Origin of the sequence: Streptomyces sp. Ncost-T10-10d (assembly GCF_900091955.1) — a bacterium.
In the GTDB taxonomy this organism is placed as follows: domain Bacteria; phylum Actinomycetota; class Actinomycetes; order Streptomycetales; family Streptomycetaceae; genus Streptomyces.
On record NZ_FMDF01000035.1, the window covers coordinates 1 to 57,061 of the forward strand.

General features: G+C 70.3%; 46 protein-coding genes and 3 pseudogenes (1 of these 49 cut by a window edge). 20 read left to right on the plus strand and 29 right to left on the minus strand.

Annotated features, from left to right (window positions below):
* The 10 genes from GA0115254_RS03710 to GA0115254_RS03755 all read right to left on the minus strand — a co-directional run.
* On the minus strand, window positions 1-951 hold a 951-nt coding region (locus GA0115254_RS03710), incomplete at its 3' end, for a serine/threonine-protein kinase (protein ID WP_176739967.1).
* Window positions 952-1,003: 52 nt separating this feature from the next.
* Entirely contained in the window at window positions 1,004-4,015 is a 3,012-nt protein-coding gene (locus GA0115254_RS03715) for an alpha-mannosidase (RefSeq protein ID WP_093893822.1), read from the minus strand.
* A gap of 46 nt (window positions 4,016-4,061) precedes the next feature.
* On the minus strand, window positions 4,062-4,787 hold the full coding sequence (locus GA0115254_RS03720) for a polysaccharide deacetylase family protein (RefSeq protein ID WP_093893823.1): 726 nt from the start codon (window positions 4,785-4,787) through the stop codon (window positions 4,062-4,064).
* Window positions 4,784-5,887 (minus strand): Gfo/Idh/MocA family protein, encoded by a 1,104-nt coding sequence (locus tag GA0115254_RS03725; RefSeq protein ID WP_256102380.1) that lies wholly within the window; start codon window positions 5,885-5,887, stop codon window positions 4,784-4,786. The genes GA0115254_RS03720 and GA0115254_RS03725 overlap by 4 nt, the downstream gene beginning before the upstream one ends.
* Window positions 5,888-5,991: 104 nt before the next feature.
* Window positions 5,992-7,626, minus strand: a complete 1,635-nt coding sequence (locus tag GA0115254_RS03730; protein ID WP_093893824.1) for an FAD-dependent oxidoreductase — start codon at window positions 7,624-7,626, stop codon at window positions 5,992-5,994.
* A gap of 14 nt (window positions 7,627-7,640) precedes the next feature.
* On the minus strand, window positions 7,641-8,813 hold the full coding sequence (locus GA0115254_RS03735) for a LacI family DNA-binding transcriptional regulator (RefSeq protein WP_093893825.1): 1,173 nt from the start codon (window positions 8,811-8,813) through the stop codon (window positions 7,641-7,643).
* Window positions 8,814-8,995: 182 nt separating this feature from the next.
* Window positions 8,996-10,066, minus strand: a complete 1,071-nt coding sequence (locus GA0115254_RS03740) for a LacI family DNA-binding transcriptional regulator (RefSeq protein WP_093893826.1) — start codon at window positions 10,064-10,066, stop codon at window positions 8,996-8,998.
* A gap of 587 nt (window positions 10,067-10,653) precedes the next feature.
* Window positions 10,654-11,610: a DUF6807 domain-containing protein gene (locus GA0115254_RS03745; protein WP_093893827.1), complete on the minus strand. Its 957-nt coding sequence runs from the start codon at window positions 11,608-11,610 to the stop codon at window positions 10,654-10,656.
* Window positions 11,611-11,924: 314 nt separating this feature from the next.
* Window positions 11,925-13,304 carry an FAD-binding oxidoreductase gene (locus GA0115254_RS03750; protein WP_093893828.1) on the minus strand — a complete coding sequence of 460 codons (1,380 nt, stop codon included), beginning with the start codon at window positions 13,302-13,304 and terminating at the stop codon, window positions 11,925-11,927.
* 68 nt (window positions 13,305-13,372) lie between these two features.
* On the minus strand, window positions 13,373-14,338 hold the full coding sequence (locus GA0115254_RS03755) for an antibiotic biosynthesis monooxygenase (protein ID WP_093893829.1): 966 nt from the start codon (window positions 14,336-14,338) through the stop codon (window positions 13,373-13,375).
* A 79-nt stretch (window positions 14,339-14,417) separates the two neighbouring features.
* Between GA0115254_RS03755 and GA0115254_RS03760 the strand changes: the two genes are divergently transcribed.
* Entirely contained in the window at window positions 14,418-14,984 is a 567-nt protein-coding gene (locus tag GA0115254_RS03760; RefSeq protein ID WP_093893830.1) for a nucleoside deaminase, read from the plus strand.
* Between the two features lie 210 nt (window positions 14,985-15,194).
* Here GA0115254_RS03760 and GA0115254_RS03765 read toward each other — a convergent pair whose 3' ends face one another.
* A complete protein-coding gene (locus tag GA0115254_RS03765; RefSeq protein ID WP_093893831.1) occupies window positions 15,195-15,386 on the minus strand; it encodes a DUF6381 family protein in 192 nt (63 codons plus the stop codon).
* A 132-nt stretch (window positions 15,387-15,518) separates the two neighbouring features.
* Between GA0115254_RS03765 and GA0115254_RS03770 the strand changes: the two genes are divergently transcribed.
* Both GA0115254_RS03770 and GA0115254_RS03775 read left to right on the plus strand, forming a co-directional pair.
* A complete protein-coding gene (locus tag GA0115254_RS03770; RefSeq protein WP_093893870.1) occupies window positions 15,519-16,211 on the plus strand; it encodes a ribonuclease H family protein in 693 nt (230 codons plus the stop codon).
* A gap of 173 nt (window positions 16,212-16,384) precedes the next feature.
* Complete coding sequence (locus GA0115254_RS03775; protein WP_093893832.1) at window positions 16,385-17,116, plus strand: CDP-alcohol phosphatidyltransferase family protein; 732 nt, start codon at window positions 16,385-16,387, stop codon at window positions 17,114-17,116.
* Here GA0115254_RS03775 and GA0115254_RS03780 read toward each other — a convergent pair.
* Entirely contained in the window at window positions 17,082-17,531 is a 450-nt protein-coding gene (locus GA0115254_RS03780) for an FAD synthase family protein (protein ID WP_093893833.1), read from the minus strand. The two genes, GA0115254_RS03775 and GA0115254_RS03780, sit on opposite strands and share 35 nt — an antisense overlap.
* A gap of 209 nt (window positions 17,532-17,740) precedes the next feature.
* On the opposite strand from GA0115254_RS03780, the gene GA0115254_RS03785 reads away from it, so the two are divergent.
* Genes GA0115254_RS03785 through GA0115254_RS03795 form a run of 3 tightly spaced genes read left to right on the plus strand, consistent with a single transcriptional unit; the run spans window position 17,741 to window position 21,932 of the window.
* Entirely contained in the window at window positions 17,741-19,006 is a 1,266-nt protein-coding gene (locus tag GA0115254_RS03785; RefSeq protein WP_093893834.1) for a glycosyltransferase, read from the plus strand.
* Window positions 19,003-20,691 (plus strand): lipopolysaccharide biosynthesis protein, encoded by a 1,689-nt coding sequence (locus tag GA0115254_RS03790; protein ID WP_093893835.1) that lies wholly within the window; start codon window positions 19,003-19,005, stop codon window positions 20,689-20,691. The genes GA0115254_RS03785 and GA0115254_RS03790 overlap by 4 nt, the downstream gene beginning before the upstream one ends.
* Window positions 20,688-21,932 carry an MATE family efflux transporter gene (locus GA0115254_RS03795; RefSeq protein WP_093893836.1) on the plus strand — a complete coding sequence of 415 codons (1,245 nt, stop codon included), beginning with the start codon at window positions 20,688-20,690 and terminating at the stop codon, window positions 21,930-21,932. Before GA0115254_RS03790 ends, GA0115254_RS03795 begins: the two co-directional genes overlap by 4 nt.
* Here the strand turns inward: GA0115254_RS03795 and GA0115254_RS03800 are convergent.
* Window positions 21,901-23,415: a hypothetical protein gene (locus GA0115254_RS03800; RefSeq protein WP_093893837.1), complete on the minus strand. Its 1,515-nt coding sequence runs from the start codon at window positions 23,413-23,415 to the stop codon at window positions 21,901-21,903. The two genes, GA0115254_RS03795 and GA0115254_RS03800, sit on opposite strands and share 32 nt — an antisense overlap.
* Window positions 23,416-23,520: 105 nt before the next feature.
* Here GA0115254_RS03800 and GA0115254_RS03805 point away from each other — a divergent pair, with 105 nt between their 5' ends.
* Window positions 23,521-24,681, plus strand: a complete 1,161-nt coding sequence (locus tag GA0115254_RS03805; RefSeq protein ID WP_093893838.1) for a glycosyltransferase — start codon at window positions 23,521-23,523, stop codon at window positions 24,679-24,681.
* A 1-nt stretch (window position 24,682) separates the two neighbouring features.
* Here the strand turns inward: GA0115254_RS03805 and GA0115254_RS03810 are convergent, their stop codons facing one another.
* The 5 genes from GA0115254_RS03810 to gmd are packed head-to-tail and all read right to left on the minus strand — an operon-like array spanning window position 24,683 to window position 29,775.
* Window positions 24,683-25,510 (minus strand): glycosyltransferase family 2 protein, encoded by an 828-nt coding sequence (locus GA0115254_RS03810; protein ID WP_093893839.1) that lies wholly within the window; start codon window positions 25,508-25,510, stop codon window positions 24,683-24,685.
* Window positions 25,507-26,202: a hypothetical protein gene (locus GA0115254_RS03815; protein ID WP_093893840.1), complete on the minus strand. Its 696-nt coding sequence runs from the start codon at window positions 26,200-26,202 to the stop codon at window positions 25,507-25,509. The genes GA0115254_RS03810 and GA0115254_RS03815 overlap by 4 nt, the downstream gene beginning before the upstream one ends.
* On the minus strand, window positions 26,199-28,460 hold the full coding sequence (locus GA0115254_RS03820) for a LamG domain-containing protein (protein ID WP_093893841.1): 2,262 nt from the start codon (window positions 28,458-28,460) through the stop codon (window positions 26,199-26,201). Before GA0115254_RS03820 ends, GA0115254_RS03815 begins: the two co-directional genes overlap by 4 nt.
* Complete coding sequence (locus tag GA0115254_RS03825; RefSeq protein ID WP_093893842.1) at window positions 28,457-28,765, minus strand: hypothetical protein; 309 nt, start codon at window positions 28,763-28,765, stop codon at window positions 28,457-28,459. Before GA0115254_RS03825 ends, GA0115254_RS03820 begins: the two co-directional genes overlap by 4 nt.
* Window positions 28,762-29,775 carry a GDP-mannose 4,6-dehydratase gene (gmd, locus tag GA0115254_RS03830; RefSeq protein ID WP_093893843.1) on the minus strand — a complete coding sequence of 338 codons (1,014 nt, stop codon included), beginning with the start codon at window positions 29,773-29,775 and terminating at the stop codon, window positions 28,762-28,764. The genes GA0115254_RS03825 and gmd overlap by 4 nt, the downstream gene beginning before the upstream one ends.
* Before the next feature lie 114 nt (window positions 29,776-29,889).
* On the opposite strand from gmd, the gene GA0115254_RS03835 reads away from it, so the two are divergent.
* Window positions 29,890-30,873 (plus strand): GDP-L-fucose synthase family protein, encoded by a 984-nt coding sequence (locus GA0115254_RS03835; protein WP_093893844.1) that lies wholly within the window; start codon window positions 29,890-29,892, stop codon window positions 30,871-30,873.
* Window positions 30,874-30,987: 114 nt separating this feature from the next.
* Here GA0115254_RS03835 and GA0115254_RS03840 read toward each other — a convergent pair whose 3' ends face one another.
* Window positions 30,988-32,535 (minus strand): sugar transferase, encoded by a 1,548-nt coding sequence (locus GA0115254_RS03840; protein ID WP_093893845.1) that lies wholly within the window; start codon window positions 32,533-32,535, stop codon window positions 30,988-30,990.
* 335 nt (window positions 32,536-32,870) lie between these two features.
* On the opposite strand from GA0115254_RS03840, the gene GA0115254_RS03845 reads away from it, so the two are divergent.
* From GA0115254_RS03845 to GA0115254_RS03870, 6 genes are all read left to right on the plus strand, one after another.
* Window positions 32,871-34,130, plus strand: a complete 1,260-nt coding sequence (locus GA0115254_RS03845) for a D-arabinono-1,4-lactone oxidase (protein WP_093893846.1) — start codon at window positions 32,871-32,873, stop codon at window positions 34,128-34,130.
* Between the two features lie 467 nt (window positions 34,131-34,597).
* Window positions 34,598-34,897, plus strand: a complete 300-nt coding sequence (locus GA0115254_RS03850; protein ID WP_093893847.1) for a DUF1876 domain-containing protein — start codon at window positions 34,598-34,600, stop codon at window positions 34,895-34,897.
* A gap of 16 nt (window positions 34,898-34,913) precedes the next feature.
* Window positions 34,914-35,549 carry a 2Fe-2S iron-sulfur cluster-binding protein gene (locus GA0115254_RS03855; RefSeq protein WP_093893848.1) on the plus strand — a complete coding sequence of 212 codons (636 nt, stop codon included), beginning with the start codon at window positions 34,914-34,916 and terminating at the stop codon, window positions 35,547-35,549.
* The gene (locus GA0115254_RS03860; RefSeq protein WP_370740819.1) at window positions 35,546-35,803 is read left to right on the plus strand and encodes a VWA domain-containing protein; all 258 of its coding nucleotides are present in this window, start codon (window positions 35,546-35,548) and stop codon (window positions 35,801-35,803) included. The genes GA0115254_RS03855 and GA0115254_RS03860 overlap by 4 nt, the downstream gene beginning before the upstream one ends.
* Complete coding sequence (locus GA0115254_RS03865; RefSeq protein ID WP_093893871.1) at window positions 35,796-36,908, plus strand: XdhC family protein; 1,113 nt, start codon at window positions 35,796-35,798, stop codon at window positions 36,906-36,908. Before GA0115254_RS03860 ends, GA0115254_RS03865 begins: the two co-directional genes overlap by 8 nt.
* 50 nt (window positions 36,909-36,958) lie before the next feature.
* Window positions 36,959-37,543, plus strand: a complete 585-nt coding sequence (locus GA0115254_RS03870; protein ID WP_093893849.1) for an SRPBCC family protein — start codon at window positions 36,959-36,961, stop codon at window positions 37,541-37,543.
* Window positions 37,544-37,691: 148 nt separating this feature from the next.
* Here GA0115254_RS03870 and GA0115254_RS47385 read toward each other — a convergent pair.
* Window positions 37,692-37,859 (minus strand): annotated as a pseudogene (locus GA0115254_RS47385) (hypothetical protein); the annotation flags it as partial.
* Window positions 37,860-37,952: 93 nt separating this feature from the next.
* Complete coding sequence (locus tag GA0115254_RS03875; RefSeq protein WP_093893850.1) at window positions 37,953-39,656, minus strand: acyl-CoA dehydrogenase family protein; 1,704 nt, start codon at window positions 39,654-39,656, stop codon at window positions 37,953-37,955.
* Between the two features lie 623 nt (window positions 39,657-40,279).
* Between GA0115254_RS03875 and GA0115254_RS44175 the strand changes: the two are divergent.
* Window positions 40,280-40,747, plus strand: a pseudogene (locus GA0115254_RS44175) (lamin tail domain-containing protein); the annotation flags it as partial.
* A gap of 619 nt (window positions 40,748-41,366) precedes the next feature.
* Here the strand turns inward: GA0115254_RS44175 and GA0115254_RS44180 are convergent.
* From GA0115254_RS44180 to GA0115254_RS03890, 3 genes are all read right to left on the minus strand, one after another.
* Window positions 41,367-41,531, minus strand: coding sequence for a hypothetical protein (locus GA0115254_RS44180; protein WP_176739970.1), 165 nt, complete (start codon window positions 41,529-41,531; stop codon window positions 41,367-41,369).
* Window positions 41,521-43,557, minus strand: coding sequence for a SpoIIE family protein phosphatase (locus GA0115254_RS03885; RefSeq protein ID WP_093893873.1), 2,037 nt, complete (start codon window positions 43,555-43,557; stop codon window positions 41,521-41,523). Before GA0115254_RS03885 ends, GA0115254_RS44180 begins: the two co-directional genes overlap by 11 nt.
* A gap of 210 nt (window positions 43,558-43,767) precedes the next feature.
* On the minus strand, window positions 43,768-45,099 hold the full coding sequence (locus GA0115254_RS03890; RefSeq protein WP_093893852.1) for a DUF6777 domain-containing protein: 1,332 nt from the start codon (window positions 45,097-45,099) through the stop codon (window positions 43,768-43,770).
* 145 nt (window positions 45,100-45,244) lie between these two features.
* Between GA0115254_RS03890 and GA0115254_RS03895 the strand changes: the two genes are divergently transcribed.
* On the plus strand, window positions 45,245-46,522 hold the full coding sequence (locus GA0115254_RS03895; protein WP_093893853.1) for a streptophobe family protein: 1,278 nt from the start codon (window positions 45,245-45,247) through the stop codon (window positions 46,520-46,522).
* 9 nt (window positions 46,523-46,531) lie between these two features.
* On the opposite strand, the gene GA0115254_RS03900 is transcribed toward GA0115254_RS03895, so the two are convergent.
* The 3 genes from GA0115254_RS03900 to GA0115254_RS03910 are packed head-to-tail and all read right to left on the minus strand — an operon-like array spanning window position 46,532 to window position 50,688.
* Window positions 46,532-47,569, minus strand: coding sequence for a serine/threonine-protein kinase (locus tag GA0115254_RS03900; protein WP_093893854.1), 1,038 nt, complete (start codon window positions 47,567-47,569; stop codon window positions 46,532-46,534).
* On the minus strand, window positions 47,569-48,318 hold the full coding sequence (locus tag GA0115254_RS03905) for an SH3 domain-containing protein (protein ID WP_093893855.1): 750 nt from the start codon (window positions 48,316-48,318) through the stop codon (window positions 47,569-47,571). The genes GA0115254_RS03900 and GA0115254_RS03905 overlap by 1 nt, the downstream gene beginning before the upstream one ends.
* Before the next feature lie 15 nt (window positions 48,319-48,333).
* A complete protein-coding gene (locus tag GA0115254_RS03910) occupies window positions 48,334-50,688 on the minus strand; it encodes an FHA domain-containing protein (RefSeq protein ID WP_093893856.1) in 2,355 nt (784 codons plus the stop codon).
* Window positions 50,689-50,912: 224 nt separating this feature from the next.
* Between GA0115254_RS03910 and GA0115254_RS03915 the strand changes: the two genes are divergently transcribed.
* Window positions 50,913-52,586, plus strand: a complete 1,674-nt coding sequence (locus GA0115254_RS03915; protein WP_093893857.1) for a PHP domain-containing protein — start codon at window positions 50,913-50,915, stop codon at window positions 52,584-52,586.
* Between the two features lie 44 nt (window positions 52,587-52,630).
* Here the strand turns inward: GA0115254_RS03915 and pgm are convergent, their stop codons facing one another.
* Entirely contained in the window at window positions 52,631-54,271 is a 1,641-nt protein-coding gene (pgm, locus tag GA0115254_RS03920; protein WP_093893858.1) for a phosphoglucomutase (alpha-D-glucose-1,6-bisphosphate-dependent), read from the minus strand.
* A gap of 244 nt (window positions 54,272-54,515) precedes the next feature.
* Here pgm and GA0115254_RS03925 point away from each other — a divergent pair, with 244 nt between their 5' ends.
* The 3 genes and pseudogenes from GA0115254_RS03925 to GA0115254_RS03935 all read left to right on the plus strand — a co-directional run bounded on the left by GA0115254_RS03925 (window position 54,516) and on the right by GA0115254_RS03935 (window position 55,975).
* A complete protein-coding gene (locus GA0115254_RS03925; protein WP_093893874.1) occupies window positions 54,516-54,998 on the plus strand; it encodes a GNAT family N-acetyltransferase in 483 nt (160 codons plus the stop codon).
* 318 nt (window positions 54,999-55,316) lie between these two features.
* Window positions 55,317-55,568 (plus strand): annotated as a pseudogene (locus GA0115254_RS03930) (alpha-glucosidase); the annotation flags it as partial.
* Between the two features lie 89 nt (window positions 55,569-55,657).
* Window positions 55,658-55,975 (plus strand): cupin domain-containing protein, encoded by a 318-nt coding sequence (locus tag GA0115254_RS03935; RefSeq protein WP_093893859.1) that lies wholly within the window; start codon window positions 55,658-55,660, stop codon window positions 55,973-55,975.
* Here the strand turns inward: GA0115254_RS03935 and GA0115254_RS03940 are convergent.
* Window positions 55,965-57,061, minus strand: partial view of an MFS transporter gene (locus GA0115254_RS03940; RefSeq protein WP_256102382.1) — the 3' portion only. 169 nt of this gene lie beyond the right edge of the window; the window shows 1,097 of its 1,266 coding nt (coding positions 170-1,266); the start codon falls outside the window, past its right edge; the stop codon is at window positions 55,965-55,967. The genes GA0115254_RS03935 and GA0115254_RS03940 overlap by 11 nt on opposite strands.

A 57,061-nucleotide genomic window follows, 5' to 3' on the forward strand; every position in this document is an offset into this window, starting at 1 on the left:
TCGTGGCCCGGCGGCACCGCGATCCTGCCGCGTGTCCGGCTCGGGGCGCCGAGGCACCGCATCCCGTGGAGCCGCGGGACTCTGCCGGGGCGCCCCGGCCGGCTCACCCGACGGCGTGCCGACCGACGCCAGCATCCGGTCCAGCTCCTCGGCCTTGGGCCTCGCGACCGTGTCCCGGGTCAGCAGCGCGTTCAGTACGGGAGTCAGCGGACCGGCCTGCCCGGGCGGCGGTATCTCCTCGTCCAGTACGGCCGCCAGTGTCGCCAGCGTGGTGGCCTTGCGCAGCGGATGCCGGCCCTCCACAGCGACGTACAGCATCATGCCGAGCGACCACAGGTCCGATGACGGATCGCCCTCCTTGCCGCGGATCCGTTCCGGCGCCATGTAGTCGGGGGAGCCGATGAGGGAGCCGGTCGCTGTCAGGCTCGTGGACTCGCGGATGGCGGCGATGCCGAAGTCCGTGAGCACCGGACTGCCGTCGGCCCGCAGCAGTACATTGGCCGGCTTCACGTCGCGGTGATGGATACCGGCGGCGTGGGCGGCGCGCAGCGCGGACAGCACTCCGCGGCCGAGCCCGGCGGCCTCGACGGGGGTGAGGGCGCCCTCGGCGAGGCGTTCCGCGAGCGAGGCGCCGGGCACCAGCTCCATCACTATCCACGGGTACGTGTGCTCGCCGCCGTCCACGATGTGGTGGACCGTGACCACGCCAGGGTGGTCGAGCCGGGCCAGCGCACGGGCCTCGCGCAGCACCCGCGCCCGCAGCAGCCGCGCCGCCTCCGGATCGTTCTCGGCGAGCGCGGGGTCCGCAGGCCGTACTTCCTTGAGCGCCACATCGCGATGCAGAGCCAGGTCATGGGCTCGCCACACCATGCCCATACCGCCACTGCCGAGCCGGTTCACCAGCTCGAAGCGGCCGTCGATCACTCGGCGCACAGGCCCCCCGGCATTCATGGAAATGAGGGTACGGGGCGGGCCCGCAGCGGTGCGCACCACCCCGTACGCCTCACGCCTCTTCGTTCGGTGTGAGCCGCAGCGTCACGATCTGGAACGGCCGCAGCCGCAACCGCACCGAATCGCCCGCCACCTCGGTGGACTCCCCGGCGAGCGGACGCTCCAGCAGGTCCGTGACACTCGCCCCGGCCAGTGCGAATCCCGCTGTCAGACGGGCAGAGACCCGGCCGCCGTGGGCCTCGTGGAGCCGGACCACCACATCCCCGCTGCCGTCGTCGGCGAGCTTCACCGCAGTCACGACCACCGCGTCGTCATCGACCGCGACCAGCGGGGCCACCGCGGCACTCCCCGGCACACGGCGCTCCGGGAGGCTGAACTGCCAGCCCTCACGCACCGCGTCACCGATCGTCGCCCCCGGCAGCAGCGCGTACCGCAACCGGTGCACGCCCTGGTCGGTCGCCGGATCGGGATAGCGGGGCGCCCGCAGCAGCGACAATCGCACCGTGGTCGTGGTGGAGCCGTCCTCACGGACCGTACGGGTCACATCGTGCCCGTACGTCGAATCGTTGATCAGCGCCGCGCCCCAGCCCGGCTCACCGACATGCAGGAAGCGGTGGGCGCAGATCTCGAACTTCGCCGCCTCCCAGCTCGTGTTGGTGTGCGTGGGCCGCTGGACGTGCCCGAACTGGGTCTCCGCCGTGGAGTGATCGGCGCGCACATCGATCGGGAACGCCGCCTTGAGGAACTTCTCCTGCTCATGCCAGTCGACCTCGGTGTCGATGTCCAGGCGCCGGGCCCCCGGCCGCAGCGTCAGCAGCTGGGTGACGCGGGACGAGCCGAAGGTACGCACCACCTCGATGCCGTCACCGCTGCGGCGCACCACGTCGGCCCCGGTCAGATCGGTCACCGCATTGCGGTAGAAGGCATCGACGTCCCAGGCGTCCCAACGGTTGGGCAGATCCGGGTGGACCTGGAGCAGATTCGCCGCACAGCCCGGGGCGACCGTCTCGCGCCCGGCCACCAGATCGACGACCGAGACCACCAGACCCCGCGCGTCCACGGTCACCCGGAGCAGTCCGTTGTCCAGCCGGAAGCCACCGCCGTACGCCTCGGCCTCCACCGGCCGCTCCCGCTGCTCCGGCGCCGGAGCAGCGCCACCGGCCGCGACGCCGGCCCGGTCGTGCGGAGCGGAGTTGAAGACGATTGTGCCCGCGTCTTCCGCAGTACCGGCCAGGGCCCGCTGCGCCGCGTCGATGACCGCTTCGAGCTCTCCGGCGCTCCGGGCGTACGTCGCCTCCGCCTCACGGTGCACCCAGGCAATGGACGAACCCGGCAGGATGTCGTGGAACTGATGCAGCAGCACACTCTTCCAGATCCGGTCCAACTTCTCGTACGGATAAGGGAATCCGGTCCGCACCGTAGCGGTGGCCGCCCACAGCTCCGCTTCCCGCAGCAGATGCTCGCTGCGCCGGTTGCCCTGCTTGGTCCGCGCCTGCGAGGTGTACGTACCGCGGTGCAGCTCCAGATACAGCTCACCCAGCCACACCGGCGGCCGGTCGTACTCGGCCTCGGCGGCGGCGAAGAAGTCCGCGGGCTTCTCGATCGTCACCCGGGGCGAGCCCTCCAGATCCGCGACACGACCGGCGCGCGCCAGCATCTCGCGGGTGGGACCACCCCCTCCGTCCCCCCAGCCGAACGGGACGAGCGAACGTGTGGCGTGCCCCTTGTCCCGGAAGTTCTTCTCGGCGTGCGCGAGTTCCTCGCCGGACAGCTCCGCCACATAGGTGTCCACAGGCGGGAAGTGCGTGAAGACGCGAGTGCCGTCCAGCCCCTCCCACAGGAAGGAATGGTGCGGGAACGGGTTGGTCGTGTTCCACGAGATCTTCTGAGTGAGGAACCAGCGCGAACCGGAGAGCGCCACCAGCTGCGGCAGCGCCGCCGAGTAGCCGAACGAGTCGGGCAGCCACACCTCCTCGGTCTCGACCCCGAACTCCTCCAGGAAGAACCGCTTGCCGTACACGAACTGCCGGGCCAGCGCTTCCGACCCGGGCATGTTGGTGTCGGACTCCACCCACATCCCGCCGACCGGCACGAACTGTCCGGCCGCGGCCTTCTCCTTGACCCGCGCGTACAGCGCCGGCTGATGCTCCCGCAGCCAGTCCAGTTGCTGGGCCTGCGACATCGCGAAGACGAACTCCGGATGGTCGTCCATCAGCGCCACCACATTGGAGGTGGTGCGGGCGACCTTGCGCACGGTCTCCCGCAGCGGCCACAGCCACGCCGAGTCGATATGCGCATGCCCCACCGCCGACAACCGGTGGGCGGAGGCATGCGCGGGGGACGAGAGCACGGCGCGCAGCTGCTCCCGGGCGGCGGTTGCGCTCGCGCCCACGGCGTCCAGGTCCAGCGAGTCCAGACAGCGTTCCACCGCGCGCAGGATCTCCCAGCGGCGCGCCGAACCGAGCGGCAGCTGTCGCATCAGCTGGTCGAGCACCTCCAGGTCCTGGACCAGCTCCCACACCTGCCGGTCGAAGACCGCGACGTCCATCCGCTCGACGCGGTACAGCGGCTCGCTGCCCGCGGTCTCCCGGTCGCCGAGCGCACTGACGCCGTCCAGGATCTCCGGATTGGCGGCTGCCTCCAGGTAGTACGTGAACTCCTCGCCGCCCGCCACCGGTTCGTCGATGCGTAGCCAGGTGTTGCGCGGGTTGAGTGCCTTGACCACGCTGCCGTCCGGCCGGTGGGCCAACGCCTCCGCGGAGAACCCCGGCCGGTCCCGGGCGAAACCGAGGTCGATCACCGCTTCGACGGTCTCATCCGCCCAGTCGGCCGGGACGCGGCCGGTCACCCGGAACCAGCTGGTGCCCCAGGCGGGCCCCCAGTCGTCGCCGATGGCGCCGGGCTTGTAAGGGGCGGTCACCGCCTCGGCGAAGGGCACCGGTTCGCCGGGGGCGTGCCAGACCTCGAATACAAGGGGTGCCGTACGGGGATGGACGGCGGGGCGGATGCGCTCGCGCAGGGCACGGTCGAGCCGTTCCTCGGTCAGTGTGCGGTCGTCATGCATGAGTGAAGGGCCCCTCTGAATGAAATGTGTGCGGCGCGGTGGTGGTTCACGGGAGCTCGTTGAAGCCCACGCAGGGCAGTGACATCCCGTCGGCCAGGGCCAGGAGCTTCTCCAGCCGGGCCGGTGCCACATGGTTGGACGCATGGGCGTCGGCGATGCAGTGGGCGTAGAGCGTGGTCACACCGCCGTCGTCGGCGGTCCGGCGCAGTGCCGCCTCCACGCCGGTCAGATCGTCTCCGTACGCGACGGCCCCGCGCCCGGAGTCCACCGAGCACCCCGGCAGGACCCGCCGGGTGGCGATGGCGCCTGCCGGGACATGCAGCTCGGCAGCGAGGGACGGATCGGCGCGGCGGTCGGCGGACACACCGCCGCGCAGCCGCTCGAAGAGCGCGAGAAGCAGCCGGTCGGTGCTCTCGTCACGGGCACTGCACGGATAGGCGAAGCTCCGGGCCGGGAAGCCGAGGCGGCGCAGCTCCTCCAGGGCGGGCATCACCTCCTGGTCGAGATAGGCGCCCGGTCCGTGCGCGGCGATGAACTCGGGCGCCCGCTCGTGCCGCAGACCGTGGCAGCCGATGGTGTGGCCGTCGTCCGCGAGCCGGCGCAGCAGCCGCACGTCGTCGCGGTCGAGCCGGTCGGGCTCACAGATGAAGAAGGTGACACGGGCGCCGTACGACGTGAACAGCGGTGCGGCGGCGGCCCACTCGCGCACATGCCGGTCGTCGAAGGTGAGCAGCAGGGCGCGGTCGACGTGGTTCTCCCCGCGGCCGGTCATCCTCCGGACTCCTCGGGTGCCCAGCCGGGCACGGAGCCGTGCAGTGCCGTGTAGAAGGGGTCGCCCGGAACGATCTCGCCGGCCAGGACGGGGTGGCCGGTGAGCGCCGCCTTGTACATCGCGGTGATCAGCTCCAGGGAGCGGCGGCCGTCCCCGGCGCTCGCCCTGGGCCGTCGGCCAGCCCGCATGTCGGCCAGGAGCGAACGGAGTTGGGCGCTGTGCGAGCTGGGGACGTCCTCGGCGGGGGAGGCCCAGCCGGCCGCCCGGCCGGGCTCGACACCTGGTGCCGGGGTGTAGGTCCAGTCACCGTTGCCGTACCCGTAAAGATGGTTCAGCTCGATCGTGGCGTCCCGCAGATCGATCCGCAGATGGCTCAACTGACGTGGTGAAAGGGCGCTGTTGACCACGGTGGCGAGTGCACCCGAGGCGAAGCGCACGGTGGCGGTGGTGACATCGTCGGTCTCGACGTCACGGGCCAGCCGGCCCGCCATGGCCCGGATCTCCGCCCAGTCCCCGAGGAGTTCCAGCAGCAGATCGATCTGGTGGATGCCGAGCCCCATGGCGGGGCCCGCGCCCTCGGTCGCCCACTTTCCGCGCCAGGGGACGGCGTAGTAGGCGTCGTCGCGATACCAGGTGGTCTGGCAGTGGGCGACCAGCGGCGCACCCAGCTCGCCGGAGGCGATGAGGGCCTTGGCGTGTTCGGCGCCCGATCCGAACCGGTGCTGGAAGACGATCGGGGCGTACGGGCCCCGCTCGCCCTCGGCGGCGGTCATGGCGTCGTACTCCGCCAGACTGAGTGCGGGCGGCTTCTCGCACCACACCCATGCCCCGGCCCCCAGGGCGGCGACGACCTGATCCCGGTGGGCGACGGGCGGCGAGGCGATGACGACGAGGTCGGGACGGACCTCGCTCAGCGACGTGGCGAGATCGGTGGAGTGGTGGGGGAGCGCGAAGTCTGCGGAGAAGGCGCGGGCCGCGGTGGGATCGGCATCGACGGCGCCGACCACTGCGAAGTCCGAGGGAAGTTCGAGGAACGCCGGCATATGGACGGCGCGGGCGATGTTGCCCGCGCCGACGAGCAGTACACGGTAGGGAGACACAGTCACAGAGGGCCGTCCAGGCTGAGGGCGTGAGGCGCCGGGATTGGTAAGCGTTTTCCAGCAGCTCGGTGAAGAGCCCTTCCCGAGGGAAGGGCGGTTGGGTTTCAGAGAGTGGCGTAGAGCGCCCCGGCACCGGTCACGGGGTCGGTGCGGAGCCGGTCCGGCCAGTCGAGGGCGAGGCCGAGCGAACTGCTCAACCGGCTCTGGAAGGAGGCGAGTCGGTGTTCGGTACTGCGGACGGCACGCGGCGGCAGCCGGTGTTCGAGGCAGTACGACACGAGCGCGCCGACGGCCTCGCCGATGCTCCACTGGCCCGCGTGCCCGCCGAGCGCGGGCGAGCTGAGATGCGTGGCGCCGATGTTCCGCCCGGCAGGGAGCAGATTCTCCATCCGTACGGGCAGCAGTGCGCCCAGCGGCAGTTGGAACGGCAGGCACTCCAGATCGAGGCCCGCGCCACCCCCGGTTCCGGGGTGCAGCGTGATCCGGGATCGCAGAGTGCCCACGCTGTCCGTGAAGGTCTCGGCGCCCGGTGCCCCGGCCCGTGCCGCAACGGTCAGATGATGTTCCAGCAGGGTGAACTCGGCCCGGATGCGCCGGGATTCGCGTACGTGGAGTGTCTTGGCGAACCCGTCCGCCGTGCCGGTGGCATCGGGCCGCAGGCGCAGCTCGGGGTAGCCGTGGCCGCCGTCGTGCCGGGGCGCCCGCGTCTGCATCCAGTGGAGGAACGACAGCGCCTGCTCGTGTGCCTCCCGTTCGGCGCGGGCCCGTACGTCGCCCCCGAGCCCGGCGAGCGGAAGGCGTGTGTAGGCCGTCTGCTGCCAGTCGACCAGGGTGATGTCGCTGTCGAAGGTGCCGGGCAGATAACGGCTCCGGGCGAGTGCCCGCAGCTGGTGCCAGCGGTCGTTGGGAGGTGCGGCCCATGGCGGGACCTCGTCCGGCTCGTGCAGGAAGAGCGGCACGGAGCGGGCCGGGGCGCCGTCGGGTTCCGCGGTGTCCCAGGAGAAGGCGTCGGACCACCGGGCGTAGCCGGCCGGCCGGTCGACGGTGTGGTCCTCGCCGGGGCGATGGTCCAGGGCGAAGACCCAGGAGACCGGCTGCTGGTCGAGCGGATCGGCGACGGCGGCCGCGTGCGGTTCGCCGGTCTCCTCGCGGGACTCGGCGCCGGTGACATGTTCGACGCCCGCGAGGTCGAGCAGCTCGCCCAGGTCCGTCGCATCGACGATGTACGGGGCGCCGACCGTCAGCAGCTCGCCGTCAGCGGCCTCCAGGGTGACCGCGGCCACCCGGTCCCCGTCCGCCTGGGCCGCGACCGGGCGGTGGCGCAGCAGCAGGGTGAGCCGGCCCGAGGCGAGATGCGGGGTGAGGAGCTCCTGGACGACGGCGAGTGCGGCGCGCGGCTCATGGCTGAGATGACCGGTGGTACTGAGGCCGGGGTCGAGCAGCGGATCGGCGTACGGCGCCGGACGCAGCGGGTAGTTGCGCCGGTAGAAGTCGCGTATCCGCTCGCGCAGATCGCGGTAGCCGGGGGAGACGGGATCCAGTTCGATGCGATGGCCGTCGGCGAGCGGCACCGCCTGCGCGGTGAACAGGCCACCGGGCCAGTCGGTCGCCTCGGTGAGCACGACGCGGTGTCCGAACCGGGCTGCGGTCAGCGCGGCGGCGAGACCACCGAGACCGGCACCGACCACCAGGACATCGGTCCCGAGTTCGCGGGTACGGGGTGCGGGGGCGGCGAACACAGGAGTCTCCTCCCTCAGGGCCGGCGGGCAGCGACGGTACGGAGCCGGACCGGCACGGACTCGCGCGTCCTGATCCGGACGGGGAGCACGATCTGCTCGGCGCTGCGGTACGGATCCTCGCCTGCCGCGCGCTCCGCGATCCGGGTGACCAACTGCTCGACCGCCCGGCTGCCGATCTCCCTGGCGGGCAGTCGGGCGGCGAAGCTGGTGAGCGGCAGCAGATCGTAGGGGCCCGCGTCGTCCATACCGGCCAGCACGATCTCGTCGGGTACGGCAATGCCGAGCGAAGCCAGATCGGAGGCTGCGGTGGCGACGGCGAAACCATGCGCACACAACAGGGCAGTCGGTGGCTCGGGCGCCGCGAGGAGACCGGACAGCAACTGCTTGCGGTCGTCGCCGGACAGCGCCGTGTACGAGCGCAGCGCGGTGAACCGGGGGAGCAGGGGCTGGTCATGGGCACGCAGCGCCTGCTTGTGCCCGGTCATCCGGTCGTGGACGCTGGTGCACTGCGTCTCGCCCCAGAGCGTCGCTATGCGTTCATGGCCGTCGGCCAGCAGATGCTCGGTGAGCCGGTAGCCGACGTCGTAGTTGTCGGCGGTGACCGCGTCGATGGCGAGGCCGGGAAAATACCGGTCGACCAGGACCATCGGGATGCGCAGGCGTCTGATCTCGTCCAGCACGTCGAGATCGGGCGCGCCCTGGACCGGGTAGAGGATGATGCCGTCGACCCGGTCCTCGACGGCCTGGTGCAGCGCCTGGTCCTGGCGGGCGAGGGACGCGGGGTGATCGGCGTGCCCCGTGTCGGTCATCTGGACCGCGGAGTCCGAGAAGAACAGCCGCAGCCCTCGCTCCGAACAGCCGGACTCGACCCCGCGCAGCACTTCGGACTGGTACGGCCCCTGGCCGCTGATGATGCAGGCGATCACGCCCGACCTGTGGGCCGGGGCAGGTTCCGCGGCCCGGTCCGAAGGATCGGCGACAAATGTACCCAGACCCCGGCGACGTACCAACAACCCCTCGGCGACAAGGTCGTTGAGTGCTCGGACGGCGGTGGTGGAACTGACTCCGAAGCGCTCGCGCAGCTGGTTCTGAGTGATGAACGGGGCGCCGGCCTCGTACTCGTCACGTGCCACCTCGGCCCGCAACTCGTCCTTGATGCGCTGGTACTTGGGTCCGGACGTACCCATCCAGCCACCATCCTCCCGGATTTGACGCGTCAATCGGTGTTGGTCACAGTGTGGTGGCGATTAACGCATTATTTCAAGGGGGTTGCTGCGAAATAATCGGCAACTTAGTGCGTGAAGTAGGGGCGTTGTTGATTCAATGCGTCAATTCATCAGCTCGGATGGGGTCCTCGGCCGGTCATGCCTCAGCCGGTCGTGCGGGGCGGCGGTGCCGTGCTGGCACGCACCACCAGTCGCGACGGCACGGCGAGCGTGCGCGGCGAAGCCGTCGCGTCGCCGAGGGCCAGCAGCAGCGCCCGGCGGCCGATCTCTTCGAGCGGCAGCCGCACCGTGGTCAACGCGGGCGTGACGTCGCAGGCCACCGGCACATCGTCGAAACCGACGACGGAGACATCGGCGGGCACGCTCCGCCCGAGGTCGTCACGGAGCGCCGCGAGCGCCCCGAGCGCCATGGCGTCATTGAGTGCGAAGAGTGCGGTGATCCCCGGCGACCTGCGGAACAGCTGCACCGCCGCGGCTCGCCCACCCTCCCGGGTGAAGTCGGCCTCGACGCGATGGCGCTCCTGAACGGAGATGCCCAGTTCGGCCGCCCGTTCCAGGAAGCCGTGCAGTCGGTCCTGCACGGAGACCAGCGCCAGCGGTCCGCAGATGATACCGATCTCCGTGTGCCCCAGCTGGGCGAGATGCTCGGCGACCGCCCGGCCACCCTCGCGGTTTCCCGGCGCGATCGTGTCCACCGGAAGATCCTGGTGCGCGACCGCGGTCACCCGGCCGCCCTGCGCCGCGAACGCCTCCAGTTCCTGGGCGAGCGCGGGACTCCCGCCGGTGAAGCCCGAACCGGCGAGGACGACGGCACGGGCCCGCTGCGCTCGCAGCCGTGCCACGTACTCCGCATCGAGCCCGGGCTCGTGGAAGGTGCCGGCGAGCATCACGAGGAGCTTGTGGTCGCGGGCGACCTCCATGACACCGGCCGCGACGGCGGAGTAGTAGGCGTCGTTCACATCGTGCACGATCAGACCGACGATGGACGTCGTGGACTGCACGAGCGCGCGGGCCGGCGCGTTGGACACATAGCGGAGCCGGGCGGCCGCCTCCAGGACGCGCTCCCGCAGCTCCTGGGTGACGTTGCGGTCGCTGTCGCTGAGGACGCGCGAAGCCGTGGCGAGAGAGACCCCCGCGTCCTGCGCGACCTGCTGGAGCGTCACGGCGGACGGTGGGCGGGAACGGGCGGAACGTCGATTGACCTGGCTCTGCATAGGGCTACGATAGCTGCACTGAAAGCGTTTTCCCATTGCGTACGCAAGAGGAGACCCGGCACCAGGACCGTCCTGCCGCCCCTCGATCGGCCCGCGCTCCATCGCTCCGGCTCGGTCAGCGGCATCGTGGCCGGACAGCGGTAGACGGCATCACCGCGGAAGGCGTACTGCCGCTCGGTCTCCGGGGTGAGCCGGACGCCGAGTCCCGGCGCCCGTGGGGCGAGCAAGCACCCCGACTCGATGGGGAACGGTTCGACCAGCACGACTCGGCCACCGGATCGGCGAAGACATCACCCGGGTTGGTGACGGCCGGCCGACGACCGAGGACGGGCCGGTCCAGCACGGGACAGCTGTCGATCCTGACCGAGGTGAGTTGCAGCCGACGGAGCCTGGGAGCTCCGGACACCCGGGCGGCCCTGGGGTTGCCGAGCGCGATGTCGGCACCGGCGAGGGCGCGTGCGTCCACCACGGAGGCCGTCCCCGGCTCGGCGAACCACACAGACCGGGCCCGAGATCGCGCAGGCGTGCGCGACCGGACTCGTCGAGTGACAGTTCCGCGTACAGGCTGACCCCGTCCATGCCCTTGTTCACCACGGGTGCTCCGCGAGGTACTCGGCGATCCGCTCCCGGTCCCATGCACCGTCCGCGACGGTGACCCGGTAGCGGCGGGACAGGGTGTCGCCCGGGGCCAGCTCCAGTTCGTCGTAGAACGCGAAGGAGGGTGCCACGGCCGCGAAGGGTTCGTTGCGGACGAACCAGTGTGCCGGGTGGGTCCCGCCCTCTCCCGTGTGATCGTTCTCCGGGGCGTGCTGGAAGATCAGTGTGGCGTGGCCGTCGGAGCCGTCGTGCTCACCGCTGTAGGCCAGCCACGGCGCCTGCGTCCCCATCAGCTCCGGCCCCGCGCCGTCCGGCCCGAGGATCCGCCCGCCCCGGAAGGCGCGCGGCCCGCGCCAGAAGAGACCGGTGTAGCCCGCCGCCTTTCGGCCGTGCGTCGTGGGACTGCCGAAGCGCAGCGGCTCGGTACGCCGATTGGTGATCGCGCTCGACCAGGTCAGCGTCCAACTGCCTCCGGCGCCCACCGCACCAGCGTCGGATTCGGCGTGCTCCACGTCATGCAGGTCGATGATCCGCTGCTCGTCCGCCCAGTGCGTGCCGTCGTGGTGGCGCCAGCTCAGCCGCTCCGCGATGACCGCGTGTCCGGCGTCCGCCACCACCTCGTCGAACCCGATGTGCGCCATCGATCCGACCCGTTCGGGCAGCGGCCGGTAGTCCTGGCCGTGAACGTAGGTGTTGCCTCCCCACAGGTTCTGCCCGGACAGATGGGAGGCCGTCATCTGAACGCCCTTGTGCCAGCGGTGATCATTGGGCCGATAGTCGGTGACAACGTTATCGGTCAGTGTGCGCATGGGGTGGACGTAAGGCTTCGGGGCCTCCCAGGCCGCCTCCGGGCGGTAGACATAGCTGATCAGATCGATACCGCCCCGCTCCTCCGTGACCGTGATCCGGTCCCCGTGGGCGTGCGTGATGCGCAGTGGACTGCTCATGTCCCAAGTCTCCTGGGTAGGGCTGGAAAGCGCTTACCGAAACCTAGGCCCTGCGCCGGAGGGCGTCAACAAGCCTCCATGAGTGGGCGGTGCATCCCGGGTCGGGCGTTGCTCAGCCGCGGGCGATCGATCCCGGATGCGCGTACGGAGGACCGCCCATGCGTTCCGGACATCGTCCGAGGCCCGTGAACTTCTCCGGCGGGAAGGAGTCGCCGTGATCGACTGTCGCGGTGTCCGACGGAATTGGCCGGAGGCGGCCATGTCGTGACGCAGGGTGACTGACGGGGTGCCTTTCCTCCGCCGGCCGAAGTGCCTCAGGGCGTGAGGTAGGAGTGGAAGACGCCCTCCGGGTCGTACCGTGCCCTCAGGTCCTGCAGCCGTCGCCAGTCACGCGCCGTGTACGACCGCTCAGCGCGGGCGGGACCGGCGCTGAGGTCGGCCTCGGCGATGTAATGCCCCGTCCCGAGGGGCTCCACGGCGCCCATCGCGTCACGCAGCCAGCGGACGTTGATGTCGTCCTCCGCGGGATCGTCCCAGATGGCGTACGGGACGACGTAGCTCGATCCGAGCACCGAGAACGCCATGTCGCGCAGCAGTTCCTCATTGTGAGACGCGGGCGATACGGGTGCCAGGACGAGGGAATTGTCGGAGGGGGCGCTCTCCACCGCGTGGCCGAGCCGGGACAGCAGCGTCCCGAGGCCGGATTCCGACCACAGGGTGTCGGCTGCGTAGCGGCGATGTGCGGGCCATGTGTCGCGGGAGGCCGCATAGAGGGCATCGGGGGATGTCGGCTCGCCCGCCTCGCGGAAGAGGGATCGATCGGCGAAGGGGCATTCCCGGAGCGGCCCGAGATCCTGGACGGCCTGCTCGCGCGAATCTGCGAAAGCGGTGGCCATGACGGTGATCACCTTCGGCCGCGGCCTCGCTTTCGTCATGTGCCGGGCGGCTGTTGCGAGTACGAGCGACAATTCCACGGTCGGCTTGAGCTCATGCGCGGTTTCGACCGCCCAGTTCGTCACCTCTTCGAGATCCGCGAGGGGAAAGGCATACGTGGTCGACATGACAGCCCCGGGAAGCCGGTGCAGACGGAGGTGAAAGCGGGTGACGACGGCGAAGAAGCCCGGACCCGCTCCGCGCGCCGCCCAGAACAGGTCGGGATTCTCGTCCTTGTTGCACCGGACCGTTTCACCGTCCGCAGTCACGGCTTCGACTTCCTGGACGCTCCGACAGGCCGGCCCCAGGGCGCCGGAATTCCAGCCGAGACCTCCGCTCAGGAGATATCCGCCTACGGCGACCGACCCGCAATGCCCCGTGGGAAAGGAAAAGCCGCGTTCAGCGAGTTGCGGAGCGAGTTCGCTGCCGGTGACAGCGGGCTGCACGGTCGCCGTCGCGGAAGCCGCGTCGATCTCGCACCGCCGGAGCCGGGAGAGGTCGATGAGCATCCCGTCGGAACGGACGGAAGACCCGCACCAGCTGTGCCCGCCCGCCCGTACCGCGATGCGGAGTCCGTGGGAACGAGCCAGTCCGATGGCTGCGGGAACATCTCGCTCCGAAGCAGCACGGACGATCAGTTCCGGGAACCGCTCGGGCTTGAGCCCGTTCCACACCATGCCCGCCAGGACCGCTTCGTAGCCGGCATCGCCGCGCCGGACGAGCTCCCCTTCGATTTCTCTGGCCAGTTCTCTGTCGCGCATCACGGAACTTCCGGACTTTCACGGGCAACGGCCGCGGACGAAGCTGAAGACGGTGGTGTGGAGTACCCCTAGCTCGTGGTCAGGCCGAAGATGGTGATGATCACCAGGCAGCACACTGCTACGACCGCGGCGCCCGCCACATGGACGCCGACGGATCGTGCCCGGCCGGGCAGCAGCCAGAAGGCGAGCGCTCGGGTGACCAGCGGCATGAGCAACCAGGTCAGCACACTGACACTCAGTACGTTGCTGATGAACAGAGCGAGGTACCCCGGCACTTCGAGGCGACCGAGCCAGTCACCGACCGTCAGGTTCAGGATCATCACCGTGGGATACAGGGCCAGTACCACGGACATGGCCTGCTTCCAGTTGGCGGGAGCCCCTTCTCCCGCGCCCTCACCGAAGCGGAACCATGCGCCGAACGCCGACCTGATCTTGCGCACGTCGTAGGAACCGAAGTAGTCACGCCCTTCCGTCAGAAGCTTCTCGCGCGCCTCGGAGCTGAGCCATTCCTCAAGGTGTGCGCGTGTGTCGAAGCGGAAGGCAACCACCCAACGGTCCTGAACCCCCTTGACCGGCTTGAAAAGCTCCGACCCCATGAAACCAGGATGCCTCTCCTGTTCCTTGAGGACCTTGTCCTGCCAGCGCATGAACTCCCGCTCGAACCCCGGCCGTACGTCATGCGAGACGACCGCCGTGACGACATCCTCGGTCGGCGTGCCACCGGAAAGCACCTCTTGCGTGGGGGTTCCGTCGAACAGCGGACGTCCCTCGTCGAGGAGCTGCCGACGCGCATTCGAGTCCAGCCACTCGGTCAACTGCTCGACACGGGAGAAGCGGAATACGACGACCCACTCATTCTCCTCACCGGAGGCCGGCGGGTACAACTCCGTTCCCTGGAACCCGTCGAAGCCGCGCACGACCTCGTTGGTCTTCTCCTGCCAGCGCTTGTAGTCCTCAACCCGGCCGGCCCGGACTCTCTGGGAAGTCACGACCGTTGCGCTGCCGCTGGGGTCGCGGCTTGCACGGGTACTCATGCGGAGTAGTCTAGTTGCAAAGGGAGTTATCGGGCAAATGGGGGAAAATTGGCGCCTCGATGAGCGGGAGGATCTTGAGATGGGACACAAGGAGTTCATGGCCGAAGCGGTCCGACTGGCCACCGAGTCCGTCGACAAGGGCTGGGGCGGGCCGTTCGGCGCGGTGATCACCAACGACGGCGAGATCATCGCGCGCGGGCAGAATCGTGTACTTCTCACAGCCGACCCGACGGCGCACGGCGAAATAGAAGCCATTCGCAAGGCCGTTCAGCTGTTCAATCCGGAGGCGCCCACCATCGCCGAGGACTATCAGGATGCATACACCCTGAAACTGGTGCCTCGCCCCGAGGGTTCCCCCGACCTCGTGCCCGAACGTGCCCGCATGCTGCAGGGGTGCACGATCTACACCAGTGGTGCTCCGTGCCCGATGTGCATGAGTGCCATTTACTGGTCCCGGATCGGTACGGTCTACTACAGCTGCGACTGGAAGGCGACTCAGGAGATCGGTTTCGACGATGTCTTCCAGTACGAGGACTTCGTGAAGCCCCCGGACCAGCGGAGCATCACGCTCCAGCAACTCCACCCCGAGCTGGGGGCCACGTCCTACGAGGCGTGGACGAACAAGGCGAACAGGCATCCGTACTGAGGCGGTTCGGAACGAGAGCAGACCAGCGATCGCCGCGTCGTAGATGAAGCCGGGGTGTCGAAGCCCGGCGGCCGACGTCCTGCCGCTCACTCATGGAAGGGCAGCAAGGCGCCGGCCGTTTTCTGAGGCAGGTACTGCGTGACACAGGTACTGCGTGACACAGGTGTTGCGCATGGTACTACGTGACACGTGTACTACGTGACGCAGGTACTACTTCGGCGGGCGGGCTTTCTTGCTGCCGACGTTGCCCTGCTGGTCACTCTGCTCCTGCAGCTTCTGGGCCTTCTCCTGGAGCCGCCGGCGCTGCTCAGGGTCGGTGGTGCGCTCAGCGGCCTCGGTCATGTGCCGGGCCTTCTCGCGCAGCTCCTGCGCACGGTCACCGGATTCACGTGCAACGCTCATCATCGCTCCTTGTGCGGTTGGGAAGAGCTTGCTCCATCAGAGAACCAGCGTCGCCGGTTCACCGCACCTCGAATCGTCACTCAGCGTTACGGAGTGCCGTGGGGGCGGTGCGGCGCTGGCATGATCGAGGGCATGAACGAGAGCATCATCGCCGCGTGTGACGGGGCATCGAAGGGCAATCCGGGGCCTGCGGCCTGGGCGTGGGTCGTGGCCGATGCGCAGGGGCGACCGGAGCGCTGGGAAGCGGGTCCGCTGGGGACCGCCACCAACAATGTCGCCGAACTCACGGCGTTGAAGGAGCTGTTGGAGTCCATGGATCCGTCCGTGGGGATCGAGGTACGGATGGATTCGCAGTACGCGATGAACGCGGTGACGAAGTGGCTGCCGGGATGGAAGCGCAACGGCTGGAAGACCTCGGCCGGAAAGCCGGTGGCCAACCGTGACCTGGTGTCCCGCATCGACGCCCTGCTGACCGGCCGGACCGTGGACTTCGTCTATGTGCCCGCCCACCAGGTGGACGGAGATCCGCTCAACGCCCTCGCCGACCAGGCGGCCAGCGAGGCCGCTGTGGCGCAGCGGCCGGCTGGTACCGCGCACGGGTCGCAACTGCCGACGCCCGCTCCGGCCAGGGCGACCGAGGGGCGGGGCAGGAGTGCTCCGGCGAAGAAGGCAGGAGGCGCGGCACGCTCCGCACGCTCCGGTGGAACCATCCGGGCCAAGTTCGCGGGCCGCTGCCACTGCGGAAAGCCTTACGCGGCACAGGAGATGATCGCCAAGAACCCGAACGGCTGGGGGCACCCGGAGTGCCGTGCCGTGCCCGCTTGAGGCGCGGTCCGTCGGGCCCGCGCACCCGGTGCGGGCCCGACGGAGGCGGATCGCCGGCCGGAGCGGGCGAGTAGCCACGCGAAATGGGGCCCGCGTGCCATGATGCGGCTCCGACAGCGGCGTCCGCAGTGCTCTGCCGAGGCCGCCGGCAACGGCGACACGCTGGGGGGCGTATGGGAAGCACAGGCACGGTTCTGCGTGAGTTGCGCGGTGCACAGAAGACGGCCAAGGGGGTGTCGCTGTACTCGCGGTACGTGAACCGCCCGGCCGGACGGGTGTTCGCGGCAGGTGCATACCGCATCGGACTGACACCGAATCAAGTCACGCTGGTCAGCGCGGCATTCACCTTCACCGCCATCGCCTCGGTGGCTCTCGTCCGGCCGTCCTGGGGGCTCGCGATCGCGGTGTACGCGGGGCTCGTCATCGGCTTCGCCTTCGATTCGGCCGACGGGCAGCTGGCCAGGCTGACCGGCAGGGGAGGTCCGGACGGCGAGTGGCTGGACCATGTCGTCGACTGCGCCAAGATGATTCTCGTACACACCGCCGTACTGATCTCGTTCCAGCGGTTTTTCGATCTGCCGGCCGAGGGCTGGCTGCTCCTGCCGCTGGGCTTCCTGTTCACCGCCGTGCTGACCTTCTGCGCCGGGCTGCTGCGCGAACAACTGGGCAGGGCGGCCGCCTTGCCCGCGGCGGGCAGCGGCGCCGCGGTCCCGGTGTCCCGGGTGCGGGCCGTGGCGCTGCTGCCCGCCGACTACGGGGTGTTCTGTCTGGTGTTCCTGCTGCTCGGCGACCGGACCGCGTTCCGCATCGGTTATGCGGTGCTCGCCGTCGTCCACGCACTGTTCCTGGTGGCGTTCCTCGCCAAGTGGTTCAGGGAGCTGACAGCGCTCCGGAGTGCGGACTGACGAGCGTGTCCAGCGCCCGGCGCAGCTGGGTGCTGGACGTGTGCACGGTGTACGGGAAGTAGACCACCTCGACGCCGACCTCGGCGAAGTCCCGCTCCAGCCGCTTGCCCTTCTCGGTGTCCCGCCAGTCGTCCCCCTTGAAGATGACGTCGAACCTGACCTGCTGCCAGGTCTCGACCTTGTCAGGCACGGTCTCGACGAACGCGGCGTCCACGTAGCGGACGCTGCGTACGATCTCCAGCCTTTCCGGCAGCGGAATCACCGGTTTGTGGCCCTTGGCGAGCGCGGCCATCTCGTCCGAGACGACGCCCGCGACGAGGTAGTCGCACTGACTGCGGGCATGCCGCAGGATGTTGAGGTGCCCTATGTGGAAAAGGTCGTAGACCCCCGGCGCGTAGCCGACCCTGTGCACCATCCGTTCTCTCCCCCCACGGTGAACGTGATGTCCGTGTCCGCAGCAGTTGTCCGGACATGGCATCCGGTGCTGCGGGATATCGGTATCGGTGTTGATGGTGCAACGACCTTACTGTGAAGACCACTTGCGCATCTCGTGAACGGATAAGCTCACTTTTGGGGCTGTTCCTTGGGGGGAACACAGAATGTCCGGGGGGAAGGCGAGCGTCCATGTCCGATGCCGATCGTCGCAAGCCGTTCGAAGACCGCATGCTGCTGGTCGTCTCGACCAACTACGCACCGGAGCTGACGGGCATCGGCCCGTACGCCGCGCAGCTCGCCGAGCACTGGGCCGCGTCGGGGGCCGAGACCCATGTACTGACCGGTATGCCGCACTACCCGTCCTGGCGTACCGAAGCGGAGTACCGGGGCGTGTGGCGGGTCACCGAGAAGCGGGCCGGGGTCACCGTCCACCGGCGGAGACACTATGTGCCGCCACGCCAGACGGCCCTGCGCAGAGCGGCGTTCGAGGCCACCGTGCTCGGGCACGGTCTGCTGTCGCCGCCGGTTTCGCGTCCTCCGGACGCGGTGATCTCCCAGATGCCGAGCCTAGCGGGCGGTGTCATCGGGGCCCGGCTGGCGGGCCGCCAACGAGTCCCGTACATACCGGTCGTGCAGGATCTGATGGGTGCCGCCGCCGCGCAGAGCGGCATCCGGGGCGGGGGCCGAGCGGCGGCCGTCGCCGCGGCGGCCGAACGCTACGCGCTGCGCGACGCCGCCCTCGTCGGAGTCATCCACGAGAGTTTCGTCCCGCGTGTCACCGAGTACGGCGTGGACCCGGGGCGCATCCGTGTCGTCCCCAACTGGTCGCATGTGCAGGCGCCTTCGGCGGACCGTGCGGGGACCCGGGCAAGACTCGGCTGGAGCGAGGGTGCTCCCGTGGTCCTGCACTCCGGGAACATGGGACTCAAACAGGGCCTGGAGGTCCTGGTCGACGCGGCCCGGCTGGCACCGGAGATACGTTTCGTGCTGATGGGGGACGGGAATCAGCGCGAGGCGCTGCTGGGGCGTGCGACGGGCCTGCGCAATCTCGACTTCCTGCCGCCGGCCGGCGCGGACGAGTTCACGGACATTCTCGCTGCCGCCGATGTGCTGGCGGTGACCCAGCGGGCATCTGTGCTCGACATGAGCGTCCCGTCCAAACTCACCTCGTACTTCGTCTCGGGCCGCCCCGTCGTCGCCTCGGTCGCCGACGGGGGAGGCACCGCCCAGGAGGTCCACCGGTCCGGCGCCGGGATCCTCGTCGCACCGGAGGATCCTGCCGCGCTGCTGTCAGCCGTACGCAAGCTCTTCGAAGCGCCTGCCGAAGCGGACCGGCTCGGCGCCAACGGACCGCAGTACGTCGCACGTCACCTGAGCCGAGAAGCGGGCCTGGCCCGCTTCGACGCACTGCTCACCGAGGTCCTCGCGGACGCACAAGGGAGACCACGCCGATGACCCAGCCGATCCGCGCCCTGGAGGACCAGGACGAACCCGCGCTGCTGAGGGACCAGTTCCGTCAACTCCTGCGCTATCGCGCACTGCTCGCCTCCGGCGTCGCCCTCGGACTGCTCGGCGGCGGCTGGCTCGCCCTGAGCGGCGAGGAGAGCTACACATCGACGGGCGAGGTGGTCGTACGCTCCGCCGTCTCGGACCCCTTCGCCGCGGGTGCCTCCGCCGACAAGGGCATCAACATCGGCTCCGAGCGGCAGACCGCCGTCAGCGACACCGTCGGCACCCTGGCCGTCGGCTCCCTGGCCAGGCGCGGCGACCGGGTGGAGGTCGGGACCCTGCTGTCCGGCCTCCAGGTCACGAACCCGCCGAACACGCTCGTGCTCCGCTTCTCCTACACCGGCCGCACCCCCGCGCTGGCGAAGTCGCGGGCCGAGGCGCTCGCCGACGCCTATCTGGAGATCCGCAGACAGCGCACCGAGGACAGCATCGCCAACATGGTCGACGGCTACCGCGCCCAGCTCAAGCCTCTCACCGAACAGCGCGATCAGCTGGCGGAGCAGGCCGGGACGAGCAACGACGTGACCAGCGCACGAGCCAACCTCGTGGTCTCGATCTCCGAACTGAGCAGGAAGATCTCGGAGTTGCGCGCCCTGGACACCACTCCCGGCTATCTGACGAAGAAGCCCGTCGCACCCACAGAACCCACCGGTGCGGGGCTGCCCCTGCTGCTCGGACTCGGCGGTGTCGTCGGGCTCGCGCTCGGGCTGCTCCTTTCGTGGGTGCGCCTGGTCTTCGACCCGGCCGTGCGCTCCACCCGGGAGCTGGTCCGTTCGCTCGGCGCCCCGCTGCTCGGCACCCTGCCCAGGGAACGAGCATCCGCGGGCGCGCTGCTCGCCATCGGGCGGAGCGGGAGCCGGCTCGCCGAGGAGTACCGGGCGGTCGCCTTCCGGCTCGCCTACGACCCGTCGTTCGCCCAGCGCCGCAGACTCCTGGTCACGGCCCCGCGCGGGGACAACGACGCGGCGGCCGCCGCCGCGGTCAACCTGGCCGCGGCCTTCGCCGAGATGGGACGTGACGTACTCCTGGTCGAGGCCGATCTGCGCACCCCCTCGCTGGCCAGGGACCTGGGCCCGGCCGTGCAGGGCGCCGGGCCGCGCTGGGCATCGGAGGGCGAACGGGCCTGGCCGTCGGACAGCCGGATGAATGTGGACGTACCCGGGTCGGGTGCCTTCACCCTGATAGCGGGCCGACGCACGGACAACGTCCCCCGCGCCCTGACCTCCGCGCCCGTCGGACGGATCGTCGCCGAGGGTGACCGGCCGGGCGCCGTCGTCATCGTGCTGGCCCCGCCCGTGCTCTCGTACGCGGACGCCGTCGCACTGATCGACCGGGTGGAGGGTGTCGTGGTGGTCTGCGACCCGCGCGAGGTGCACCGCAGCGACCTGGAGCGGATCCGCGAGATCATCGGTGCGGCAGGAGGCTCCGTGCTCGGCGCCCTGTTGCACCCCGGCCGGAACCGCTACGAGCGCAGGGCCCGCAAGAAGGCCGGCCGACGCCGCACGGGCGGCGGCCGGTCCGGATCCGCTGCCGGCCGGAACGACGGCGGCCGCGGCGGCCGGGCGCACACCGGTGACCCGGCCGAGACGCTCGGCCTGCGCACCTTCGACTCCACCGCGGGACACAGATGAAGGCACGGACCGCGATCGTCTGCTCGGTCGCGGACCAGGGCGTGGCGGCGCTCACCAATATCCTGGTGCTGGTGGCCGCCGCCCGGCTCTCCACGGTGGCCGACTTCGCCCGCTTCTCGGCGGTCTACCTCGTCTTCACCGTGCTGCTGGGGGTATCCGGCGCCTACACCGGGCAGCCGCTCGTGCTGCGGCGCGGCGAGAGCGACGAGGTGTGCGGCGCGTGCCGGTCGGCGGTCGCCTTCACCCTGCTCACGGCGGCCTCGCTCGGCGCCCTGCTCGCCACCGTCTGCCTGATGCTGCCGGGAGCCACCGCTCGTGCCCTGATGATGCTGGGGCTCGTCCTGCCGGTGGTCCTGGGGCAGGACACCATGCGTTACGCCTTCTCCACCCTGCACCTGCCGCACCTGGCGCTGGCGGGCGATGCGCTCAGACTGGTCTGTGTGCTGGGCGCGCTCGCCGCGCAGCCGTACGGTGCCCCGGCGGCCCGGCTCGTCGGCGTCTGGGGGCTGTCCGCGCTCCCCGCCCTCCTGCTGTCGGCCGCCCTGCTGCACCGCAGAGCGGCCGGTACGAACCTGCGGCTCAAGGTCCTGCTGCGGAGAGGGCATCTGGGACGGCGCTTCGTGGTGGAGTTCGGGGTGGGAAACGCCACCAGCCAGCTCTCCGTGCTCGGACTCGGCATGGTCGGCAATCCGCTCGTGGTGGGCGCCCTGCGCGGTGCCACCACTCTCTTCGGGCCGCTGAACGTGCTGTTCACCTCGGCCACCGGCTTCGGCCCGCCACTGCTCGGACGGCTCGCCTCCGAACGGCGCAGGGTACGCGCCGCAGCGATGCTCGCCGCGGTTCTGGCCGCCACAGCCGCCGCCTGGGCCATCGCACTCGCCCTGCTGCCCGACGGCATCGGCCGCCATCTGCTCGGCGACACCTGGCCCACGGCCGCCGCCCTGCTCCCCGCGACGGGCAGCCAGTACGCGGCGATGGCCGTCGGCACCTGCGGGCTGCTGGCGCTCCGGATGCTCGACCCCCGTACCACCCTTTCCATCCAGGTGATCTTCTCGCTCGCCGCCGTCGCCTTCCTCACCGGTGGCTATGTGCTCGGCGGGGTGCCGGGCGCGGCCTGGGGCCTGTGCCTGGGATCCGTCTGCAAGGCGGTGGCCACCTGGACCCGGGTGGTCCGGCTCGGACGCCGCACCGCGGTGGAACAGGCGCCCGTCAGTGCGAGCGCTGTCCGCTCCGGCTCCTGAAGCTGGTGATCAGCAGCAGACAGAGCGCCGCGATCGCCAGTTTCCCGACGGACTGCAACAGCGGTCCGCGCAACAGAATGAAGGTGTACCCGGCGATCAGCGGCGCGGCGATGGCCAGAACACTGCCGGGGCCCGGGCCGTCCCGTGACACCGCCCGCGCGTATCGTCGGTCGGTGCGTGCGGCGACGTACCCGATCAGCGCGAGACCGCCGACCATGCCCGGAGCGCCGAAGTCGACCCAGAGCTCGGTCCACAGCGGCGCCGACAGGTTGGTCATGTTCATCCCCATCCACTGGCCGACGCGGACCCCCGTGTCCTCCGGCTTGCCGCTCCACACCGACCGGGGCACGAAGAAGAGGGCGGAGCCCGCCAGTTGACGCCCATAGGTGTGGCCGCGGGTCTCGACCCAGGTAATGGTGTTGGCGAACATCACCGTCTGGTCGTAGTCCTTGGTGGCCAGCGGCTCGAAGACCGACGACGAATCCACCGGCCGGTACCCGGCGCTGTCGTAGCGGAACCGGTCCGCGTACGGAAACAGCACCAGCGCCCCGACCACCCCCATGGCCAGCACCGACCGGTACATCGCCGCGCTGCTCGGGAACGCGGTGAACAGGAGCGAGACCAGTACGGTCAGGAACCAGTAACGGGCGTTGGATATCGGGTTGTTGACGACGAGGTTGACGATCAGCAGCGCGCACCAGACCAGAACCGTCGAGGGGGAGCGCCGGGCCCTGCGCGAGGTCACCAGGCGGCGTGTGCAGAAGAGCAGTCCCAGCAGCGCGGGCACCGTGCCGAAGCCCTTGAGGAAGGCCGATCCCACGTTGGACTGGCTCGACGCAACCCCGCTGACCGCGACCGAGGCGCTGATCTCCTGGCGACTGGTGAAGAAGATCGCGGGCCCGCCGAGCTTCAGGATGTAGTAGCCGCTCGCCGCGAAGGCCAGCACCACCAGCAGCCTGAGCCGCATCCGGTGCGCGGTGGCCGGACCGCTTCCGGAGCGTGCGGTGACCCGGCGGCGCAGCGGACGCCGGGACGCCAGCAGCGCCCCGAGGTCGAACGCGGCGCACCCCACCAGGATCAGCGCGATGGCCGTCATCAGATCCGACCGCGGTCCCACCATCGGGGTGGGGGTCTGCCCGATGACCGCCTGGGCGAACGGGGCCACCCCCATCGCGATGTACACGAACATCCAGAACACGCCCTGCAGCAGACGCCGCCGCGTGGACAGAATCATCGTGGCGAGCCGGGCTCCCGCGTAACACGTCAGCACGAGCTGCAGCCAGTACGCGGTGTCGCGGACGCCCGTCCCCGGCTGCGCGGCGATCACCGCGGGCAGGAAGCAGACCAGGCCGAGGATGAGAGGAACGGCCAGGGCCCGCGACAGCATCGCCCACGACATGGGCTTCGCCGGCGGCTGGACCGGGTCTTGCGGGCCGTGCTCCGGTACGGGTGCGGACGGCGCCGCCTCGTGCACGGACGTCATCTGCTCCCCGTTCCGTGGACCTGTGAACACTCTAACGAATCAACCCACTTGGGGGGTTTGGATGACTAGTCTGTAAAAGGTCGGCCGAGGTTGAGGGGAACCCTGGTGAAGATCCTGCACGTCGTCACGCTGCACACTCCGGACCATGCGTTCGGCGGTCCGACAAGGGTGGCGCTCAACCTGTCGAAGGTTCAGCGGGCCGGGGGCGACGACGCCCGCATCATGGCGCTGGGTGACGGCTTCGAAGGCCGGCTGCCGCGCGAGGTCGAGGGAGTGCCGGTCCACCTCTTCCGGGCCCGCCATCTGCTCCCCATGTTCGAGGTCAGCGGAATCACCTCAGGTGCGCTCCTGCTCGCCGCCCGGCGCATGATGCGCGGCGCCGATCTCGTCCATGTCCATCTCATGCGTGACCTGGTGACGCTGCCCGTCGCACTGCTCGCGCTGGCCTCCCGCACCCCCCTGGTCGTTCAGACCCATGGCATGGTGGACCCGACCGAGAAGCGGGTTGCCCAGCTGACCGATCTGCTGGGGGTACGCAAGGTGCTGCGGGACGCCGACGCCGTGCTGCACCTGACCGAGAGGGAACGCCTTGATGTGAACGCCGTTGCCGCACCGGTGCCGTTGACCCGCACCGTACGGCTGGTCAATGGCGTACGGCCGCAGGAGCTGGGGCCGGCCAGGGAGCCGGGGCGGCCGCCGACGGTCCTCTTCCTGGCCCGGATCCAGGAGCGCAAGCGCCCGCAGGACTTCGTCGCCGCGATGCCGACGGTCCTGGCCGAGCATCCGGATGCCCGGTTCGTGCTGGCTGGCCCCGACACCGGAGCACTGCCCGCGACTCTCGAACTCGCCCGCAGCCTCGGGGTGATGGACTCCCTCGACCATGTGGGAGCGCTCGACCACGAAGAGGTCCTCGCGGCGGGGCGGCAGGCCGATGTGTACGTACTGCCGTCGATCGAGGAACCCCTCGGCGTATCCGTCCTCGAAGCGATGTCGGTCGGCACCCCCGTGGTCATCACCCGCACCTGTGGCCTCGGCCCCGATGTCGCGGGGGCCGGGGCGGGCCGGGTGATCGACAGCCGGGTCGGCGAGGACGGGAAGAACGCGCTCAAGGTGGCCGGGGCGATACTCGAACTCCTCGAACCCGAGGCCAACGCCCGGGCGGGAAAGGCTGCTCGGGACCTGGTCAGTGAGCGGTTCACCATCGAGGTCGTGACCCGGACCCTCCGGCGGACCTACGAGGACGTGGTCCGCCGGAAGGGCCGCTGAGTCAAACCGCCTTCCCTTCACGGGACTTGAGTGCGATCTGCCAGCGGTAGAAACTCATCGCCAGCGCGAAGTCGAAGCCCGCCCGCCCGTCGAGGAATCCCCGTCGGTACACATACATGTACGCGAACGACACCAGAGGCTTGAAGGGCGCCTTGTGGAACAGCTGCCCCTGGCGTGACTTCACCCTCCGCACCTGCTCCTTGACCTCGGGGTGGTGCTCCAGCCACGCCTCCCAGTCCGAGTAGCGGTTGTGCCGCTCGAACCAGGCGGTGACCGGGTCGAGGTCCTGGTGCTCGATCGGATTGCGGAGCGAGCCGGCCGACTCGGCGACCGGCTGGTAGTGGCCCTCGACCTCGCCGATGCCCGGCGCTTCGAGATCCCCGACCTCCGGGTACCGGCAGCGGGTGCGGTCGGTCAGTGACCGCTTGCGGATGGTGTACCCGTGCCGCAGCCGCTTCCCGGAGAACCAGTAACCCAGCGGTATGTCGTACGCCGCGGGCTTCGGCGCGCCGGGATCGGCGAAGATCTGCCGCAGCTCCGCCAGCAGACCGGGGCTGAGCCGCTCGTCCCCGTCGAGCAGCAGAACCCAGTCCAGGTCGGTGCGGACGTGGTCCAGGCACCACTGCTTCTTGCGCGGATGACCGCCGTCCCAGGTGTACGTCATCACCTCGGCCCCGCACTCCTCGGCGATCTTCGCCGTGTCGTCCGTACTGTGCGAGTCGACGACGACGACCGCCTCGAAGTGGCCGAGCACCGACTTCACCGCCTCGGCGATGTTCAGCCCCTCGTTCTTCGTGGGGATCGCCACGGCTATCGGCAGCTTGCTCATCCATGGTCTCCTTCGGGCAGCCAGGCGTAGCAGCCTGTGGAGGTGAACGTGCGGGCCGCCTCCGGGACGGTGATCTCGGCCCGCTTCCCGGAGGCGGAGGAGCCCGACACCAGGTTCTTGCCGTTCGCCCCGGTGATCTGCCAGGCGCAGTTCTTGGTGGGAGTGACGTCGTGGTAGCGGCCGGGCCGGATCTGCTCGTCCTTGTACGTGCCGTCCGCGTACCCCTGCGAGGCCTCCCGCACCAGCTTTTCGTGCTGGGTGCAGAGGTGCTCGACGGCGGGTTTCGCATCGGCGATCTCGCCCGTCACGATCGCCCCGACCGCCGTGTCACGGTCGACCTTCACGAGGTACGTCAGCTTGTCGCAGGTCTCCTGACCGGTCTGGAGCACGGCAGCCGGGTCCATGCCTTTGGGTACGCGGTCGACCAGATACTCCTTCTGCTTCTTGTTGAAGGAGCCGGTGGCCGGGGTGAGTTCATCGGTGGGCAGTTTCGGTGGTTCGCTCGTCCGCGGAGCCGAAGGGCCACTGGGCGAGCCGGCGCCGGGACCTGCCGAGGGAGCTGTGACAGGGGCCCGGGTGGCCGATGGCCTTCCCTCGCTCGCAGCCTTGTGCCCGTCGGAGGACGAGCCGCAGGCGGCCAGCGCCACCGTCAGTACGACGACGGCGGCGCGGGCCGGGAACGGATACCTCATCCACCCGTCCTCAGGGCGTAGTGGGCGCTGACCTGCGAGCTGCTCAGCGCGGTCGGGTAGACGGCGGTCTCGTCGATCTGCCCGGCGAAGAAGTTGCTCGTCGGCTGATTCGGCCAGTTGTTCAGGTTGTCCCCGCCCACCCTCCAGAAGCCGCTGTAGTTCTCGTTGCCGGTGTAGAGGGCGTTGGTGGCGCGGAGTTGCCCGTCCACGTACAGCGCCATGCCGCCGGTGCCCTGTGTGGCGACGACATGGTGCCAGGCGCCGTCGTTGTAGGCGGCAGGCGTCGTGATGGTCCTGGTGCCGCCGCTGTAGACCCCGAAGTTCAGCCGCCCGTCATTGCGCATGTACACATGCTTGTCGTACTGGGTGCTGTTCTGCATGGTCACATTGCCGAAGCCGATGATCTTCCCTCCCCTCGTGGTCGTCGTCTTGATCCAGGTCTCCACCGAGAACCTGGTGGGCTGGGCATGACGCTTGTTGCTGTACGCGTACTGGTTCGAACCGTTGAAGCCGATCGCGGTCGAGGCGCCCGCCACAGCGGCCGGAGTCTGCCGGTAGGCGGGCGAGTTGCGCAGGAATCCGTTGTCCAGCCCGCTGCCGGTGTCCGAGGCGAAGGTCGAGGTGCCTTCGTCGTACCGCCAGTAGGGCGAAGCACCGTCCGCCAGTACCTTGGCGGGGTACTTCTCGGCGGTTGCCGCCACGGTGGCGGACAGGGCGGGCGACTTGGCGCTGGTGTTGGTGCCGTCGCTCGCACTGATCCGGTACGAGTGGGTCTCACCCGCGGCCACGTCCGTATCGGTCCACCTCAGCTGTGGCCGGTCCCAGAACAGCGAATACCCCGTCGTGGTGTACACGGGGGTGCTCGCACCGTCCTTGTAGATCCGATAGGTGAGCTCACCGTCGTCGGCGTCGAAACTCGTCTGCCAATTGACCTCCACCTTGCCCGCGGCAACGGTGGACAGACTGACGTTCGGCACCCACGGTGCCCCGGTGTCGGGGCCGTCGGCGAACCGGGTGAGGCCCTGCTGTGCGGAGCCGTTGACGGTGGTGAACTCGCCGCCCACCCACAGGTAGTGATGGCCGCCCTTGTCCGTCTGCGCCATCACCCGCGGTCCGACCGGCTCCCCGATGCCGTCGTTGGTGTCCGGGAACCAGGGGAGCAGCTTCGGGTCGTCGACGGACTGGGCCAGCAGATGCTTGCGCGGCTGGTCCGGGAACTCACCCATGCTGGCGCAGTCGTGCGCGTGACTGCCGCTGTACAGAACGCCGTTGTGCACGAGGACGGCCTGGGTGGCGCCCAGGCAGGTGTCCCGCCAGCGCTGCTCGAAGTTGCTGAGGTTCAGCGCGATCCGGCCGTCGAAGACACCGCCTCCGGTGCCCTCGTTGGCGGTGTAGAAGCCGGTGGCGTCCGTGGTCAGGTCCTGCACCGTGGAGGTGTTCGGAATGAAGCCGGCCGGGTAGCTCTTGGCGACGGCCCCGGTCGTGGCGTCCACGACGGCCAGTGCGTGCGAGGTGGTGCCGTTGACGGTGAAGAAGTCACCGCCGATCAGCACGTGCTTCCGATCGGGCGTCAGCTCCACCGCCCGCCCCACCTCGTCGGTGTTGGCCGTCCACGGCTTCAGCGCGGCCCCCGTGGTGACCGCGGCGAACTTGTTCCGGGTCTGCCCCGCCACTGTGTTGAAATCACCACCCAGATAGACGGTGTCGGCCGTGACGGCCAGCGCCCGTACCGTCGCGGAGACGGAGACCTTGAAGTCCTGGCGCGGGGTGCAGGTAGCGGTGTCGATCGCGGCGATATTGCTCACTCCGACCCCGCTCACCGCCCCGAACTGCCCGCCGACGTACAAGGTCTTCTGATCGGGGGAGAGCGCGAGAGCCCGTACGGTCGCTGTCCCCGACGAGAGCGTGAACGACAGACTGCAGCCGGTCGGTGCACCGGTGGCCGCATCGAACGCGGCGAAGTTCACCGCGGGCTGTTCGGAGGTTCCGGCGGCCGCGTCCGGCGGCCGGACGGTGGAGAAGGTCCCGCCGGTGTACACGACACCGGCGTCCGAAGCGGCCATCGACCAGACGATGCCGTTGGTCTGCCAGGTGGTGAGGTCGTCCGCGGTCAAGGAGACCGGCGGTGTGAGGGCCGCGGCCGGGGAGCCCCCGGACGCGGCGGCGGTCAGGGCTCCGGCGAGCAGGCAGAGCGCGGCGGCCGCGGCACGTGCCCTGCCGCGTCCGATGGGTCTGCGCCCCGTACTTCCGTTCATCATTCAGCTCCGAAGGTGAGAACGAGCTGCGGCCGGAAGGCCGCGGTTCCTGCCTCGTCCGACCGGCGGCGAAGACTGTCCGTCCTGCTGCCGGCGAGGGCGAGTGAGTGGTCCGGGCCCGGGGCCCGGACCGGTGCGGACACGCTCGGGTCCACCGGGCAGCCGGTGGAGAGCGAGGTCGTGGCCGTTGTGGTCCCCGGCACGGTCGTGGGGTGCGACGGCCGGGTGCTGTGGGTGATCGCCGGACCGGTGGACACACCGGTGACCGGCAGGACGGTGCGGCTGTCGGGTGTGCCCGGATCCCTCATCGGTCCACCCGTACAGCCGCTCCGGCGAGTTGGTCGGACAGCTGACGGATGTCCGCCTCGACCATGATCCTGGCGAGTTCCTGCGATTTCACGGCCGGTTTCCAGCCGAGCAGTTCCTCGGCCTTGGCGGCATCACCGATCAGCGCGTCGACCTCGCTGGGCCGCTCGTACTTGGCGTCGTAGCGGACGTGCTCCCGCCAGTCCAGGCCGGCATGCGCGAAGGCGTACTCCAGGAACTGCCGGACGCTCACGCCCTCGCCGGTGGCCACCACGTAGTCGTCCGGGTTGTCGCACTGCAGCATGCGCCACATCGCGTCGACGTACTCGGGGGCGTAGCCCCAGTCGCGTACGGCATCGAGATTGCCCAGGTGGAGGTGGGTCTGCAGGCCGGCCCTGATCCTGGCCACCCCACGAGTGATCTTCCGGGTCACGAACGTCTCACCGCGGCGCGGGGACTCGTGGTTGAAGAGAATCCCGTTGACCGCGAACATCCCGTAAGCCTCGCGGTAGTTGACGGTCGCCCAGTACGAATAGACCTTGGCGACGCTGTACGGGCTCCGCGGATGGAAGGGGGTCTTCTCGTTCTGCGGCGGAGGGGTGGCCCCGAACATCTCCGACGAGGACGCCTGATAGATACGGGTGTCGATACCGCTCGCGCGGACGGCCTCCAGCAGCCGGATGGTGCCGAGACCGGTGATGTCACCGGTGTACAGCGGAGCGTCGAACGAGACGCGGACGTGCGACTGCGCACCCAGGTTGTAGACCTCGTCCGGCCGGATGTCGCGCAGCAGATTCACCAGCGCGACCCCGTCGGCGAGGTCGGCGTGATGCAGGACGAACGAACGGTTCTCTTCCTCCGGTCCCTGGTAGATGTGGTCGATCCGCTCGGTATTGAAGCTCGACGAGCGGCGTATCAGTCCATGGACCGTGTACCCCTTGTCGAGCAGCAGCTCGGACAGGTACGAACCGTCCTGCCCGGTCACGCCGGTGATGAGCGCGGTCTTCGCCACGACTCCCCCCTCTGTGTTCGCCTGAAAGGCTGTTGGTTCTCGCCGAAATATCGGAATTGAGCGATCTGCGGCAAAATGTCACCGCGGCCTGCGACTGCTGGCACAATCCGAGCCATGACGACTGATCTCCCCGGCCCTCCCCAGGAATCCGTCCGCCCCCTCCTACGACCCGGCGCCCGCATATTCGTCGCGGGCCACCGCGGTCTGGTCGGTTCGGCGGTGGAACGCCGCCTCGCCGCCGCCGGACACGAGGTGATCACCCGCGATCGCGATCATCTCGATCTGCGGGACGCCGCGCGGACCGAGGCGTTTCTCCGCGAGGTCCGTCCGGACGCAGTGGTCCTGGCCGCCGCCAAGGTCGGCGGGATCATGGCCAACCACACGTATCCGGTGCAGTTCCTCGAAGACAATCTGCGCATCCAGCTGAGCGTCATCGCCGGAGCACATGCCGCCGGGGTCGACCGGCTGCTCTTCCTCGGCTCGTCCTGCATCTACCCCCAGCGCGCTCCGCAGCCGATTCCCGAAAGCGCCCTGCTCACCGGCCCGTTGGAGCCGACGAACGAGGCATACGCACTGGCCAAGATCGCCGGAATCGTGCAGACCCGGTCCTACCGCCGGCAGTACGGCGCCTCGTACATCAGCGCCATGCCCACCAACCTCTACGGTCCGGGTGACAACTTCGACCTGGAGACCTCGCATGTCCTGCCCGCGCTGATCCGCCGCTTCCACGAGGCGCGACGCGACGGGTCGCCCGCGGTCACGCTCTGGGGCTCCGGCAGCCCGCGCCGCGAATTCCTGCACGTCGACGATCTGGCCGCCGCGTGCCTCCTGCTGCTGGAGTGCTACGACGGTGACGAGCCCGTCAACGTCGGCTGCGGCGAGGACCTGACGATCCGTGAACTCGCCGAAACAGTGCAGGATGTGACGGAGTACCGGGGGCGTGTCGAGTGGGACACGTCGAAGCCCGACGGCACCCCGCGCAAGCTGCTCGACGTCTCGCGGCTCACCTCCCTCGGCTTCGCACCGCAGATTCCATTGCGCGACGGGATCGCCCGTACCTACGCATGGTGGCTGGAGCGGCAGACCGCTCAGCCCTGAGCGGACCCGACGGGCCGACCGGCACGGGCCGGCCGCCGCAACGCGACGGCCGGCCGTCCCTCCGCCCCCGCACGGCCGGGGGTTTCGCACTCTTCGCATCGACGGCCGCCGCACTCAGTACGCCCCGCGGCCGTCGGTGACGGCGCGCAGCGTACGGGCCATGAGTCCCATGTCCGTGGCCACCGACCAGTTGTCGACGTACCACAGGTCGAGCGAGACGGTCTCCTGCCAGGACAGGTCCGAGCGCCCGCTGACCTGCCACAGGCCGGTCAGCCCCGGCCTGACCGCGAGCCTCCGGAGCTCACGTTCGTCGTAGCGGGACACCTCATCCGGCAGTGGAGGCCGTGGACCGACCAGTGACATGTCGCCCCGGAGCACATTGAGCAGTTGCGGCAGCTCGTCGAGAGAGGTCCGGCGCAGCAGACGGCCGATCCCGGTCACCCGGGGGTCACAGCGCATCTTGAACATCGGTCCGTCGTTCTCGTTCGCCGTGACCAGCTGCGCCTTGTGGCTCTCGGCGTCCACCACCATCGTCCGGAACTTCCACATGGTGAACGGCCGGTTGTGCTGCCCGTGGCGGATCTGGCGGTGGAAGACCGGCCCGTTCGAGCCGAGCCGAACCGCCGCCCCGATCAGGAGCAACAGGGGTGCCAGAACCAGCAGACCGAGTGCGGCGCCGGTACGGTCCACCACGGCCTTCAGGGCCATCTGCGGTCCCCGGCGCAGCGGCGGCGCGATGTGCAGCAGGGTCAGCCCGGCCGCTGCGGACGGCCGTACCCGGCCGGCCGCGATGCCCGAGAGCTCCGACAGCACGGACAGCGGAAGCCCGCCGTCGTGCAGTGCCCAGAAGAGCCGGCGCAGCCGCTCCTCGGAGAGCTGCGGCCCGGGCACCACCAGAGCCAGGTCCGCGTCATGGGCGAAAGCTCCGCCCAGCACGGTCGACGCATCGTCGTCGGCCGGTGCCGGTGCGAGCCGGCCCGGCACCTGAACCTCGCAGTCCAGCGGTGTGCTCCCCACCGGTATGGCGGCCACGACCGCATACGGATGGTCCGCACGGGAACCGAGCAGCTGCACCGCGCGTTCCACCCCTGGAGCCTCACCGACCACCAGTACCCGCCGGACCGCCCGCTGCTGCCGCCCCGGCCAGGGCAACTGCCGCACCCCCCATATCGCAATGCCCACGAGCAGGCCGGGCAGCAGGGCCACGACCGCTGTCGCAGGATCGGCCGAATCACCGGTCATGGTCCTCAGCACGGCGAGTACGCCGATGAGCAGCAGCCAGTCGCCCGTCGTGCTCAGCACCCCCGGCGGATCGCCCGGCGGCCGGTCCGCGTACCGGCCGCGCGCGGCCCGCACACCGGACCACGCAAGCGCGGCCAACGCCGCGGCGACCGCGGCCCGCTCCTGTTCTCCTGCCGCCAGCACGAGCCATGCCGGAATCCCCAGGCCGACAAGTTCGGCCCCGATGACGACCGGCAGACACCGGCCCGTCCTTCTCCTCGTCGCGGCCGGTCCTGAACGTTCGCGCTGTACGGCCGACGCCCTCCACAGATCGTCGAGTTCCTTGCTGCGAGGCCGATTTGAAGCAGTCCGTGGACGAGGCGCCCCCGCCAGTCCCACGGGTCCTGATCTGTCCGAATCGGGTAGCTCGACATGCCCCATGAACCCCCCAGTCACAGTTGCATCGCCACAAACGGGACGCATCCGCCGATCCCATGGACTGACGGATGCGCCCTCGCTCGCTGCACGATATCCACACACGTGCCATTTCGCTGGAGTTCCAGTGAAGTTCAGACATGCGCACTGGCTCGGAACTCGTCCCGTTCCGGGCTGGATCTCTTGGTCTGTGGGCGACTGTTCGCATTTGGAAGGTGCCGGAATCAGACAGTGTGCGGACATGTACGTCACCAGTTGCGTGGCTCCACCAACAGGTTTGTCTGGGAGGATGCACCGCCGGGATCACGACACCCGGCCATGAGCGAAAGTGGGGACGTGCGGTGACTCCCGCGGAGAAGAACTGGGCCGGAAACATCACGTTCGGGGCGCGACGCCTGGGTGTGCCCCGCTCCGAGGCCGAGCTGCGGGAGACGGTGTCCGCCTCGACCGCGGTACACGCGCTCGGCACCCGGCACTCGTTCAACACCGTCGCCGACACCCGCGGCGATCTGGTGTCGGTGGCCGGGCTGCCCAGCAGGGTCGAGATCGACCGGGAGGCAGGGGCGGTCACTGTCGCCGCGGGCCTGCGCTTCGGGGAGTTCGCCGACGTACTGCACGAGAACGGGTACGCGCTGCACAACCTCGGTTCGCTGCCGCACATCTCGGTCGCCGGGGCCTGCGCGACCGGAACCCACGGTTCGGGAGTCGGTAACAGTTCCATTGCGGGGGCCGTCCGGGCGCTGGACATGGTCACGGCCGACGGCCGGAACGTGTCACTGAGCCGTGGCGACGCGGATTTCCCCGGAGCCGTGGTGGCCATGGGCGCACTGGGCGTGGTGACCGCGCTGACGCTGGACGTGGTGCCCGCCTTCGACGTACAGCAGTGGGTCTACGAGGATCTGCCGGAGTCCCGGCTCACGGGCAGTTTCGACGAGGTGATGTCGGCCGCGTACAGCGTCAGTGTCTTCACCGACTGGCGTGAGGGGCCGCTCAACCAGGTGTGGCTCAAGCGGCGGGTGGGTTCCGACGGGCCGCAGCGGGCGCCCGAGGAGTGGCTCGGCGCGCGGCTCGCGGACGGGCCGCGCCATCCGATCGCCGGGATGCCGGCCGAGAACTGCACCCGCCAGCAGGGAGCTGCCGGACCGTGGCACCGGCGCCTTCCGCACTTCCGTCTGGAGTTCACCCCCAGCAACGGGGACGAACTGCAGTCGGAGTACTTCGTGGCCCGGCAGGACGCGCCTGCGGCGTACGAGGCACTGGGCCGGCTCCGGGAGCGGATCGCCCCACTGCTGCAGATCACCGAGATCCGCACCGTCGCCCGCGACGATCTGTGGCTGAGCCCGGCGGGCGGCCGGGACTCGGTGGCCTTTCACTTCACCTGGATGCCGGACACGGCCGCCGTCACACCGGTGCTCGGGGCGATCGAGGAGGCCCTGGCACCGTTCGGTGCGCGGCCGCACTGGGGAAAGGTGTTCACCACCACCCCCGGGACACTGCGCACGCTGTACGGGAAGTACGCCGATTTTGAGCGGCTGGCGGCCCGGTTCGACCCGGAGGGCAAGTTCCGGAACGACTTCCTGGCGCGCCACTTCCTTCGTTGAGCGGTCTTCCGCAGCGGTGTTCCCGCCACTCGGGGGAGCGAGGTCGGAGGCTGTCGAGGTCGTCCTCGGACCGGGACGGCCGGGGGCCGCATTTCCCGGCGCCGGATGCTCACCACATCGGCCGAGCACCATGCCGTCCGGACCGGCCGGAATCCGCTCGGGAGCAGTTCGTCGTGCAGCGCCTCGGCCGGCTCCACCCGCGCCTGATGCAGCTCACCTCACGGCGTGCCCGTGAGGTGAGCTGTCGCAGAGTGATGAGCAGTTCGCCGGCGCTCGCCGAACGGGAACGATGCCGGTTCATGGGCCGCTCCGCACTCGGTCGAAGTGACTCCACGCATCCTATTTCGGCGGTGTGATCCCCGCAGGACGAGCCGGAACGCGCGAACGGGTCCGGCCGGGTGGATCCTGATGACAGGACCGCGTCGTGGCGGCGGACCGAGGCCGGGCGCAGTCGCAGGAGGTGCTCGATGACTCGCACGCTGGAGTGGCAGGTCCGCGTCGGTCTGTCCGAGGAGGACGGTACGACCAGGGCCGAGGCGGTACTGGACACCGGCTCCGCAAAGCTCATCGGACATGGGGTCGCCCGCTGCAACCCGCAGGACGTGGATGTTCCCGTCATCGGCGACGAACTCGCGGCGAGCCGCGCCATGAAGGACATCGCCGCGCAGTTGATGAAGGCCGCCGACCATGAACTGGAAACGGTCGGAGCCGGACCCGCCAGCGGGCCCGTCGCACCGCCGTACGCATGGTCCGACACCACGGCCTGAGCCCTGGGGAGGGCATATGACCCGCATCTCGATGACGGTGGACGGCACGAGGTACGAGGACGAGGTCGAGCCCGGCCTGCTGCTGGTTCACTACCTCCGCGACCACCTGGGGCTCACCGGTACACCCGTCGGCTGTGACACCAGCAACTGCGGGGCATGCACCGTCGAACTCGACGGCGACAGCGTCAAGAGCTGTTCCGTACTGGCCGTGCAGGCCGACGGCGGCGAAGTGACCACCGTCCAGGGGCTCGCCCCCGACGGCGAGTGGACGCCGCTGCAGACCGCCTTCCACGAACAGCACGCGCTTCAGTGCGGCTACTGCATCCCAGGCGTGATCATGACGGCCAGGGATCTGCTCGCCCAGGGCTGGGCGGTCGTCGGTATCGCGGCGCTCGTACGACGTGACGACGACCACATCGCCGAGGCCCGCATCGGCCTGACCAACATGGGCACCACGCCACTGCGCGCGAGCGCCACCGAGCAGGCGCTCACCGGCGCGGAGGCCGGACCGGCCGCCGTGGCGCGGGCCGCCGAAGCCGCGGCCGAGGGCACTCGCCCAGCTTCGGACCTGTCGGCCTCGCCCGAGTACCGCGAACACCTCGTACGGGTGCTGACCCGGCGTGCGGTGCTGGCCGCGGCCGGGATGGAGTGACAGGTGACGAGGCCGGCGAACGGGGGAACGGAGCGGGCGGGCCGGAGGGCGGACCGGGCGAACTGCGCCGACTGCACCGGCTGGCGCACCGCGTGGTGTGGGCCAACCCTCGCAAGGCACACCCGGGTTACGCACCGCTCGCGGCGGGTATGGCGGCGGCGCTGCCGCACATGGACTCCTTCGTCGAAGGGCACAGCCTGGCCGCCCTGGAGCGGCCGGCGGCCGTGGTGCGGGGTGCGGCCGCCGATGCGTGAGATCCTTCCGGCGCTCAGCCGCTGGTACACCGCCGGGGAACCGTTCGGGCTCGCCACCGTCGTCGCGGTCAGCCGCAGCGCACCGCGCGGCCCCGGCGCGGCGATGGCTGTGGGCCCGGACGACGAGGTCGTGGGCAGCGTCTCCGGCGGCTGCGTCGAGGGCGCGGTCTTCGAACTGGCCAAGGAGGTCGTGGAAACGGGCCGGGCCCAGCTCCAGACCTTCGGCTACAGCGACGAGGACGCCTTCGCCGTCGGCCTCACCTGCGGCGGCGAGATCACGCTCCTCGTGCGTCCTGTTACGGCGGTGCACGACACCTCCTTCGGTGAGGTCGCCGCATCGGTCGCCGAGCACCGCCCGGTGGTGATCGCCACCGTGACCGACGGCCCCGCCCCGCGCGGCGCCGCCCTCGCCGTCTGGCCGGACACCGTCTCCGGATCGTTGGGCGCGAGCGGTCTCGATGCCGCCGTCGCCGCCGACGCGCGAGGAGAACTCGCCCAGGGCGCAACCGGCTTGCGGCACTACGGCCCCAACGGCGAACGGCGTGAGGACGACGTCACCGTGTTCCTCCAGTCGTTCGCCCCGCCGCCCCGGATGCTGGTCTTCGGCGCCATCGACTTCGCTGCTGCGGTGGCCCGGATCGGTGCGTTCCTCGGCTACCGCGTCACCGTCTGCGACGCCCGCCCCGCCTTCGCCGACCCCCGCCGTTTCCCGGACGGCGCGGAGGTGGTCGTCGACTGGCCGCACCGGTACCTGAGCGACACGGAGATCGACGAGCGGACCGTGATGTGCGTACTCACCCACGACCCGAAGTTCGACGTCCCGCTGCTGGAGGTGGCCCTGCGCACCCCGGCCGCGTACATCGGCGTGATGGGCAGCCGCCGGACCCACGAGGACCGCCTGGCCCGGCTGCGCGAGACCGGCCTCGGCGAAGCGGAACTGGCCCGGCTGCGCTCGCCCATCGGCCTCGACCTCGGCGCGCGTACCCCCGAGGAGGTGGCCGTCTCGATCGCGGCGGAGATCATCGCACTGCGCTGGGGCGGCACCGGCAGCCCGCTCGCGGACACGGTCGGGGCGATCCATCCGCCGCGGCTGAGATCCGTATGACTTCGCGACCCTGTGATTCGTGACCCTGTGATTCGTGTGAGGAGCAGACCATGCAGCTGCAGAACTCATTCACCGTGCCGGTCCCGGCCGACGAGGCATGGCGGGCGCTCCTCGACATCGAACGCGTCTCGCACTGCATGCCGGGTGCGACCGTGGAGGAGTTCGACGGCGACACCATCAAGGGCTCCGTGAAGGTGCGGGTGGGACCGATCACCGTGACGTACCGGGGCACGGCGACCTTCCTGGAGAAGGACGAGTCTGCCCACCGCGTGGTCCTGTCCGCCCGGGGCAACGAAGTACGGGGCCAGGGCACGGCGAGCGCCACGGTGACCGGCACGCTGGCCGATCACGACGGAGGGACGACCGTCGCCGTGACCACTGACCGGACCGTCACCGGGCGGCCGGCCCAGTTCGGCCGCGGGGTCATGGCCGATGTGAGCGACAAACTCATCGGCCGGTTCGCCGACTGCCTGTCGCACAAGCTGTCGGCCACGGAAGAACCGTCCACGACAGCACCGGCCACTGCTGGTTCCGCGGCCGGCGGTACGCAATCCGCCGCGGCCGGCGGCAGCCGTTGCCGCTGCGGCGGAGTGTGCCGGTCGTGTCACAGCGGGCGCCTGCCGGGAGAGCCGTAGTTTTGCGCATGGAAGAGGCCGAAGCCACAATGCCGGGTCCAGGGGGGAGCCATGTCGCTCCAGCCCCGGTCGAGCTGGATGCCCTCGCGCGGAACACGGTCGGTGGCGGCGGCGAGAACGAGCGTCGCGGTCTCGAGGAGGACCGGCCCCATGGGGCCGTACGGGTGTCGAAGTAGCCCATCCAGAAACCCTTGAGGCCCACGGACCGGCCGATGCCCCGGCACTCCTCGTCGAAGTAGATCACTGAGTGAAGGGGTTCGGTGCGCAGCCACAGCGTGCGGGGTCCCGACTCCATGGGAGCCAACCCAACGCCCATGCCGGCGGATACGCCGCACGACGACGGGCGGGCGGGGTCTCTCTTCGGCCCTGCCCACACGTCGTCGCCGCACCGGGAGACGCGGCGACGGCCTCAGATCGTCCCGCCGAAGTGCCGCTCCACGATCGCGGCGGCATCGGTGCCGCGCGGCAGGATGCCGTACTGATGACCACGGACCTCGCCGAGCCGGGCGGCGACGAACGCTTCGGCCGTCGCCGCGGGAGCGTGACGCAGCATCAGCGAGGACTGCAGAGCCAGCGCCATGCCCTCGACGGTCGCCCGGGCGCGGGTCTGCGCAGCCAGCGGGTCGCGCAGGTCCTCGGCCAGCTCCTGGCGTACCCGACGGATGTGTGCGTCCAGTACGGAACTGGCACCGGCCGTGGTCTCCAGCTCGGCCCAGAACGCGTCCAGCGACTGCGGGGTCCTGGCGATGCCCCGCAGCACATCGAGCGCGATGACGTTTCCGGAGCCCTCCCACACCGCCATCACCGGCTGCTCGCGGTAGCGCCGGGCCAGCGGCCAGTCCTCGGTGTAGCCGTTGCCGCCCAGACACTCCAGTGCCTCGTAGGCGTGGTGCGGGCCGCGCTTGCAGATCCAGTACTTGGACACCGCGGTGGCCAGCCGCCGGAACATCGCCTCGGACTCGCCGCTGTCGGCCTCGTACGCATGGGCCAGACGCAGCGAGGTCCAGGTCGCGGCCTCCGTCTCCAGCGCCAGATCGGCAAGGACCGCCGTCATCGCCGGCTGGTCGACCAGCTGGGCACCGAACGCGCTGCGATGGTGCGCGTGCCAGATCGCCTCGGACACCGACTGGCGCATGCCGGCGGTGGTGCCGAGCACACAGTCGAGCCGGGTGTGGTTGACCATCTCGATGATCGTGGGGACGCCACGGCCGGGCTCGCCGACCCGTACCGCCCAGGTGCCGTCGAACTCCACCTCGGAGGAGGCGTTCGACTTGTTGCCGAGCTTGTTCTTCAGCCGCTGGATGCGGACGGTGTTACGGGTGCCGTCGGCCAGTACCCGCGGTACGAGGAAACAGGTGAGCCCGGCCCCGGCCTGGGCCAGGACCAGGAAGGCGTCCGACTGCGGGGCCGAGAGGAACCACTTGTGGCCGGTGAGCAGATGCGCCCGCCCCTCGGGGTCGGAGGCCAGCGGGACGGCGCGTGTGGTGTTGGCGCGGACGTCGGAGCCGCCCTGCTTCTCCGTCATCCCCATGCCGAAGGTCAGCCCGGACTTGCTGCCGGGAGCGATCAGCCGGGGGTCGTAGGAACGGCTGAGCAGTCCGGGCAGCCAGTCCCGTCCCACGTCCGGATCACGCTGCAGGACCGGGACCACGGCATGCGACATGGACATCGGGCAGGCGTGGCCGGGCTCGATCTGGGCGAACAGCATGAACGAGGCCGCCCGCGCCACCGCTGCTCCGGGCTTCGGGTCGGCCCAGCCCGCGGTGTGCGTGCCATGACTCACTGCCGCGCCGATGACCTCGTGGTACGCGGGGTGGAAGTCGATCTCGTCGACGCGGTTGCCGTAACGGTCATGGGTGCGCAGGACGGGCGGGGAGGTGTGGGCGAGCTCCGCACTGATCTGGAACCGCTCGGAACCGACCAGGGTGCCGATGGCGTGCAGTTCCGGCTCGTGCCAGGCCGCGCCGAACGTCCGGACGGCCTGTGCGAGCGGCAGGTTGGTGCCGTACTCGTCGAGGCCGGTCCTGGGCGGCGCCTGGTTGGTGACCTCATGGGTGGGGCGCGGCGCGGGGGCCTCGGGCCGAACGTCGGTCCGGTGCGGGCTGACGGTCATCGCGGGTTCCTGTCCTGGTCGATGGGCGGGGCGGCGGGGGAGTGGGTGCGGCGGTGTGCGGCTCGCGCTCAGGTGCCGTCGCGATCACAGCGGCGGCCGACAGCTGTGCGTGTGCCGCAGGCAGTTCACCTGCGGCGATACCCGCGGCGATGGCCGGCTCGGCGCGGGCGTGCCGCGATGTTCTGAACCTCGATTCATATCTTCATTTGTCACTCAATCACTGTTGTTCTCGCGGTGCAATGGCTCCGCAGTAGAACTGTCGTTCTTCTTTCCTCGGGTAAGGGAATGGGTGTTCAAGGCTGTATGGATGGTGGCTGTTACGGAATTCCCGCACCGGTCGCGCGGGGGGTGCGTGGGCGCGCGCCGGGTATGGGATGCGGCCACCGGCTGCGTCGGTTCGGTGCCGCGCGGATGGGTGCAGCAGGCAGGGGTTGACAGGTACTCGGAGGGTTGGATGCGTGCCGGTTACAGACGCGTGTGACGGAAATGTCCGTACTTCGTAACACGTATCGGTGCGTCTTTCGTGACTCGGGCAATCGGGCCACAGTGTGCGTTCTCGGCAACAGGCCGAGTCCGAAAGACGCTCGGACCACGCGGTCCGGGCCCGCATCTGAGGGGTCTTCATGTCCCGTTCCGCACGGCGGTTCACCGCTGCCGTACTCGCCTCCGGCGCACTGGTGGCCGCCGCCGCACTGCCGGCGATCGCAGACGAACACGACCACGGGATCGGTCACGGCCACACCTGGACCGACCCGCGTTCGGCCGTGGTCCTGGGTGCGATCCAGTACAACAGTCCCGGCTACGACGATGGCTCCAACCGGAGCCTCAACGGTGAGTGGGTCACCGTCACCAACACCGGCCGTCACTCGGTCAACCTCCGCGGCTGGACCCTGAGCGACGAGAGCCGCCGCACCTACCGGTTCGACCTGCGGCTCGCGGGCCGTTCCTCGGTGCGTGTGCACACCGGAGTCGGCCGCGACACCAGCCGCGACGTCTACCAGGACCTCCGCAACTACGTATGGGACGCCAGCGACACGGCGATTCTGCGGGACGCGTACGGTCGCAGGATCGACTCGAAGTCCTGGGGCCGCGACCGGGACCGCCACGACCGGGACCGCGATGGCCGCGACCGCCGCGACCGCGACCGGCACGACCGGGACCGGCACGACCGGGACCGGCACGACCGGGACCGGCACGACCGGGATCGTGACAGCCGCGACCGGCACGATCGGGACCGGCACGATCGGGACCGCCACGACCGGGACCGTGACGGCCGCGACCGGCACGACCGGGACCGCCACGACCGCGACCGCGATGGCCGCGACAGGGACCGTGACCACGACGGCCGTGACCGCGGTCACGACGGCCGCAATGGCCATGACGGCCGCAACGGTCACGACGGCCGCAATGGCCACGACAGCCGCGACGACCGTGGAGGCCGTAACCACCGCGACGGTCGCGACTGACCCGACCGGCGACCGCTCCCCATCCCCGGAACGGCCGTCGCCACCCTGATCGCGGCGCCCCGCGGCCGACCCGGCCGCGGGGCGCCGCACTTGTCAGTGATCGCCGGACCGCCGAGCGGGGCGCTCCGCATTGAGCGCGTCGACCGCCCCGTGGACGTCTCCGATCGTTGTGTGGTCGACGGCGGCGAAATTCACCGGACTGCCCCGCTGCTGCTCGCACCGGTGCGCACGGTCGAGCACCCGGTCACGGGCGTTGACCCTGCTCGCGTCGATCGGTCACCATCGCCTCGGCGACCGGCAGCCGCGCGAGGAGATTCCTGGTGACACCCGATGTCACCAGCGTGCACAGGGCCGCCACGAGGAAGGCGGCCATGCGCAGCGGGTGCCGCACGCCGAGGTCAGGACTCATCCGCCACGGACGGGATCTCCTGCTCGGTCCACAGGGCCTTGCCGTCGCTGCTGTACCGGGTGCCCCAGTGGGCGGCGAGCTGGGAGACGATGAACAGTCCGCGTCCGCCCTCGTCGACGGTGCGCGCATGGCGCAGATGGGGTGACACCCGACTGCTGTCGTGCACCTCGCAGGTGAGCGAGCGGCCAAGGATCAGCCGCAGTTGCAACGGAGGGGTGCCGTAGCGGACGGCGTTGGTGATCAGTTCGCTCACGATGAGTTCGGTCGCCTCGGTCGTCTCCTCGTCGAGGTTCCAGCCGTCGAGCCGGTCGCGCACGAGCGTACGGGCGATGGCGGGCGTGGTCCGGTCGTGGGCCAACTCCCAGGTCGCGACCCGTTCGGCCGGGACGACGCCGGTACGTGCGAGGAGAAGGGCGGCGCCTTCGGGACAGTGCTCGGCCGGAAGGGTGTAGACGATGTCGTCGCACAGGTCCTGCAGACTCCGGCCGGGCTGCACGAGCGCTTCCTGTACCCGCTTCGCGGACCCGTGGCCGGTCAGGAGGGTGCCGGTGAAGAACGCCAGAACGCTGCCTTCGTCGAGCTCGAAGGCGGCGGTGGCGAACGGCGAACTGTCGGTGGAGAAGAGCGAGGGCCCTTCGGGTACGTCCAGGGTGGTCGCGGTGCCGTCGGGCGTGACGAGAACCGGCGTCGGATGCCCCGCCCGTGCGATGGTGCAGGTGCGGGAGAACGGGTCGTAGACCGCGTACATGCAGGTCGCCTCGGGCGATTCCCGGTGCCGGTCGCCGGGCGGAAGCGATGCCCGTTCGACGGCCAGGCGGCCGGCGGTGTCGCTCAGCCGGGCAAGCACTTCGTCCGGCTCCAGGTCGAGACCGGCCAGCGCGTGGATGACGGTCCGCAACTGCCCCATGGTGATGGCCGCCTGGAGGCCCGGACCCTCGACGTTGCCGATGATCAGAGCAGTGCGCGCGCCGGAGAGGCCGATGGTGTCGAACCAGCAGCCGCTGTTGTGCCCGGGCAGCAGGACGTGTGCTGTCTCCACGGCGATCCGGCCACCGTCGTGCTGGGGGAGGAGGCGGCGCTGGACCGTCGACGCGATCACGTGGTCGCGCTCGTAGCGGCGTGCGTTGTCGACGCTCAGTGCGACATGAGCGGCTGCGGTCAGAGCGAGCGGGACATCGTTCTCCTCATAGGGCTCCGTCCCCGGACGCCGGTAGAGACTCACCAGACCGAGGACCGTGCCGTGCAGCTTCAGCGGGACCACGATCAGGGAGTGGGCCCGGGTGGCTTCGATCATCCGGGCGCTGTCGGGGTCCGCGTCGAACCACGGTGTCCGGGGACCGATCTGGACGAGACGGGGCCGGAGATCCGACGCGGCCAGAGCATAGGGGGTACGGGCGGGCAGCCTGCGCATCTCTCCGACCAGGCCGTCCCGGTGACCGGCGGCGCCGGGGCCCCGGACTGCCGCGCGGCGCAGTGGGACATCGTGCCCCAGCGGTCCGGTCGGCGGATCCGTACCGCGCAGGACCTCTTCCACCACCTCGACCACGGCGATGTCGGCGAACACCGGAACGACGGCTGCGACGAGCCCCTCGCAGGTGGCCGCCACATCGAGTGACCTGCCCACCCGTGTGCGCACCGCGGCGAGACACGCCGCCCGGACGCGCGCCTTCTCCTGCTCGTTGACATCGACGACCGCAGCCAGCAGCCCGAGGGTGCGACCGTCCGCATCGTCCAGACGGTAGACGGACACCCTCAGGCTGCGACTGGGGCCGGGGGCGTCCTGGAGCCGGCCGCGGATCACTTCGTCGCGCAAGGCCACGCCGGTGTCGAGCACTCCGCGCAGCAACCGCTCCGCTTTGTCCGGTTCTTCGAGGTGGTACGCGTCGGTGAAGTGACGCCCCGCAAGGAGCTCGGCGGGGACGACGTCGGAAAGGGGGTTCGCCCGTACCACCCTCAACTGCGTGTCCAGAACGTGCAGGCCCACCGCGGACTGGGCGAACAGCGTGTGGAGGACCGCCGCCGCCATGCCGTCGACCGGAGTCGACCCGGGGCCCGGTGCACCGGCGTCCGAGTCCGACACGGATTCACCCCCATCAGGCTCCGCCCACCGCGCGTATCGGTGGGTAGGGACAAGCGTCGATGTACCCTGCCCGCTTCGCCACTGCTCGATGGCAGACGGATGAACAGCCGCCGGGGTAACGGAAGAACGGCGGCTCACGCCGCTCCGCGTTTCCTGCTAGACGCCCGCCGGCCCGTCGGCCGACGGGGTGCCACCGGAGGCGGGCCGGGCGGGCGTCGCCACCGATTCCGGCGCGGACTGCGGCGCCACGGACTCGGGGGCCGGCCCCGTGCCCGACGCCGGCGGTGGGGGCGGCGCCCCGGTGGACGGGGGCACCGTTGCCGTGGTGGGCGGCGAGGAGACCGAAGACGGCGAGGACGGCGCGGTGGGCGAGGAAGCGGACGCGGACGGTGGTTCCGAGGACGGGGATTCCGGCGAGGCCGAGGTTGAGGCCGAGGCCGACGTCGGGGGGCAGGGACCGGTGGAGGCGCCGGGAGGCTGCGACGGGCAGGGCGAGAAGATCGTCTTCGAGGGCGGGGCGGTCTTCCTGTCGTGGCCGCCGGTGTCACCCGCGTCGCGCCTGAACCAGTCGCCACTCCTCGGGTCGAACATGATGAACGCCTTCACCGCCTGCGGCGCCGGCTCCACCACCGCGACATTCGAGGAGCGGTAACCGGGCCACGCGTGGCCCATCAGCTTCACGCTGCCCTTCACCGCGACCGGCGGGAGCAGCGGGTTTCCGCAGGCACAGCGAACCCGTGGCACGCCGCGATCGTCGACGAGGACGGCCGTGCCGGCCTGGAGCACCGCCTGAAAGCTGGTGGGTGCACCGTTGCGGTACCCGTGGTTGGTGACCCGGGTGTCCAGCCGCAGCTGCACCGGGGTCAGCGAGCGCAGATAGCCGGGGACGCCGGAGGGATCGATCCCCAGGACCGATGCGAACGCACTGTTCTTGCCCGGATCGGCCGTGAGCGCGGTGATCTGCTTCTCCACGTCACAGCTGGAGACGTTACGGGTGCCTCCGTACAGCCCCGGTGTCGAGCCCTGCACCGCCTGGGTGACATTCGCCGCGGTCCCGGAGACGCTGGGCAACGGGGTCGGTGTCGTCGCCCCGGAACTGGTCCGCGCCGTCGAGGGGGTGTAGGGATCGGGGCCGGTCGAACCGGCCGCCTGCAGGAAGACCTCGCCGCCCGATCCGCCATCGGGGCGGGTGAGGACGACGGTCAGCACCACCGCGGCCACGATCGCAGCGGCGATCGACGCGATCAGGGGCGCCGACCGCCACCAGGGACGCCCGGGGCCGCCGCCGGAGCCGGAAGGGCGCGCCGCATGGCGGGGACCGCCGGGGCCACCCGTGCTGCCGGAGCCGCCTCCGGCCGGCGGTCCGGACGGAGGGCCGGAGGGACGGTGCGGCGGTGGCGGTGGCACAGGTCCCTGTTGCGTGGGGCCCGAGAGAGGGCCGGAGGGGGGTCCTTCGGGGCGGCCGGACGGCGGGGGTCGGTCACTCACGGGTTCTTCTTCCGGGCGGTAGGGATCGGTCCCGATTCTTCCCTTACGTGCACATTGTGTGCCCCGTGCTCACGAGGCCCGCAAGCCGACGCCGACCGGCTCTCCCAAGGGGCGGAGTGCCCGGCGCCGTGCCTAGCGTGGCCCCGTGAGCGAACAGGGAGCCGGGGACGGGAGCCGCACGGCACGCAGCGCCGCGCACGGCTGGGGCGACGCCCTCGTCACAGTGCTCGCCGGGCTGGTGGCCATGGCCGTCACGGCAGCGCTCGGACTGTGGGCGGCCGGCGCGACCGCCCTGCCGGACGGTGCGTTCCCGCGGGTCGTCGCGGCCGCCGTCGTGATGGCGGCGGGCGGCACGGTCGACCTCTCCGGGGACGCCGGGGACCTCGCGAAGACCCACGCGGACCTCTCGGTGCTGCCGCTCTCGGTGACCCTCGCCGGAGCACTGGTGATCGCCGCGGGCTTTCTGCGCCCGCTGCGTCACCGGGCCGTCGCGGGCACCCGAGAACTGGCGGGCTGGGCCGCCCGGGTGGCAGTGCTCTGGGCGCTGGTGCTCATCGGCCTCTCGCTGCTCGCCCGCCAGACGTTCGCCGTCGCGGTCGGGGGCCCGACCGGCACGGTCATCAGCGACGTGTTCGACGCATCCCCCGAGGTCGGATTCCGGGCCGATGTCCTCCTCACCCTCGTCCTCGGTCTGATCTGGCTGGCCGGGGTTCTCGTCCTTGCTCTCCTCGTGTCGCGGGCGGCGCCGCTCCCCGCCCGGCTGGTGCGCTTCCAGGAGTCGGTGCGCCCGGCCGCGTACGCCATGGTGGCGTTGCTGCTCGCATACGTCGTAGGGGGACTGGTCGTCGGGCTCGTCGTCGCGGTGACCCGCGGTCACCCGGCCGAGACGTTCGCCGCGATTCTCCTGGGGCTGCCGAACCTTGTGTGGCTCGCCTTCACGCTGGGGCTCGGGGCGTCGTGGGAGGGACGGGTGGACGGTCCGTTCGGGCTGCCCGTGCCGCATGTGCTCGACTCCGTACTCCGTGGCTCGGACATCTCCACCCTCGACGTCGCCACGCTGGCCGATGCCGACGCGCGGTCCTGGTGGCTGGTGGTCGTCGCCGCGGTCCTGACCCTGTCCGCCGCGTTCCTCATGGCGATTCGCTCGCCCGCTCGGATGCCGCACTGGCAGCACGCCGTGCGCATGGCGGTGGGGCTCGTACTCACCGTGCTGACCATCTGCCTGACCGCCCGGATCTCCGCGCACCTCGGACTGTCGCTGCTGGGCATCGGTGATGTCGACGGCGGCCTCGGCGGGCAGGTCACCCTGCGCCCCCGGGTAGGGAGCGCACTCGCTCTGGCCGCGCTCTGGGGACTGATCACCGGTTTCCTCGGCAGCCTGCTCGGCTCCGGAGTCCTCCGGCGCGGCGAAGTGCCCGGCTGACCACCGCGCCTACCGACGGAGCCCGGGGAACACCGGCAGTGCCCACCGCGGCGGCCCGGGCGGTGGCTCGGGCTCCGGGGGCCGTGCGGCGATCCGCCGGTCGACCAGGGTCGGCGGATGGTTCTCCCCCGTACCACCCCGGGCGGCCGAGCGCAGGGCGGCCACGAACTGCAGACACGAGTCGTACCGGTCGTCCGGGCTCTTGGCCAGCGCCTTCGCCAGTACGTCGTCCACCGCGGCCGGGAGATCGGGGCGCAGCCCGCTCAGGGGCGGCGGCGGGTCGAACTGGTGGGCCCACAGCAGAGCCATGTCGTCGTCGCGCCGGAACGGCGGTCCGCCGGCCAGGGTCTCGTGGACGACACACGCCAGGCTGTAGACATCGCACCGGCCGTCCACCGGACGGCCGGAGATCTGCTCGGGCGCCACGTAGTCGAGCGTTCCGACGAACTGGCCCACCGAGGTGAATCCGGTCAGCGACAGCGATTTCTTGGTCAGGCCGAAGTCGGTCAGGTACACATGCTCGGGGTGGTCGCTGTCCGTGCCCGCCGCGACCAGGATGTTGCCGGGCTTGACGTCCCGGTGAACCAGGTCGTGATCGTGGGCGGCGTCGAGTGCGGACGCCACCTGCGCGGCGATCCGGACCGCCGTGCCGATCGGCAGCGGCCCCTCGTGGTCGATGCGGGCGCGCAGGTCCTGACCTGCGACGTAGCGCATGGCGATGTAGAGGATGCCCTCGGTCTCACCGGCCTCGAAGACCGGCACGATGTGCGGATGGTCGATCGCGGCCGCGACCCGCGACTCATGGGTGAAGCGTTTGCGGAATGTGTCGTTGCGCGCGAGTTCGGGTGCCAGCAGCTTGAGAGCGACCGTGCGGTCCAGTCGCAGATCCTTGGCCCGGTAGACCACCGCCATGCCACCGCGACCGATCTCGCTCTCCACGACATAGCTCGCGATCTGCTTCCCGATCAGGCCGGAAGGCCTGCCGACGGGCAGCTCGGTGGACCGCGAGGAGTGGGCGGCAGCCGGGGGCCGGGGCTCGCCGGCCATCACTCGTCACCCGTCCGGGTGGGCGGATGCGGGGCGGACCGGCCGGATTCGTCGACCGGGTGGACAAACTGTGTCGGTTCCTCGTCGTCCCCGGGATGTCCTGGCCGGTCCCGGGCCGACTGTTCCGGGCGGACGATCTGTGTCGGTTCCTCGTCGTCCTCTTCCGGCGCTCGGGCGTACGCCAACTGCTCGGGCGCGACGACCTGCGTCGGATCCGCTTCGACCGCCTCCGCCGGCCCGTCCGCCGGAGCCCTGCTCGGCCTGCCCGGTCCGGACGCGGCCGCGTAGGTGCTCAGCCGCGTCCCGTCGCAGTACACCCAGCGCTCGTGCTCGGCGTCGTACAGCCACACCGCCTCGCCGTCCACGACCATCCCCACCCGCAGTCCCTGCGTGCGACGGCGGAAGGTCTCCCCGTCGATAAGCCCATCGGCCAGCTCCTCCGCGACGCGCCGGTACCGGGCGAGCGACTCCTGGACCCGGGCCAGCAGGGGGCGCGGATCCGCCGTACGGGCGAGCGGCTGCCCGGCGAGCGGCGGCCCCTGCGGTACGGAGACGAGCAGGCGGCCGTCGACCCAGGCCGACCAGCCGTTGGCGCACAGGACCTGCCCCCAGTCCCCGCGCCGGTCGATGAGCTGTACCGGGAGCAGCGGGTCGAGCGGTTCCGTGGGGCGGGACACATCCGGCCCCTCCCAGGCGGGCAGCCCGTCCCGGGGGACGACATGGGTCGGGCGGAACTCCGGAGTCACCATGGGTGCCTGCTTCCGCTATTTCCGCATGACGGCGGGTTCGTGCCGGCGCAACAGCCGCGCGATCAACAGTCCGAAGACGACCGACAGCAACACCAGCGTTCCCATGTTCAGCAGCCACACGGCTGCGGAGTGTTCGAACAGCGGATCCGCGCTCACCTTTCCCGGCACGATCCTGCCGAGCCCGATGGTCCCGCCCATCGCCGCGAGCGCCCACCGGGACGGCACCAGCCACGCCAACTGCTCCAGCCCGGGCACCCCGTGCAGCTTCAGCAGGGCGCCGCAGAAGACGACCTGGACGATGGCGAGGAGCACCAGCAGTGGCATGGTGACCTCCTCCTTGCGTACCAGCGCCGAGATGACCAGTCCGAGCATCATCGCCGAGAACGACAGCAGGGCCACGGCCATCGTGATCTCGACCAGCGGTGGCAGGAGAACGCCCTTGCCGCCCGGGGCGTTCAGATCGACGCCCACCAGACCGACGAGGGTCAGGACCATGGCCTGCAGGATCGTAATGGTGCCCAGGACAACCACTTTGGACATCAGATAGGCCGATCTGGACAGCCCGACGGCTCTCTCCCGCTGGTAGATCGCCCGTTCCTTGACCAGTTCCCGTACGGCGTTGGCGGCGCCGGTCAGCACGCCGCCCACACAGAGGATCAGCAGCGCGTTGATCGCCGTGTCCTGGGTCAGCCGGCTGCCGGCCAGGGCCCGGGTCATCGCGCCCATCACGAACGGCAGAGCGATCATGATGGCCAGGAAGGTCCGGTCGGCACTCAGCGCGGCGGCATAACGGCGGACCAGCGTCCGCAGCTGAGCGCCCCCGCTCCGGGTCTTCGGCGGTGGCGCGACCGGGGCGACCGCAGCGTGCGGCAGCCGGGGCTGCGTGGCAGAGTTCGCGATGTACTGCCGGTGGAACGAGGACGCGCGGTACTGCGCCGACCATGCCCGGTCCCGGTCGTTCTCGAACGCCTCGAACGCCTCCGGCCAGTGCTCGAAGCCGAGGAAGGCGAGTGCGTCGTCCGGCGGCCCGTAGAAGGCGGTCTTCCCGCCGGGGGCGAGGACCAGCAGCCGGTCGCAGACATCGAGGCTGAGCACACTGTGCGTGACGACGATGACCGTACGTCCGTCGTCGGCCAGCCCCCGGAGCATATGCATGACCGAGCGGTCCATGCCGGGGTCGAGTCCCGAGGTCGGCTCGTCGAGGAAGAGCAGCGACGGTTTCGTCAGCAGCTCCAGCGCGACGCTGACGCGCTTGCGCTGGCCGCCGGAGAGGCTGTGGATCGGCTGCTCCGCCCGCTTTTCCAGGGCCAGCTCACGAATCACTTCGGTGACCCGGGCCCGGCGTTCGGACGGGGCGGCGTCGTGCGGGAAGCGGAGCTCGGCGGCGTATCCGAGGGCGCGGCGCACGGTCAGCTGGGAGTGCAGGATGTCGTCCTGCGGGACGAGCCCGATGCGATGGCGCAGCTCGGCGTAGTCGTGGTACAGGTCGCGGCCGTCATAGAGGACGCTGCCCTCGTCGGCCGGGCGGAGGCCGGTCAGTGCGTTGAGCAGGGTGGACTTGCCGGAGCCGCTCGGACCCACCACGCCGAGCAGACACTTCTCGCCCACCGGGAAGGAGACATGGTCGAGCAGGGTCTTGCGGCCCCGGTCCACGGTGACCGCCAGGTCCTGCACATCGAGCGAGACCTCCCCGGTGTCGACGAACTCCTGGAGCACGTCGCCGACCAGAGAGAACTCGGAGTGTCCGATGCCGACGATGTCACCGGCGGCGACCGGGGCGCGGCCGACCAGCTGGCCGTTGAGATACGTGCCGTTGTACGAGCCGAGGTCGACGATCTCGTACGTGCCGTCCGGATGTGCCCTCAGTTCGGCGTGCCGGTGCGACACGGTCAGGTCGTCGACGACGAGGTCGTTGTCGGCGCTGCGGCCGATGCTCACGTTATGGACGGGCCGCGGCCGCACGGTGGTCGGCTGCCGGAACGTACCGGTGGCCGCGGGCACGGAGACGGCGGACGGGCGATCGGCAGGATGCAGTGCGGAGGCAGAGGGGCCCTGGCCGATCAGTACGGCGCACGGCCCGTCCGCGGGATGACCGAACCGGATGACGCTGCCGGGTCCCACACCCGACTCATGGATGCGCCTGCCCTCCGTGTACGTGCCGTTCGTACTGTCCTCGTCCTCCAGTGACCAGTGGTCGGCCACGGGCCGCAGCACCGCGTGGTGCCACGAAACCCGTGCGTCGTCGATGACGATGTCGCTCATGGGGTCGCGCCCGACGTGGTAATCCCGGCTCGGACTCATCACAGTCGGTCCTGCGTCGGTTTCGAGAACGAGTTCGGGCGCAGTCGGCGCTACAGGCCGTTCTCCCATGCCCAAATTGTAGCGATACGTGATGTTATATGCCCGACGTATCGCGCTGAACGGGCTCCGCCCAGCCGGCCCGCGGTCATCGAATCCGGCGCGCCACAGGCGCGCCCCCCGCCCGTCAGGCCGGGTTCACCCCACATTTCCGGAATCAGGAAACCCTCACCACGGCGGCGTCACGACCCGGGCCCCGGGCCGTTGCCGCCCTGCACCGAGGAGAATGTCGCGCCATGTCCCACCCCGTGCCCGAATGGGCCGACCCCCAGGTTCCCGCGGAGTCGCTCGACCCCCAGGGGCTCAGCCGCCGAGGGCTGATGCGCCGAGCCGGTCTGTTCGGTGCGGCCTTCGCCGCCGCGTCGCTGCCGCTGCCCGCGCTGGCCGACAGCCCGGGAGGCCGGTCCCAGGGACACGGTCACGGACGCGCCCCCGACCTCGTCTATCTGGTCGGCGATCACCACAACCACTCCGTCTACAGCCATGACGCCAAATACACCTTCTCCCAGCTGGCCTCGGCAGGACAGAAGTTCGGCCTCGACTGGATGGTCTTCACCGAACACAGCAACATCGGGCATGCCGAGCTCGGCGCCGCTCAGGAACACCGCGAGATCCTCAAGGCCCGTGCCGACAACAAGCGCATGCTGATCTTCCAGGGCCTTGAGTGGTACATCCCCGGTGCCGAGCACTGCACCGTCTTCTCGCCGCCCGGACGTCACGAAGTCGACCTCCTCACCCGCTTCGAGGAAGCCTTCGACGGCAAACTGCTCGGCTACACCGCCGGTGCCCCCACGCACCCCGACACCCCGCGGAACGAGGCGCACGCGGTCAAGGCCCTCAAGTGGCTGGCCGAACAGCGCCGCACCCGGTACGTCGACGACGTGCTCGTCCTCGCCAACCACCCCATGCGGCTCGGCATCGACTCCCCGCACGAGATGCGCGGCTGGCGCGACGCGGCCCCCGAGATCATGATCGGCATGGAGGGTGCCCCGGGCGCCCAGGCCGGCGCGATCCCGGGCTGGCACCCGGACACCAACATCCGCGGCGAGTACACGAATTCACCCTCCGCCGACTCCTGGCCCGGCTACCCGCGCGAGGCGTACGTCACCTACGGGGGCTTCGACTGGGCGACCGCGACCGTCGGCGGCCTGTGGGACGCGATGCTGGCGGAGGGCAAGCTCTTCACGATCACCTCCAACTCCGACGTCCACCGCGTCGCCCAGGACACCTGGGTCAACGGCGCCTGGCCGCCCGGACAGAACTTCGACAACACCGGCCACGTCCCCGACCCGTACAACACGACCGAGCCGCAGCCCGGCGGCGACTTCTGGCCGGGCCAGTTCAGCCGTACGCATGTCGGCGTCACCCGGTACGGCTACCGGCAGGTGATGGAGGGACTGCGGGCCGGCCGGGTCTGGGTCGACCACGGCCATCTCATCGACGGCATCGACGTCAAGGTGCGCGGCGAGCACGGCAACAGCGCCACACTCGGCGGCCGACTGCGTGCCCGGCGCGGCGAGAAGCTCACCCTGACCGTCACGGTGACGGCCGCCTCCCGCCACAATCCGTATGGTGTGCTGCCGAGCCTGGAGCACGTCGACGTCATCCGCGGCGCGGTCCGCGGTCCGGCCGCCGACCGCGACGACTGGCACGCCCCGGACACCCGGCTCGTCCACACCGCCGACGTCGCGGGCCGACGTGGCACGTACACCCTGAGCATCCCGGTCGGGCGCGCGGACGAGCCGTTCTACCTGCGGCTGCGCGGCAGCGACGGCAAGCGCCACGGCAAGGGATTCCTCGGCGCGTCGGTCGACCCGCACGGCCCGCTCCCGCACGAGCCCGGCAAGGGCAACCCATGGCTCGACACCTGGTTCTACACCAACCCGGTCTTCGTGGACATCGTGCGCTGAGCCTGCTGAACAGCCGGGGCCGCCCGAGGCGGCCCCGGCCGGACTCAGGCGTCCAGCGCCGCGGAGACCATGGCCTTGGCCTCCTCCTGCACCCGGCCGAGATGGTCGACGCCCAGGAACGACTCGGCATAGATCTTGTACACGTCCTCGGTGCCCGATGGACGGGCGGCGAACCAGGCGTTCTCGGTGGTCACCTTGATGCCGCCGATCGGTGCGCCGTTGCCGGGCGCCTCCGTCAGCACGGCCGTGACGGGTTCACCGGCCAGGGTGTCGGCCGTGACCTGCTCGGGGGAGAGCCGTGCGAGAACCGCCTTCTGCTCGCGGTCGGCGGGGGCGTCGATCCGGGCGTACGCCGGCTCGCCGAACCGGCCGGTGAGTGCCGCGTAGTGCTCGGAGGGGGACGTGCCCGTCACCGCGAGGATCTCGGAGGCGAGCAGCGCCAGGATGATGCCGTCCTTGTCGGTCGTCCACACCGACCCGTCCCGGCGCAGGAAGGACGCCCCGGCCGATTCCTCGCCGCCGAACCCGAGCGAACCGTCGGCCAGTCCGTCCACGAACCACTTGAAGCCGACCGGCACCTCGACCAGCTCACGGCCGAGGCCGGTGGCGACCCGGTCGATCATTCCCGAGGAGACCAGGGTCTTGCCGATGCCCGCTGCGGCCGGCCACTGCTCGCGGTGGGCGTACAGGTAGTTGATGGCGACGGCGAGGTAGTGGTTCGGGTTCATCAGCCCGGCGTCGGGTGTGACGATGCCGTGCCGGTCGGCGTCGGCGTCGTTCCCGGTGGCGATCTGATAGCGGTCGCGCTGCCCGATCAGCGAGGCCATCGCGTACGGCGAGGAGCAGTCCATCCGGATCTTCCCGTCCCAGTCCAGCGTCATGAACCGCCAGGTGGGGTCGGTCAGGGGATTGACCACGGTCAGATCGAGCCGGTGCTGTTCGGCGATGCGGCCCCAGTACGCGACCGACGCTCCGCCCAACGGGTCGGCTCCGATGCGTACTTCTGCCGAGCGGATCGCGTCCAGGTCGACCACGGACGGCAGGTCCGTGACGTAGCTGCCGAGGAAGTCGTACGTCCCGGTGGTCGTCGCCGCCCGTGCGCGGACGTACGGCAGCCGTCGTACGTCCTTCATTCCGGCCGCGATGATCTCGTTGGCCCGCTCCTGGATCCAGCCGGTGGCCTCGGAGCCGGCCGGGCCGCCGTTCGGCGGGTTGTACTTGAACCCGCCGTCACCGGGCGGGTTGTGGGACGGAGTGACCACCACGCCGTCGGCGAGCTGCGAGGTCCGGCCCCGGTTGTGGGTGAGGACGGCGTGCGACACCGCCGGGGTCGGGGTGTAGCCGTCGGCCGGATCGATGAGCACGGTCACGTCATTGGCGGCGAACACCTCGATGGCGGTGATCCGGGCCGGTTCCGACAGCGCATGGGTGTCGGCGCCGAGGAAGAGCGGCCCGTCCGTGCCCTGCAGCGCCCGGTACTCGCTGATGGCCTGGCTGGTGGCGGCGATGTGGTCCTCGTTGAATGCGGTGGTTGTGGACGACCCGCGATGGCCGGAAGTACCGAAGGCCACCCGCTGGCCGGGCTCGGCCGGATCCGGGTGCAGCGTGTAATAAGCCGTGACCAGCCGGGCCACATCGGTGAGATCCTCCGGCCGGGCCGGCTGTCCAGCTCGTTCGTGCGGCATCTGCCCACTCCTCCGTATCGGTCGGTCCTTGCGATCTTCCCCTCCCTTATTTTCATGGGTGGCCTGCGCCGGTCCGCCACTGCCCCGCCGTGGACACGCACCGGCGCGGAGGGGAGGGCCGGCCCGATGAACAGCCCAAATCCTGTGGAGGCGTGGCTCGGCCCGACATATGTTCGTCCAGGATGACGAGCAGTTCACCGCCGATGGCGTCACATGGCGGGTTCCGGACGAACAGGGAGACGAGATGACACCGAACGAGTCCACGGCGGCCGACCGTGTCCTGCTGCGCGAGGCCGCCGCCGAGGACGCGGAGCCGCTCACCCGGCTCTTCCTCGCCTCCCGCGCCGCAGCCATGCCGTACCTGCCGAGGGTGCACAGCGACGAGGACACGCTGGCCTGGATGACCCATGTCGTCCTTCCCGGAACAACGGTGTGGATCGCCGAGACCGGGACCGGGGAGGTGCTGGGGTTCGCCTCCCTCGACGGAACCGAGCTGGAACACCTGTATCTGCGACCCGATGTACGGCGTCGGGGCATCGGCTCGCTGCTCCTGGCCAAGGCGCGCGAGATCGCCCCCGACGAACTCACTCTCTACGTCTTCCAGCGCAACACCGACGCCCGGGCCTTCTACGAGCGGTACGGCTTCACCGCGGTCGGGTTCGACGACGGCAGCCGCAACGAGGAGAAGGAACCGGACGTCAGGTACCGGTGGACCGCGAACGGCTGATGGCCCGCCCCGTCCGGGATGAATGCGCGGGTACATCCATGTCACTTGCGTGGGCTTCCCGGCGATCACGCTCGAGGAACTTCAGCAACTACGGCTCAGGCGTGGGCTCCACGCCCCCGGCGCGGACATCGTCTCCGTCGGGCTCGGCGGCGGTTCCGTCACACTCGACGGAACTTCCATGGCTGGTGGGCATGTTGCCGATGTCGCCGCCCTCTGCAGGCAGAGGAGCCCGGGCGCCACGCCGAGGGCCAATCGCGTTCCGGCTCGACGACCAGTCCACCAGGGACGTCCTGTCCTGCCTGAGCCCGGTTCGCCGAACCGTGTGACCGGATCCGGGACCCGATGCACTTCCGCTCGGGCGGCACCGGCCCGGGACGCGACGGGTGCCGGGCGCCGCTGCCGTGGTCGGCGCAGGCATCGTACGCCGGCTTCGGCTCCACCACGGGGCCGTGGCTTCCGCAGCCGGCCGACCGGTCCTCGTATGCCGCCGACCGGCAGAGCACCGATCCGCAGTCGATGCTCAGCCTCTACCGCGATGCTCTGGGGCTGCGCCGGACCGAGCCGGGCTTCCAGGGGCGGCGGGTTCCGGGCCACGGTGATCCGTGCTGTGGGCCTGCCGCAGGATCGCGGGGGGACGAGGGCTGCGGCACAGTGGGCATATGGACGATCTGAATGCCCTCGCCGACGAGCATCTGACCGCGGCCCGCACCTCGGCACACGGCCGCAGCGCCCACCGTCTGCTGCATGAGGAACCCCTGCGCCAGACCGTCATCGCCCTCACCTCCGGCTCCGCCCTCGACGAGCACAACGCACCCGCCGCGGCCTCCCTCCAGGTGCTCCGCGGCAGAGTGCGCCTCACGGCGCCCTCCGGCGATGTGGAGCTGAGTGCCGGAGGACTCCACCCGATCCCGCAGGAGCGGCACGGGCTGCTGGCGCTGGAGGACGCCGTAGTGCTGCTGACGACCGTCAACGAGTGACGGCAATGGACCCGGGACGTGCGGCGGAGGCCATCCGGACGCGCTCCAGGACCCACAGCACAAGGCTTCCGGCGGCCAGCGAACCGCCCAGCACGCAGATGCCGCTCCAGCCTGCCCGCACCCAGACCACCGAAGCGAGCGCGGCTCCGGCCGCCCCGCCCATGAAGAAGAGCGTCATGAATCCGGAGTTGATCCGGTTGCGGGCCTCCGGGCGGAGCGCGTAGATCACATTCTGGGCGCTGTTGAGCCCTGCCTGCTGGGCGATGTTCAGCGAGATCACCCCGAGCGCCAGCCACAGCAGGGAGGACTCGCCCGCCAGCAGCGGCAGCCAGGAGAGCGTGAGCAGCGCGGCCGCCGTTCCCGACACCGCCTGTACCCGGCCGTGGTCGCTCAACCGGGCCGCGAAGTTCATGCCCACCACACCGATGACGCCCACCAGACCGAAGAGTCCGATGGCGGCCGCGTTCCAGCGGAAAGGGGGCCGGGTCAGCAGAAACGTCAGCGCGGTCAGCTGCACGCTGTACGAGGCCATGGAGAACGCGCCGATGGCTGCCCGCCAGCGCAGCAGAGGCTCCTGCCTGAGCAGGGACAGTGTGGAGCGCAGAAGTCCGGTGTACGACATCGGGGCCGCGTCGCGCTGCCGGGGCAGCCGGGGGAGCCGTTTGTGCAGGAGTATCGCCATGACGGCCATGAGCAGCGCGTTCACCCAGTACGCGGTTCGCCAGCCGCCGAGCTCGGACAGCGCGCCGGAGGCCATCCGCCCGAACAGCCCGCCGAGCAGGACACCGGACATGACGACGCCGACGATCCTGCCGCGTTCGGCCGGGGCCGCGAGCGTCGCCGCGAACGGCACCACGACCTGCGCGCCGACGGAGGTCAGCGCGGTGAGCAGGGTCCCTGCGATCAGCAGGGGGCCGGTGGGGGCAGCGGCCGTGGCCAGGAGGAAGAAGGCGGTCAGCGCGAACAGGCTCACGGCGAGTCGTCGGCGTTCCATGACGTCCCCGAGGGGAACGAGCAGGATCAGGCCCAGCGCGTATCCGGCCTGGGCGGCGGTCACGATCAGCCCCGCCACGGTGACACCGATGT

Bases quoted from the DNA above. Each gene is read 5' to 3' on its own strand.
- GA0115254_RS03715 (WP_093893822.1), bottom strand. From the start codon at position 4,015: ATGCATGACGACCGCACACTGACCGAGGAACGGCTCGACCGTGCCCTG.
- GA0115254_RS03720 (WP_093893823.1), bottom strand. From the start codon at position 4,787: ATGACCGGCCGCGGGGAGAACCACGTCGACCGCGCCCTGCTGCTCACC.
- GA0115254_RS03735 (WP_093893825.1), bottom strand. From the start codon at position 8,813: ATGGGTACGTCCGGACCCAAGTACCAGCGCATCAAGGACGAGTTGCGG.
- GA0115254_RS03740 (WP_093893826.1), bottom strand. From the start codon at position 10,066: ATGCAGAGCCAGGTCAATCGACGTTCCGCCCGTTCCCGCCCACCGTCC.
- GA0115254_RS03745 (WP_093893827.1), bottom strand. From the start codon at position 11,610: ATGAGCAGTCCACTGCGCATCACGCACGCCCACGGGGACCGGATCACG.
- GA0115254_RS03750 (WP_093893828.1), bottom strand. From the start codon at position 13,304: ATGCGCGACAGAGAACTGGCCAGAGAAATCGAAGGGGAGCTCGTCCGG.
- GA0115254_RS03755 (WP_093893829.1), bottom strand. From the start codon at position 14,338: ATGAGTACCCGTGCAAGCCGCGACCCCAGCGGCAGCGCAACGGTCGTG.
- GA0115254_RS03760 (WP_093893830.1), top strand. From the start codon at position 14,418: ATGGGACACAAGGAGTTCATGGCCGAAGCGGTCCGACTGGCCACCGAG.
- GA0115254_RS03765 (WP_093893831.1), bottom strand. From the start codon at position 15,386: ATGAGCGTTGCACGTGAATCCGGTGACCGTGCGCAGGAGCTGCGCGAG.
- GA0115254_RS03770 (WP_093893870.1), top strand. From the start codon at position 15,519: ATGAACGAGAGCATCATCGCCGCGTGTGACGGGGCATCGAAGGGCAAT.
- GA0115254_RS03775 (WP_093893832.1), top strand. From the start codon at position 16,385: ATGGGAAGCACAGGCACGGTTCTGCGTGAGTTGCGCGGTGCACAGAAG.
- GA0115254_RS03780 (WP_093893833.1), bottom strand. From the start codon at position 17,531: ATGGTGCACAGGGTCGGCTACGCGCCGGGGGTCTACGACCTTTTCCAC.
- GA0115254_RS03785 (WP_093893834.1), top strand. From the start codon at position 17,741: ATGTCCGATGCCGATCGTCGCAAGCCGTTCGAAGACCGCATGCTGCTG.
- GA0115254_RS03790 (WP_093893835.1), top strand. From the start codon at position 19,003: ATGACCCAGCCGATCCGCGCCCTGGAGGACCAGGACGAACCCGCGCTG.
- GA0115254_RS03795 (WP_093893836.1), top strand. From the start codon at position 20,688: ATGAAGGCACGGACCGCGATCGTCTGCTCGGTCGCGGACCAGGGCGTG.
- GA0115254_RS03800 (WP_093893837.1), bottom strand. From the start codon at position 23,415: ATGACGTCCGTGCACGAGGCGGCGCCGTCCGCACCCGTACCGGAGCAC.
- GA0115254_RS03810 (WP_093893839.1), bottom strand. From the start codon at position 25,510: ATGAGCAAGCTGCCGATAGCCGTGGCGATCCCCACGAAGAACGAGGGG.
- GA0115254_RS03815 (WP_093893840.1), bottom strand. From the start codon at position 26,202: ATGAGGTATCCGTTCCCGGCCCGCGCCGCCGTCGTCGTACTGACGGTG.
- GA0115254_RS03820 (WP_093893841.1), bottom strand. From the start codon at position 28,460: ATGATGAACGGAAGTACGGGGCGCAGACCCATCGGACGCGGCAGGGCA.
- GA0115254_RS03825 (WP_093893842.1), bottom strand. From the start codon at position 28,765: ATGAGGGATCCGGGCACACCCGACAGCCGCACCGTCCTGCCGGTCACC.
- GA0115254_RS03835 (WP_093893844.1), top strand. From the start codon at position 29,890: ATGACGACTGATCTCCCCGGCCCTCCCCAGGAATCCGTCCGCCCCCTC.
- GA0115254_RS03840 (WP_093893845.1), bottom strand. From the start codon at position 32,535: ATGGGGCATGTCGAGCTACCCGATTCGGACAGATCAGGACCCGTGGGA.
- GA0115254_RS03850 (WP_093893847.1), top strand. From the start codon at position 34,598: ATGACTCGCACGCTGGAGTGGCAGGTCCGCGTCGGTCTGTCCGAGGAG.
- GA0115254_RS03855 (WP_093893848.1), top strand. From the start codon at position 34,914: ATGACCCGCATCTCGATGACGGTGGACGGCACGAGGTACGAGGACGAG.
- GA0115254_RS03865 (WP_093893871.1), top strand. From the start codon at position 35,796: ATGCGTGAGATCCTTCCGGCGCTCAGCCGCTGGTACACCGCCGGGGAA.
- GA0115254_RS03870 (WP_093893849.1), top strand. From the start codon at position 36,959: ATGCAGCTGCAGAACTCATTCACCGTGCCGGTCCCGGCCGACGAGGCA.
- GA0115254_RS03875 (WP_093893850.1), bottom strand. From the start codon at position 39,656: ATGACCGTCAGCCCGCACCGGACCGACGTTCGGCCCGAGGCCCCCGCG.
- GA0115254_RS44180 (WP_176739970.1), bottom strand. From the start codon at position 41,531: ATGAGTCCTGACCTCGGCGTGCGGCACCCGCTGCGCATGGCCGCCTTC.
- GA0115254_RS03885 (WP_093893873.1), bottom strand. From the start codon at position 43,557: ATGGCGGCGGCGGTCCTCCACACGCTGTTCGCCCAGTCCGCGGTGGGC.
- GA0115254_RS03900 (WP_093893854.1), bottom strand. From the start codon at position 47,569: ATGGCCGGCGAGCCCCGGCCCCCGGCTGCCGCCCACTCCTCGCGGTCC.
- GA0115254_RS03905 (WP_093893855.1), bottom strand. From the start codon at position 48,318: ATGGTGACTCCGGAGTTCCGCCCGACCCATGTCGTCCCCCGGGACGGG.
- GA0115254_RS03910 (WP_093893856.1), bottom strand. From the start codon at position 50,688: ATGGGAGAACGGCCTGTAGCGCCGACTGCGCCCGAACTCGTTCTCGAA.
- GA0115254_RS03915 (WP_093893857.1), top strand. From the start codon at position 50,913: ATGTCCCACCCCGTGCCCGAATGGGCCGACCCCCAGGTTCCCGCGGAG.
- pgm (WP_093893858.1), bottom strand. From the start codon at position 54,271: ATGCCGCACGAACGAGCTGGACAGCCGGCCCGGCCGGAGGATCTCACC.
- GA0115254_RS03925 (WP_093893874.1), top strand. From the start codon at position 54,516: ATGACACCGAACGAGTCCACGGCGGCCGACCGTGTCCTGCTGCGCGAG.
- GA0115254_RS03935 (WP_093893859.1), top strand. From the start codon at position 55,658: ATGGACGATCTGAATGCCCTCGCCGACGAGCATCTGACCGCGGCCCGC.